At 70.6% G+C, this 53,263-nt stretch carries 59 protein-coding genes, 2 pseudogenes and 1 riboswitch (1 of these 62 cut by a window edge); of the genes and pseudogenes, 26 read left to right on the forward strand and 35 right to left on the reverse strand.

Translation table 11 applies throughout. The annotated features are described in order from the left end of the window. The first annotated feature begins 99 nt into the window (after positions 1-99). Complete coding sequence (locus tag J5X86_RS20445; RefSeq protein ID WP_014054791.1) at positions 100-1,086, forward strand: hypothetical protein; 987 nt, start codon at positions 100-102, stop codon at positions 1,084-1,086. A gap of 466 nt (positions 1,087-1,552) precedes the next feature. Beyond that, complete coding sequence (gene def / locus J5X86_RS20450; protein WP_208518194.1) at positions 1,553-2,182, forward strand: peptide deformylase; 630 nt, start codon at positions 1,553-1,555, stop codon at positions 2,180-2,182. A gap of 59 nt (positions 2,183-2,241) precedes the next feature. Here the strand turns inward: def and J5X86_RS20455 are convergent, their stop codons facing one another. The 5 genes from J5X86_RS20455 to J5X86_RS20475 all read right to left on the reverse strand — a co-directional run bounded on the left by J5X86_RS20455 (position 2,242) and on the right by J5X86_RS20475 (position 7,232). After that, a complete protein-coding gene (locus J5X86_RS20455) occupies positions 2,242-3,258 on the reverse strand; it encodes a ribonucleotide-diphosphate reductase subunit beta (RefSeq protein ID WP_208518195.1) in 1,017 nt (338 codons plus the stop codon). Then, on the reverse strand, positions 3,258-5,672 hold the full coding sequence (locus J5X86_RS20460) for a ribonucleoside-diphosphate reductase subunit alpha (RefSeq protein WP_208518196.1): 2,415 nt from the start codon (positions 5,670-5,672) through the stop codon (positions 3,258-3,260). Before J5X86_RS20460 ends, J5X86_RS20455 begins: the two co-directional genes overlap by 1 nt. A gap of 135 nt (positions 5,673-5,807) precedes the next feature. Further along, a riboswitch (cobalamin riboswitch) is annotated at positions 5,808-5,951 on the reverse strand. A gap of 194 nt (positions 5,952-6,145) precedes the next feature. Beyond that, positions 6,146-6,652 carry a GNAT family N-acetyltransferase gene (locus J5X86_RS20465; protein WP_208518197.1) on the reverse strand — a complete coding sequence of 169 codons (507 nt, stop codon included), beginning with the start codon at positions 6,650-6,652 and terminating at the stop codon, positions 6,146-6,148. A gap of 84 nt (positions 6,653-6,736) precedes the next feature. Beyond that, complete coding sequence (locus J5X86_RS20470) at positions 6,737-6,904, reverse strand: hypothetical protein (protein WP_208518198.1); 168 nt, start codon at positions 6,902-6,904, stop codon at positions 6,737-6,739. A gap of 40 nt (positions 6,905-6,944) precedes the next feature. Next, positions 6,945-7,232 carry a hypothetical protein gene (locus J5X86_RS20475; protein WP_014054797.1) on the reverse strand — a complete coding sequence of 96 codons (288 nt, stop codon included), beginning with the start codon at positions 7,230-7,232 and terminating at the stop codon, positions 6,945-6,947. A gap of 463 nt (positions 7,233-7,695) precedes the next feature. On the opposite strand from J5X86_RS20475, the gene J5X86_RS20480 reads away from it, so the two are divergent. Next, a complete protein-coding gene (locus tag J5X86_RS20480; protein ID WP_208518199.1) occupies positions 7,696-8,622 on the forward strand; it encodes an IPT/TIG domain-containing protein in 927 nt (308 codons plus the stop codon). A 130-nt stretch (positions 8,623-8,752) separates the two neighbouring features. Then, positions 8,753-9,418 carry a nitroreductase gene (locus J5X86_RS20485; protein WP_208518200.1) on the forward strand — a complete coding sequence of 222 codons (666 nt, stop codon included), beginning with the start codon at positions 8,753-8,755 and terminating at the stop codon, positions 9,416-9,418. Here J5X86_RS20485 and J5X86_RS20490 read toward each other — a convergent pair. Continuing rightward, complete coding sequence (locus J5X86_RS20490) at positions 9,399-10,292, reverse strand: helix-turn-helix domain-containing protein (RefSeq protein WP_208518201.1); 894 nt, start codon at positions 10,290-10,292, stop codon at positions 9,399-9,401. The genes J5X86_RS20485 and J5X86_RS20490 overlap by 20 nt on opposite strands. A gap of 143 nt (positions 10,293-10,435) precedes the next feature. Here J5X86_RS20490 and J5X86_RS20495 point away from each other — a divergent pair, with 143 nt between their 5' ends. Further along, complete coding sequence (locus J5X86_RS20495) at positions 10,436-11,452, forward strand: aldo/keto reductase (protein WP_208518202.1); 1,017 nt, start codon at positions 10,436-10,438, stop codon at positions 11,450-11,452. Between the two features lie 159 nt (positions 11,453-11,611). On the opposite strand, the gene J5X86_RS20500 is transcribed toward J5X86_RS20495, so the two are convergent. The 3 genes from J5X86_RS20500 to J5X86_RS20510 are packed head-to-tail and all read right to left on the reverse strand — an operon-like array spanning position 11,612 to position 13,055. Further along, positions 11,612-12,295 carry a hypothetical protein gene (locus tag J5X86_RS20500; RefSeq protein ID WP_208518203.1) on the reverse strand — a complete coding sequence of 228 codons (684 nt, stop codon included), beginning with the start codon at positions 12,293-12,295 and terminating at the stop codon, positions 11,612-11,614. Next, entirely contained in the window at positions 12,280-12,588 is a 309-nt protein-coding gene (locus J5X86_RS20505; RefSeq protein WP_208518204.1) for a hypothetical protein, read from the reverse strand. The genes J5X86_RS20500 and J5X86_RS20505 overlap by 16 nt, the downstream gene beginning before the upstream one ends. Next, positions 12,516-13,055, reverse strand: a complete 540-nt coding sequence (locus tag J5X86_RS20510; RefSeq protein ID WP_208518205.1) for a DUF6333 family protein — start codon at positions 13,053-13,055, stop codon at positions 12,516-12,518. Before J5X86_RS20510 ends, J5X86_RS20505 begins: the two co-directional genes overlap by 73 nt. A 179-nt stretch (positions 13,056-13,234) precedes the next feature. Between J5X86_RS20510 and J5X86_RS20515 the strand changes: the two genes are divergently transcribed. Both J5X86_RS20515 and J5X86_RS20520 read left to right on the forward strand, forming a co-directional pair. Beyond that, a complete protein-coding gene (locus J5X86_RS20515) occupies positions 13,235-14,719 on the forward strand; it encodes an FAD-dependent oxidoreductase (protein WP_208518206.1) in 1,485 nt (494 codons plus the stop codon). A 48-nt stretch (positions 14,720-14,767) separates the two neighbouring features. Continuing rightward, positions 14,768-15,256, forward strand: coding sequence for a MarR family winged helix-turn-helix transcriptional regulator (locus J5X86_RS20520; protein ID WP_208518207.1), 489 nt, complete (start codon positions 14,768-14,770; stop codon positions 15,254-15,256). A gap of 3 nt (positions 15,257-15,259) precedes the next feature. Here the strand turns inward: J5X86_RS20520 and J5X86_RS20525 are convergent, their stop codons facing one another. Together J5X86_RS20525 and J5X86_RS20530 are read right to left on the reverse strand one after the other, a co-directional pair. Then, on the reverse strand, positions 15,260-15,460 hold the full coding sequence (locus tag J5X86_RS20525; RefSeq protein WP_208518208.1) for a DUF397 domain-containing protein: 201 nt from the start codon (positions 15,458-15,460) through the stop codon (positions 15,260-15,262). Positions 15,461-15,470: 10 nt separating this feature from the next. After that, positions 15,471-16,322, reverse strand: a complete 852-nt coding sequence (locus J5X86_RS20530; protein WP_208518209.1) for a helix-turn-helix transcriptional regulator — start codon at positions 16,320-16,322, stop codon at positions 15,471-15,473. Between the two features lie 153 nt (positions 16,323-16,475). On the opposite strand from J5X86_RS20530, the gene J5X86_RS20535 reads away from it, so the two are divergent. After that, positions 16,476-16,970: an ATP-binding protein gene (locus J5X86_RS20535; RefSeq protein WP_208518210.1), complete on the forward strand. Its 495-nt coding sequence runs from the start codon at positions 16,476-16,478 to the stop codon at positions 16,968-16,970. Here J5X86_RS20535 and J5X86_RS20540 read toward each other — a convergent pair. From J5X86_RS20540 to J5X86_RS20570, 8 genes and pseudogenes are all read right to left on the reverse strand, one after another. Continuing rightward, positions 16,967-17,629: a hypothetical protein gene (locus tag J5X86_RS20540; RefSeq protein WP_208518211.1), complete on the reverse strand. Its 663-nt coding sequence runs from the start codon at positions 17,627-17,629 to the stop codon at positions 16,967-16,969. The two genes, J5X86_RS20535 and J5X86_RS20540, sit on opposite strands and share 4 nt — an antisense overlap. Positions 17,630-17,702: 73 nt before the next feature. Next, positions 17,703-17,888 (reverse strand): hypothetical protein, encoded by a 186-nt coding sequence (locus J5X86_RS52890; RefSeq protein WP_374229275.1) that lies wholly within the window; start codon positions 17,886-17,888, stop codon positions 17,703-17,705. A 115-nt stretch (positions 17,889-18,003) separates the two neighbouring features. Continuing rightward, positions 18,004-18,096 (reverse strand): annotated as a pseudogene (locus tag J5X86_RS52895) (TetR family transcriptional regulator); the annotation flags it as partial. Positions 18,097-18,118: 22 nt separating this feature from the next. After that, positions 18,119-18,691 carry a TetR/AcrR family transcriptional regulator gene (locus J5X86_RS20550; protein ID WP_308124662.1) on the reverse strand — a complete coding sequence of 191 codons (573 nt, stop codon included), beginning with the start codon at positions 18,689-18,691 and terminating at the stop codon, positions 18,119-18,121. Then, positions 18,688-19,053, reverse strand: coding sequence for a DUF1304 domain-containing protein (locus J5X86_RS20555; RefSeq protein WP_208518212.1), 366 nt, complete (start codon positions 19,051-19,053; stop codon positions 18,688-18,690). The genes J5X86_RS20550 and J5X86_RS20555 overlap by 4 nt, the downstream gene beginning before the upstream one ends. A 179-nt stretch (positions 19,054-19,232) precedes the next feature. Further along, complete coding sequence (gene mctP, locus J5X86_RS20560) at positions 19,233-20,846, reverse strand: monocarboxylate uptake permease MctP (protein ID WP_208518213.1); 1,614 nt, start codon at positions 20,844-20,846, stop codon at positions 19,233-19,235. Continuing rightward, complete coding sequence (locus J5X86_RS20565) at positions 20,843-21,103, reverse strand: DUF3311 domain-containing protein (RefSeq protein WP_208518214.1); 261 nt, start codon at positions 21,101-21,103, stop codon at positions 20,843-20,845. The genes mctP and J5X86_RS20565 overlap by 4 nt, the downstream gene beginning before the upstream one ends. A 199-nt stretch (positions 21,104-21,302) precedes the next feature. After that, positions 21,303-22,097, reverse strand: coding sequence for a GntR family transcriptional regulator (locus J5X86_RS20570; RefSeq protein ID WP_208518297.1), 795 nt, complete (start codon positions 22,095-22,097; stop codon positions 21,303-21,305). Positions 22,098-22,358: 261 nt separating this feature from the next. On the opposite strand from J5X86_RS20570, the gene J5X86_RS20575 reads away from it, so the two are divergent. The 6 genes from J5X86_RS20575 to J5X86_RS20600 all read left to right on the forward strand — a co-directional run bounded on the left by J5X86_RS20575 (position 22,359) and on the right by J5X86_RS20600 (position 29,960). Next, the gene (locus J5X86_RS20575; protein WP_208518215.1) at positions 22,359-23,630 is read left to right on the forward strand and encodes an extracellular solute-binding protein; all 1,272 of its coding nucleotides are present in this window, start codon (positions 22,359-22,361) and stop codon (positions 23,628-23,630) included. Positions 23,631-23,635: 5 nt separating this feature from the next. Then, positions 23,636-24,637, forward strand: coding sequence for a carbohydrate ABC transporter permease (locus J5X86_RS20580; RefSeq protein ID WP_208518216.1), 1,002 nt, complete (start codon positions 23,636-23,638; stop codon positions 24,635-24,637). Then, positions 24,634-25,464, forward strand: coding sequence for a carbohydrate ABC transporter permease (locus tag J5X86_RS20585; RefSeq protein ID WP_208518217.1), 831 nt, complete (start codon positions 24,634-24,636; stop codon positions 25,462-25,464). The genes J5X86_RS20580 and J5X86_RS20585 overlap by 4 nt, the downstream gene beginning before the upstream one ends. 9 nt (positions 25,465-25,473) lie before the next feature. After that, on the forward strand, positions 25,474-27,033 hold the full coding sequence (locus J5X86_RS20590) for a glycoside hydrolase family 3 protein (protein WP_208518218.1): 1,560 nt from the start codon (positions 25,474-25,476) through the stop codon (positions 27,031-27,033). Positions 27,034-27,084: 51 nt separating this feature from the next. After that, positions 27,085-28,155: an SIS domain-containing protein gene (locus tag J5X86_RS20595; RefSeq protein WP_078643519.1), complete on the forward strand. Its 1,071-nt coding sequence runs from the start codon at positions 27,085-27,087 to the stop codon at positions 28,153-28,155. 335 nt (positions 28,156-28,490) lie between these two features. After that, complete coding sequence (locus J5X86_RS20600; protein WP_208518219.1) at positions 28,491-29,960, forward strand: sensor histidine kinase; 1,470 nt, start codon at positions 28,491-28,493, stop codon at positions 29,958-29,960. 183 nt (positions 29,961-30,143) lie between these two features. On the opposite strand, the gene J5X86_RS20605 is transcribed toward J5X86_RS20600, so the two are convergent. Both J5X86_RS20605 and J5X86_RS20610 read right to left on the reverse strand, forming a co-directional pair. Continuing rightward, positions 30,144-30,401: a WhiB family transcriptional regulator gene (locus tag J5X86_RS20605; RefSeq protein ID WP_014054815.1), complete on the reverse strand. Its 258-nt coding sequence runs from the start codon at positions 30,399-30,401 to the stop codon at positions 30,144-30,146. Positions 30,402-30,719: 318 nt separating this feature from the next. Further along, complete coding sequence (locus tag J5X86_RS20610; RefSeq protein WP_078643522.1) at positions 30,720-31,688, reverse strand: diacylglycerol kinase family protein; 969 nt, start codon at positions 31,686-31,688, stop codon at positions 30,720-30,722. 80 nt (positions 31,689-31,768) lie between these two features. On the opposite strand from J5X86_RS20610, the gene J5X86_RS20615 reads away from it, so the two are divergent. Further along, on the forward strand, positions 31,769-32,314 hold the full coding sequence (locus J5X86_RS20615) for a hypothetical protein (RefSeq protein ID WP_208518220.1): 546 nt from the start codon (positions 31,769-31,771) through the stop codon (positions 32,312-32,314). Between the two features lie 330 nt (positions 32,315-32,644). Here the strand turns inward: J5X86_RS20615 and J5X86_RS20620 are convergent, their stop codons facing one another. From J5X86_RS20620 to J5X86_RS20635, 4 genes are all read right to left on the reverse strand, one after another. Beyond that, on the reverse strand, positions 32,645-33,550 hold the full coding sequence (locus J5X86_RS20620; protein WP_374229274.1) for an RNA polymerase sigma factor SigF: 906 nt from the start codon (positions 33,548-33,550) through the stop codon (positions 32,645-32,647). A gap of 17 nt (positions 33,551-33,567) precedes the next feature. Continuing rightward, complete coding sequence (locus J5X86_RS20625) at positions 33,568-33,981, reverse strand: anti-sigma regulatory factor (RefSeq protein WP_014054819.1); 414 nt, start codon at positions 33,979-33,981, stop codon at positions 33,568-33,570. 246 nt (positions 33,982-34,227) lie between these two features. After that, a complete protein-coding gene (locus J5X86_RS20630; RefSeq protein ID WP_208518221.1) occupies positions 34,228-34,773 on the reverse strand; it encodes a GNAT family N-acetyltransferase in 546 nt (181 codons plus the stop codon). 112 nt (positions 34,774-34,885) lie between these two features. Next, a complete protein-coding gene (locus tag J5X86_RS20635) occupies positions 34,886-35,146 on the reverse strand; it encodes a UBP-type zinc finger domain-containing protein (RefSeq protein ID WP_059147777.1) in 261 nt (86 codons plus the stop codon). A gap of 77 nt (positions 35,147-35,223) precedes the next feature. Here J5X86_RS20635 and J5X86_RS20640 point away from each other — a divergent pair, with 77 nt between their 5' ends. Further along, positions 35,224-36,834 (forward strand): Na+/H+ antiporter, encoded by a 1,611-nt coding sequence (locus J5X86_RS20640; RefSeq protein WP_208518222.1) that lies wholly within the window; start codon positions 35,224-35,226, stop codon positions 36,832-36,834. A 52-nt stretch (positions 36,835-36,886) separates the two neighbouring features. Here the strand turns inward: J5X86_RS20640 and J5X86_RS20645 are convergent, their stop codons facing one another. Beyond that, positions 36,887-37,477: an N-acetylmuramoyl-L-alanine amidase gene (locus tag J5X86_RS20645; protein WP_208518223.1), complete on the reverse strand. Its 591-nt coding sequence runs from the start codon at positions 37,475-37,477 to the stop codon at positions 36,887-36,889. A gap of 170 nt (positions 37,478-37,647) precedes the next feature. On the opposite strand from J5X86_RS20645, the gene J5X86_RS20650 reads away from it, so the two are divergent. From J5X86_RS20650 to J5X86_RS20660, 3 genes are all read left to right on the forward strand, one after another. Continuing rightward, the gene (locus tag J5X86_RS20650; RefSeq protein WP_208518224.1) at positions 37,648-38,559 is read left to right on the forward strand and encodes a glutaminase; all 912 of its coding nucleotides are present in this window, start codon (positions 37,648-37,650) and stop codon (positions 38,557-38,559) included. Positions 38,560-38,711: 152 nt separating this feature from the next. After that, positions 38,712-38,936: a hypothetical protein gene (locus J5X86_RS20655; protein ID WP_208518225.1), complete on the forward strand. Its 225-nt coding sequence runs from the start codon at positions 38,712-38,714 to the stop codon at positions 38,934-38,936. Next, on the forward strand, positions 38,933-39,715 hold the full coding sequence (locus J5X86_RS20660; RefSeq protein ID WP_208518226.1) for a helix-turn-helix domain-containing protein: 783 nt from the start codon (positions 38,933-38,935) through the stop codon (positions 39,713-39,715). Before J5X86_RS20655 ends, J5X86_RS20660 begins: the two co-directional genes overlap by 4 nt. On the opposite strand, the gene J5X86_RS20665 is transcribed toward J5X86_RS20660, so the two are convergent. From J5X86_RS20665 to J5X86_RS20675, 3 genes are all read right to left on the reverse strand, one after another. Beyond that, the gene (locus J5X86_RS20665) at positions 39,704-40,099 is read right to left on the reverse strand and encodes a VOC family protein (RefSeq protein ID WP_014054827.1); all 396 of its coding nucleotides are present in this window, start codon (positions 40,097-40,099) and stop codon (positions 39,704-39,706) included. The genes J5X86_RS20660 and J5X86_RS20665 overlap by 12 nt on opposite strands. Before the next feature lie 100 nt (positions 40,100-40,199). Next, positions 40,200-41,138 (reverse strand): beta-ketoacyl-ACP synthase III, encoded by a 939-nt coding sequence (locus J5X86_RS20670; RefSeq protein ID WP_208518227.1) that lies wholly within the window; start codon positions 41,136-41,138, stop codon positions 40,200-40,202. A 208-nt stretch (positions 41,139-41,346) separates the two neighbouring features. Beyond that, the gene (locus tag J5X86_RS20675) at positions 41,347-42,024 is read right to left on the reverse strand and encodes an HAD family acid phosphatase (protein ID WP_208518228.1); all 678 of its coding nucleotides are present in this window, start codon (positions 42,022-42,024) and stop codon (positions 41,347-41,349) included. A gap of 265 nt (positions 42,025-42,289) precedes the next feature. On the opposite strand from J5X86_RS20675, the gene J5X86_RS20680 reads away from it, so the two are divergent. Both J5X86_RS20680 and J5X86_RS52495 read left to right on the forward strand, forming a co-directional pair. Next, entirely contained in the window at positions 42,290-42,682 is a 393-nt protein-coding gene (locus J5X86_RS20680; protein WP_208518229.1) for an STAS domain-containing protein, read from the forward strand. 228 nt (positions 42,683-42,910) lie between these two features. Beyond that, on the forward strand, positions 42,911-43,486 hold the full coding sequence (locus J5X86_RS52495; protein WP_208518230.1) for an STAS domain-containing protein: 576 nt from the start codon (positions 42,911-42,913) through the stop codon (positions 43,484-43,486). 31 nt (positions 43,487-43,517) lie between these two features. On the opposite strand, the gene J5X86_RS20690 is transcribed toward J5X86_RS52495, so the two are convergent. Both J5X86_RS20690 and snpA read right to left on the reverse strand, forming a co-directional pair. Continuing rightward, positions 43,518-43,730 (reverse strand): hypothetical protein, encoded by a 213-nt coding sequence (locus J5X86_RS20690; RefSeq protein ID WP_078643537.1) that lies wholly within the window; start codon positions 43,728-43,730, stop codon positions 43,518-43,520. A 279-nt stretch (positions 43,731-44,009) separates the two neighbouring features. Continuing rightward, positions 44,010-44,675 carry a snapalysin gene (gene snpA / locus J5X86_RS20695; RefSeq protein ID WP_208518231.1) on the reverse strand — a complete coding sequence of 222 codons (666 nt, stop codon included), beginning with the start codon at positions 44,673-44,675 and terminating at the stop codon, positions 44,010-44,012. Between the two features lie 304 nt (positions 44,676-44,979). Between snpA and J5X86_RS20700 the strand changes: the two genes are divergently transcribed. Together J5X86_RS20700 and J5X86_RS20705 are read left to right on the forward strand one after the other, a co-directional pair. Then, positions 44,980-46,128 (forward strand): LysR family transcriptional regulator, encoded by a 1,149-nt coding sequence (locus tag J5X86_RS20700; RefSeq protein WP_208518298.1) that lies wholly within the window; start codon positions 44,980-44,982, stop codon positions 46,126-46,128. A gap of 106 nt (positions 46,129-46,234) precedes the next feature. Continuing rightward, positions 46,235-46,744 carry a pyridoxamine 5'-phosphate oxidase family protein gene (locus J5X86_RS20705; protein WP_208518232.1) on the forward strand — a complete coding sequence of 170 codons (510 nt, stop codon included), beginning with the start codon at positions 46,235-46,237 and terminating at the stop codon, positions 46,742-46,744. A 48-nt stretch (positions 46,745-46,792) separates the two neighbouring features. On the opposite strand, the gene J5X86_RS20710 is transcribed toward J5X86_RS20705, so the two are convergent. Continuing rightward, positions 46,793-49,237, reverse strand: a complete 2,445-nt coding sequence (locus J5X86_RS20710; protein ID WP_208518233.1) for a SpoIIE family protein phosphatase — start codon at positions 49,235-49,237, stop codon at positions 46,793-46,795. Positions 49,238-49,387: 150 nt separating this feature from the next. Then, complete coding sequence (locus J5X86_RS20715) at positions 49,388-50,314, reverse strand: NmrA family NAD(P)-binding protein (protein WP_208518234.1); 927 nt, start codon at positions 50,312-50,314, stop codon at positions 49,388-49,390. A 126-nt stretch (positions 50,315-50,440) separates the two neighbouring features. On the opposite strand from J5X86_RS20715, the gene J5X86_RS20720 reads away from it, so the two are divergent. Next, on the forward strand, positions 50,441-51,001 hold the full coding sequence (locus tag J5X86_RS20720; protein ID WP_208518235.1) for a TetR/AcrR family transcriptional regulator: 561 nt from the start codon (positions 50,441-50,443) through the stop codon (positions 50,999-51,001). A gap of 117 nt (positions 51,002-51,118) precedes the next feature. Here the strand turns inward: J5X86_RS20720 and sodN are convergent, their stop codons facing one another. After that, positions 51,119-51,514 carry a superoxide dismutase, Ni gene (sodN, locus tag J5X86_RS20725; protein ID WP_201851426.1) on the reverse strand — a complete coding sequence of 132 codons (396 nt, stop codon included), beginning with the start codon at positions 51,512-51,514 and terminating at the stop codon, positions 51,119-51,121. A gap of 253 nt (positions 51,515-51,767) precedes the next feature. Here sodN and J5X86_RS52900 point away from each other — a divergent pair. After that, positions 51,768-51,935: pseudogene (locus tag J5X86_RS52900) on the forward strand (S24 family peptidase); the annotation flags it as partial. Between the two features lie 104 nt (positions 51,936-52,039). Here J5X86_RS52900 and J5X86_RS20735 read toward each other — a convergent pair. Beyond that, complete coding sequence (locus J5X86_RS20735) at positions 52,040-52,702, reverse strand: CGNR zinc finger domain-containing protein (RefSeq protein WP_308124664.1); 663 nt, start codon at positions 52,700-52,702, stop codon at positions 52,040-52,042. A gap of 124 nt (positions 52,703-52,826) precedes the next feature. Here J5X86_RS20735 and J5X86_RS20740 point away from each other — a divergent pair, with 124 nt between their 5' ends. After that, positions 52,827-53,263, forward strand: the 5' portion of a protein-coding gene (locus J5X86_RS20740) for a trans-aconitate 2-methyltransferase (protein ID WP_208518236.1). The gene runs 340 nt beyond the window's last position; the window shows 437 of its 777 coding nt (coding positions 1-437); its start codon is at positions 52,827-52,829; its stop codon lies beyond the right edge, outside the window.

A 53,263-nucleotide genomic window follows, 5' to 3' on the forward strand; every position in this document is an offset into this window, starting at 1 on the left:
GATGTCCGCGAATGTGTGGCAGGTTGTCTTCGAGGGAGGGCGACGCCGTCCGCGAAGGCATCTGGTACGGGACGACTTCGATACCGGCAGGCGGGAATCGTGAAGATCTTCGGCAAGGTACGGCACCGGCCGTCCGCCTCATGGCGGCAGGCCACGGACCGTGCGTTCACGCTCATCGGCGACGGCCGGTACGAGGACGCGGGAGCGCTGCTGACCCGCGCCGCCGACCTGGAGCCGTGGCTGTCGGAGTCCTGGTTCAACCTGGCGCTGCTGCACAAGTTCCGGCACGACTGGGAGCAGGCGCGCGCCGCGGGGCTGCGGGCGGTCGCGCTGCTGGACCGCGAGACGGGCGCTCCGGACTGGTGGAACGTGGGAATCGCGGCCACCGCGCTGCAGGACTGGCCGCTGGCCCGCCGCGCCTGGCAGGCGTACGGGCTGAAGGTGCCCGGAGAGGCGTCCGCGTCCGGGGAGCCGCTCGGCATGGAGCTGGGCAGCGCGGCGGTGCGGCTGTCCCCGGAGGGCGAGGCCGAGGTTGTCTGGGGCCGCCGGCTGGACCCGGCCCGGATCGAGGTGCTGTCCATCCCGCTGCCGTCGTCCGGGCGGCGCTGGGGCGAGGTGGTGCTGCACGACGGCGTACCGCACGGTGAGCGCGTGACCTCCGCGGGCCCCTCGTACCCGGTCTTCGACGAGATCGAGCTGTGGGCGCCGTCCCCGGTGCCGACCTGGGTGGTGCTGCTGGAGGCGGCCACCGAGGCCGACCGGGACGCCCTGGAGCGGCTCGCGGCGGACGCGGGCTTCGCGGCCGAGGACTGGTCGTCGTCGGTGCGGCTGCTGTGCCGCTCCTGCTCGGAGAGCCGGATGCCCAGCGACGAGGGCGAGGGCGAGCATCTGGACCCGCACGACCACAGCGAACCGGGCCACCCCGGGCCGCTGGGCCACCGTATGGCGGGCTCGGGCTCGCTGTGGGTCCCCGAGCGCGAATGCGGGATCGCGGCGCCCGGCGGGCTGGTGCGGGGGCTGCTGGACGGCTGGGTCGCCGACAGCCCGGACACCCGTGAGTGGCGGGACCTGGAAGAGGTCTGCTGACCGCCTGGCGGCTGGCGGATCGTGCCGCCTGCGGCGGGCTGTTCCCCTCCCCGCCCCTTCCCGAAACTGTGGCTCCGCCCCAGACCCCGAGCCGGGCGGGCCGGACGTGTGCGGGGGCTGCCCGGTCATCCACCGTGCCGGCGTGCCGACCGCGATCAGCCTGCTGGTGCAGGCACTCGCGGCGGCGACGGCCGGTTCCCCGCTCCCAGGAGCCAGGTGGGAAGTGAAACCGGGGCTCCGCCCTTGACCCCATGTCCTGGCCGGTGAGCTGATCGCGGCGACGGTCGGGTCGTCGGCCTCCCGGGGGCCCGGGGGGCGGGGCCCCGGTCGTGGGAAGGGGCGGGGAGGGGGGAAGATCCGCCGGAGGCGGCCCGTTCACAGCGCGTAAGCACACCGCGCCCGGGCGCGTCGTGCCCGTACCCTGTAGGGCGACGCATCACGGTTGAGGGAAGGCACACGGCGGACGATGTCGCAGCAAGGGACGAAACAGCAGGTGGTCGACGATTTCATCGTGGACACGGAGGACTGCGAGGAGCGTGAGCGGGCCTTCCGCGAGCGCGGCACCGCCCGCCCGATCACCGTTTACGGCAACCCGGTCCTGCACAAGGAGTGCCGGGACGTGACCGTGTTCGACGAGGGGCTGGCGCGGCTCGTCGACGACATGTTCGCCAGCCAGCGGGCGGCGGAGGGCGTGGGCCTGGCCGCCAACCAGATCGGTGTCGACCTTAAGGTCTTCGTCTACGACTGCATGGACGACGAGGGCGTTCGCCATGTGGGCGTGGTGTGCAACCCGGTGCTGGAGGAGCTGCCCGCCGACCGCCGGGTGCTGGACGACTCCAATGAGGGCTGTCTGTCGGTTCCCACGGCCTACATGGAGCTGGCCCGCCCCGACTACGCGGTGGTGCGCGGCCAGGACCTCGACGGCGAGCCGATCGCGGTGCGTGGCACCGGCTACTTCGCGCGCTGTCTGCAGCACGAGACCGACCACCTGTACGGCTACCTGTACATCGACCGGCTCTCCAAGCGCGACCGTAAGGATGTGCTGAAGCAGATGGCCGAGGGCACCGCCCGCTATGAGACGGTGCCCAACGACTGAGTGTGCCGTACCTCACAGGGCGGGCCGGACCCACGCGGGGTCCGGCCCGCCCTGTGGCATCAGAAGTCGTCGTCGAAGGCGACCGAGCCCTCGACCGCGACCTGGTAGGCCGAGGCGCGGCGCTCGAAGAAGTTGGTCAGCTCCTGGACGTTCTGCAGCTCCATGAAGGAGAACGGGTTCTCCGAGCCGAAGACCGCGGGGAAGCCGAGGCGCATTAGGCGCTGGTCGGCCACGCACTGCAGATACTCCTGCATCGACGCGGTGTTCATGCCCGGCAGCCCGTCCCCGCACAGATCGCGGGCGAACTGCAGCTCCGCCTCGACGGCCTCCTTGAGCATGTCGGTGACCTGCTGCTGGAGTTCGTCGTCGAAGAGGTCCGGCTCCTCCTCGCGGACGGTGTCCACGACCGAGAAGGCGAACTCCATGTGCATCGACTCATCGCGGAACACCCAGTTGGTGCCCGTCGCTAGGCCGTGCAGCAGCCCGCGCGAGCGCAGCCAGTACACGTACGCGAAGGCGCCGTAGAAGAACAGCCCCTCGATGCAGGCCGCGAAGCAGATCAGGTTGAGCAGGAAGCGGCGGCGGTCCTCCTTGGTCTCCAGCCGGTCGATCTTCTCCACCGAGTCCATCCAGCGGAAGCAGAACTCCGCCTTCTCTCTGATGGAGGGGATGTTCTCGACGGCGGCGAAGGCCGCGGCGCGGTCGTCCGGGTCGGGGAGGTAGGTGTCCAGCAGCGTCAGATAGAACTGGACATGCACCGCCTCCTCGAAGAGCTGCCGCGACAGATACAGCCGCGCCTCGGGGGAGTTGATGTGCTTGTAGAGCGTCAGCACCAGATTGTTGGACACGATCGAGTCGCCGGTCGCGAAGAAGGCGACCAGACGGCCGATCAGATGCTGCTCACCGGGGGAGAGTTTGGCGAGGTCGGTGACGTCGGAGTGGAGGTCGACCTCCTCCACGGTCCAGGTGTTCTTGATCGCGTCGCGGTAGCGGTCGTAGAACTCCGGGTACCGCATCGGCCGCAGGGTGAGTTCGAAGCCCGGGTCGAGCAGGTTCTTCTGGGATGTGGGGGACATTACTGGCAGGCCTCGCAGGACTCGGGGTTTTCCAGGGAGCAGGCGATCGCGTCGGCCTCGGCCGGAGCCTGCTGTACGGGGATGGGGGCGGGCGCGGGCGCGGTGGCCGCGGCGCCGCCGCCACGGGCGCTCTGGGCGATCCGGGTGGCCGGACGCGAGCGCAGGTAGTACGTGGTCTTGATGCCGCGCTTCCAGGCGTACGCGTACATCGAGCTGAGCTTGCCGATGGTCGGCGAGGCCATGAAGAGGTTCAGCGACTGGCTCTGGTCGAGGTACGGGGTGCGGGCCGCCGCCATCTCGATCAGGGCGCGCTGCGGGATCTCCCACGCGGTGCGGTACAGGTCTCGTACGTCCGCGGGCACCCAGGAGAACTCCTGGACCGAGCCGTTGGACTCGCGCAGCGCCTCGCGGGTCTGGGCGTCCCAGACGCCCAGCTTCTTGAGGTCGTTCACCAGATAGGAGTTGACCTGCAGGAACTCCCCGCTGAGCGTTTCGCGCTTGAAGAGGTTGGAGACCTGCGGCTCGATGCACTCGTAGACGCCCGCGATGGAGGCGATGGTGGCGGTCGGCGCGATCGCCAGCAGCAGTGAGTTCCGCATCCCGGACTTCGCCATCCGGGTGCGCAGCGCCTCCCAGCGCTCCGGCCAGGTGGCCACCGCGTCCGTGTAGTGGTCCGGGTGCAGCACACCGCGCGCGGTGCGGGTCTCGGACCAGGCCGGGTGCGGGCCGTGGCGCTCGGCGAGCTCGCAGGACGCCTCGTACGCGGCGAGCATGATGCGCTCGGAGATCCGCGTGGAGAGCGCCTTGGCCTCGGGCGAGTCGAACGGCAACCGCAGCCGGAAGAAGACGTCCTGCAGCCCCATCAGGCCCAGACCCACCGGGCGCCAGCGGGAGTTGGAGGCCCCGGCCTCGTCCGTGGGGTAGAAGTTGATGTCCACCACGCGGTCGAGGAAGGTCACGGCCGTGTGGACGGTGGCGTCGAGGCGCTCCCAGTCCAACTGCCCGTCCTCGTCCAGGTGTGCGGCGAGGTTGACCGAGCCGAGGTTGCACACGGCGGTCTCGCCGTCGTTGGTGACCTCCAGGATCTCGGTGCACAGATTCGAGGAGTGGACGACCCTGCCGGGCTCGGCGGTCTGGTTGGCGGTGCGGTTGGCGGCGTCCTTGAACGTCATCCAGCCGTTGCCGGTCTGCGCGAGGGTGCGCATCATCCGGGCGTACAACTGCCGCGCCGGGACCTGCTTGACCGCCCGCCCCTCGGCCTCGGCTTTCCGGTACGCGGCGTCGAACTCGTCGCCCCACAGGTCCACCAGATCGGGCGCGTCGACCGGGGAGAACAGCGACCAGTCGGCGTCCGCCTCGACCCGGCGCATGAACTCGTCCGGGATCCAGTGGGCGATGTTCAGGTTGTGGGTCCGGCGGGCCTCCTCGCCGGTGTTGTCCCGCAGCTCCAGGAACTCCTCGAGGTCCGCGTGCCAGGTCTCCAGGTAGACGCAGGCCGCGCCCTTGCGCCGGCCGCCCTGGTTGACGGCGGCCACCGAGGCGTCGAGTGTGCGCAGGAACGGCACGATGCCGTTGGAGTGCCCGTTGGTGCCCCGGATCAGCGAACCGCGCGCCCGGATACGGGAGTAGGACAGGCCGATGCCGCCCGCGTGCTTCGACAGCCGTGCCACCTGGTGGTAGCGGTTGTAGATCGAGTCCAGCTCGTCCAGCGGCGAGTCCAGCAGATAGCAGGACGACATCTGCGGATGCCGGGTGCCGGAGTTGAACAGCGTGGGGGAGCTGGGCAGATACGACAGCGTGCTGGTCAGCCGGTACAGCTCGGCCACATCGTCCAGCGCCCGCTCCGAGAGGTTCTCGGCGAGCCCGCAGGCCACCCGCAGCAGGAAGTGCTGCGGGGTCTCGATCACCTGACGGGTGATGGGGTGGCGCAGCAGATAGCGGCTGTAGAGGGTGCGCAGTCCGAAGTAGCCGAAGCGCTTGTCGGCGCCGTCGGCCAGGGCCCGCTCCACCAGCGCGTCCAGCCGTGCGGCGTGGGCGGCGGCGAACTCCGCGGTGGAGTCGGCGAGCAGGCCCTCACGGTGGCCCACCTGGACGGAGGTGGAGAAGGAGACCGCGCCCTGCCCGGCCGCCTCCTCCGTGATGGTGAGCGCCAGCAGCCGCGCGGCCAGCCGCGAGTATTCCGGCTCCTCGGCGATCAGCCCGGCCGCCGCCTCGGTCGCCAGGCCACGCAACTCCGCCTCGTCCGAGCCGGGATGGCGGCCGCGCAGGGCGGCGGCCGCGACCTTACCGGGGTCGGTGGCAGGCAGGTCGGCGGTGAGTCCGGTGAGGGTCCGCAGCAGGGCGGTTCCGGGCGCGTCGTGCGCTGCCTGAGAAACCGCCTGCTCTGAAACCGGATCTGCGGGCGCGATGGTCACTGAGGTGCTCTCCCTCGCTCGGCCGGGGCCACGAGGGGGTGCGATGGGCGCGTACGGGCATGCCGATGCCGCACTCCTCGTACGTCAGGCACACCACGCAGCGTCCATCGGCCCAACCCTCGAGGCCGGGGGACGTGTTCACACAGGGCCGTCGGCAGGTGCTCGGACTTACGGGCACGCCGCATAAGCGCACACGTACACCGTTGCGGGACAGTTCCGGATTCCCACCGGATTCCCCTGCGGCGACAGCGAGGACGAGCATACATCTTGTGTCGGCCGACGCACGCACCCCCATATCTTGTGTCGCGAGGTGCGGAGTTTCGCATGAATGTGCTAATGCGTTCCGGAGGTGGCCCGTGACCTGGGGCCCGTGGCAGCCCGCAGCCGGGCGCGCACGCGAACCCGTAGCCCGGCACACGAGCCCGTGACCCGGCGCGCGCGAGCCCATGGCCCAGGACGCGCGCCGCCAGTCGTCACAGCTCCACGGTGAACGCCCACAGGGTGAGCTCCAACTTGGCTATCGGCGACCAGTCCCGCTCCGGGGCCCGCACAAACCCCAGCCGCTCGTACAGCCGGTGGGCGGCGGTCATGGACTGCTGGCTGCTGATCACGATCCGCCGCAGCCCCAGCGCGCGCCCCCGGTCCAGGCAGGCGCGCACCAGCGCCTCGGCCGCCCCGCGCCGCCGCGACTCCGCCCGCACGGCCAGCATCCGGAACTCGCCCTCGCCGGGCCGGGCCAGCTCCGCATACGCCCCGCCGTACACCGCGAACGCCACGGCCCCCAGCACCTCGTCACTCGCCGCGTCCGCCGCGACCAGCAGCTCGGCCTCGGCGGCCCGGCGCCGGGCGTCGCGCAGGGGGGTGAGATATGGATCACTGTCGCCGAAGTCCAGGAGCCCGTCCCCGAGATACACCTGGGCGGTGAGCTCGCCGATCCCGTCCAGCTCCTCGTCCCGCGCGTGCCTGATCGTGATGTCCATGGCCGCAGTCTGCCGCACACCACTGACAGCCGGGCCGCCATGCGTCCGGCGCCGGTCTTCGCCGTCACTCGCAGCTCTGCGCCGTCACTGGGCGGTGGTGTTGATCACTCCGGTGGAGCCCGCGCGCTTGTTGGCGGCGTCGGCTTCCTGATAGGTGAAATAGCGCCGGACCGTGCCGTCCGGGAGCGTCAACTCGTAGACGACAACGGGTTGCGGGCCCCCACGTGCCCCTCCGCCGCAGTTGCAGGCCATGGCTGCCGTTCCTTTCCCTGGAGTCCAGTACGGGTCGGTGTCAGTCCAGCCACCGCGAGGCGACCCCGGCGAGGTAGGAGAGCGTCAGGGCGGTGGCCGGGAGGTGGAACCACGCGGTGGTGTGCAGCAAGGAGGCGTAGACGGCGATGGCGGCGGCGACCCAGGTGCTGGTGCACCAGCCGCAGTTGACGAGGTAGGAGGGCCGGGAGTCGTCGCCGAAGCGGTCGGCGACCCAGGTTCTGAACCCCGCCGCCAGCGTGTCCTTGGTGATGAAGCGGGTGATACGGCAGGTGGTGCCGAGGGCGAGGAGGAACGCGGCGAGGCTCATCGGATCGCTCCCTCCCCGGGTGGTCCCGCACGGGTTGGCACTGCCGATGTCACTCATTAGAGGCACGGTGGAGGACGGCAGGCCATACTCCGGCCGCGCGTTCCCCCGAATAGCGGAGCGCTTGTCATACAAGCTCGCCGCCAGGCGCGCCCAGATGCGCCAAACGAGTGATGGCAGCCCCGGAACCTTGAGTGACGGGGGTGGGCGTGGATAACTGGAAACGTGCCGCCGAGGCTTCCCCATACCTCGTCGGCCATCCAGGAGCCGGGCGTTCGTCCCGTAGCTCCGCTCTCATCCGGCGCATCGCTTCCGCGCCCTGACCGGCCGCCCGGCGGCTTTCCGTTCCTCCGGTGCCGGCCTGCCTCGACCGCGCGGCGACGACGAGGCGTTGACCAGCGGCTTGCCCACGACATCGGCATGCCGTCGGCGCATATCACCCGAACCCTTCCCGGGAGGACCAACCATGACCTCGACCGCTCTCGCGACCGCCGCCCCCACCGCGGCCAACTGGCCCCCGTCGCAGGTGGGACCGCCGTTGCTGCTGTCCGTGGTGCCCAACTCGGGCCCCGCCGCCGGTGGGAACCTCGTCCAGCTCAACGGGCAGAACCTGCGCAACGTCATCAGCGTGACCTTCGGCGGCGTGCCCGCCCAGATCGTCAGCCAGAGCAGTTCCGGTGGCGGCGGCTGGGATGGTGACTGGGGCGGCGGCTGGGGCGGCGGTGGCTGGCCCGGAGGCGGCTGGCCGGGCAATCCCACCAACGACATCGTCGTGGTGATAGCCCCGCCGCACGCGCCCGGGTCCGTCCAGGTCCTGGTCACCACCACTGTCGGCACCAGCAACAGCCAGGTGTACACCTACGTGGCGCCGACGCCGCCCACCGCCTTCTCCATCACCCCGACCGTGGGACCGACCACCGGCGGCACCCTGTACTTGATCACGGGCACCAACCTGACCGGGGTCACCAGTGTCACCTTCGGCGCGAACCCCTCGGCGATCCTGACCATCAACCCGGGCGGGACCGGCCTGGTCGGCATCACCCCGGCAGGTCCGCCCGCGGGCGGTAACGTCACCGTCACGCTGAGCGGCCCCAACGGGACCACCACCGTCCCCGGCGGTTTCACCTACTTCGTCACGCCGCCCGCCCCGGTGCCCACCAACATCACGCCCAACACCGGACCTATCGCCGGCGGCACCGCGTTCACCATCAACGGCACCAACCTCGGCAGCGTGCTGGGCGTGCTGTTCAACGGCGTCGCCGCCACCGGTGTGACCGCCACCGCCACCACGGTCACCGGCACCACCCCGGCCGGGGTGCCCGGCACCGCGACCGTCACGCTGGTGACGGCCTTCGGGACCGTCACCGTCCCCGGCGGCTTCCTCTACGTCTGACGCGCACATCCGGCCGAACCGCGCCGGTCACCGGGCCCCCTTCCGTCGGGGCCCGGTGACCGGCGACGTCCGTTCGAGCTGCTGAGGACTCACCGGTCACCTTTCGTCGCCCTCGACCGTCAAGGACGACATGGATGTCTACGAAGCGATCACGAGCCGACGAGCGGTGCGCGGGTTCACGGACGAGCCGGTCTCGAGGGAGGTGCTCGAGCGGGTCCTCTCCGCCGCCGCCCGCTCACCGTCCGGCGGAAACCTCCAGCCATGGCGGACATATGTGGTGACCGGCGCCCCGCTGGCCGAGCTCAAGAAGCGCACCGCCGAGCGCGTGGCCGCGGACGATCCCGGGGACGAGCGTGAGTACCCGATGTACCCGCCCGAGCTGCCGAGCCCGTACCGCGAGCGCCGCGCCGAGGCCGCCGAGCGGCGCTACGCCGCGCTCGGTATCCCACGGGAGGATCAACGGGCGCGCCACAGGGCCGTCGCCGCCAACTGGGACTGCTTCGGCGCGCCCACCGCTCTGTTCTGCTACCTCGACCGCCGCATGGGACCGGCCCAATGGGCCGACGCGGGCATGTGTCTGCAGACCGTCATGGTGCTGCTTCGCGCCGAGGGACTGCACAGCTGCGCCCAGATGGCGTGGTCGGTGTACCGCCGGACCGTCGCGGAGGTCGTGTCACCGCCGGAGGGGCTGGTCCTGTTCTGCGGGATGTCGATCGGCTACGAGGATGCCACCGTGCCGTACGCCCGCACGGACCGGGCCCCGCTCACCGAGACGGTCACCTTTCTCGGCGACTAGGGGCGTCCGGTTGTGCGGCTGGCGCCGGGTGCTGCGGGGACCGGGACCAGCTGGCCAGCAGCTTCAGGCGGTCCGCGGAGGGGGACCCTGGTTCGGCGGTGGAGACGCCCAGGGTCTGCTCGGGGTCGTCGGCGGGGGTGAATGCCTCGTAGCCCAGGACGAGGTCGCCGACGACGGGATGGTGGTAGCGCTTGGTGCCGTGGGTGCGCTGGAACACGTCGTGGCTGGCCCACCAGTGGCGAAAATCCGCGTCCTGGACGGAGAGTTCGCCGATGAGCTCGGCCAGGGCGGGGTCATGCGGGTGACGTCCTGCGTACAGGCGAAGTGAGGCGACGATGGCGCGGGCGGCGTCTTCCCAATCGGCGTACAGGGTCCGGTAGTGGTCGTCGAGGAAGACCAGGCGGGCCATGTTGCGGCTGCGGGCGGGCAGGGCCTCGAAGTCCGTGTACAGGGCGCGGGCGAGATGGTTGGCGGCCAGGACGTCCATGCGGCGGCCGTAGACGAGGGCGGGGACGTCGGTGAGGCTGTCGAGCAGCAGTCGCAGACCGGGGCGGACGCGCTGCGGGGGCAGCGGGCGAGGACGGGTGCGGGTCGGTTTGGCGATCCGGACCAGGTGGGCGCGCTCCAGATCGTTGAGGCGCAGGGCGCGGGCGATCGCGTCCAGGACGGATGCGGAGACGTTGAGGTGGCGTCCGCGCTCCAGGCGGATGTAGTAGTCGACGCTGACGCCGGCGAGCTGGGCGACCTCCTCGCGCCGTAGGCCCGGAACGCGGCGGGTGCCGGGCTGGGGTGCCAGGCCCGCCTCCTCGGGGGTGATCTTCGCGCGGCGCGAGCGGAGAAAATCCCGCAGCTCGCTGTTCGGTTCCTGGGCCATACCACCACCGTAGACCGGGGTGACCTGGGGAGTAGCTGCGCCAGAGGGGGTTTGTTGGACCCCCGGTCAGAGCGGGTCTCCCACCCCGGCCGCGAGCGGTGCTCGGCTGGTGGAAAGCAAGCACGCACCTGGAGGAACCCCTGATGAAGCGCAGGATTCTCGGCGGCACCGGCATGTCGGTGAGCGAATACGCACTCGGCACGATGATGTTCGGCGCGATGGGCAACACCGACCACGACGAGTCGGTCCGCATGATCCACACGGCACTGGACGCCGGGATCAACCTCATCGACACCGCCGACGTGTACTCCGGCGGCGAGTCGGAGATGATCGTGGGCAAGGCACTGAAGGGCCGCCGCGATGACATCGTCCTGGCCACCAAATTCGGGCTGGCGATGGGCGAGGACCCCAACCGGGGCGGCGGCTCGGCCCGCTGGATCCGCCGCGCGGTGGAGGACAGCCTGCGCCGCCTGGACACCGACCACGTCGACCTGTACCAGATGCACCGCCCGGACCCGCACACCGACATCGACGAGACCCTCGGCGTCCTGTCGGACCTGGTCCGGGCCGGGAAGGTCCGGGCCATCGGCGGCTCGTTCTTCTCCCCCGAGGAGATCGTGCAGGCCCAGTGGACGGCCGAACGCCGCGGCCACCACCGTTTCCGCACCGAGCAGCCGCCGTACTCGATCCTCACCCGCGGGGTGGAGAGCCGGGTGCTGCCCACCGCCCAGCGCTACGGCATGGGCGTGCTGACCTTCGGCCCGCTCAACTCCGGCTGGCTCTCAGGCCGCGCGGATCCCACCGCCGGGCACCGCAGCGCCGGCGCGGGGGCGAAGATGTTCGATCTCACCCAGCCGGGCGTACAGGCCAAGGCCGACGCCGTGCGCGAACTGACCGCTCTGGCCGCTGAGGCCGGCCTGCCGCTGCCTCATCTGGCCACCGCTTTCGTCCGTGCCCATCCGGCGGTCACCGCGGTACTCATCGGCCCGCGCCGCCCCGAACAGCTGACCGACCTCCTCGCCGCGGCCGACGTAGAACTCGGCGACGACATCCTCGATCGCATCGACGAGATCGTCCCGCCCGGCGTCGACGTGAATCCCGGCGACTTCTACATCGACCCCACCCCGCCGATCACCGACAAACGCCTGCGCCGCCGCTGATCTTCACCGTGGACACCCGCCGACGACCAGCGTGAGTATCCCGCCCACCCCTCACACCAGACCCATGACCTGCAACTTCACGATGCACAGTGCGTACTGGTCGGCCGGGCCCCCCTTTTCCGAGGGCCCCGGCCGCGTGTTGATGTGGGTGGAAACCGCCTAGCTGTCCTCAGTGCTCCTGCGGCGCCGCATCCACCACACCAGTGTTCCGCCGACCGCCGCGAGAGCCCCGGCGATGCCCGCGATCAGATCCACAGGGGTGTCGGATCCGGTGTCGGCGAGGTTCCCGTCCGGGTCCTTGGTGGCCGGGGGCTGACTGGCGTCGCCGCCGCCCGGGGTGGACGGGTCGGGCGCCGGAGTGGTCGGCTGGTCGGTCGGTTTGTCCGTGGGCTTGTCCGTGGGAGTCGGGGTCGGTGTCGGGGTGGGGTCGTCGCCGCCGGGGAGCTTGCCGGAGGTGCCTCCGAGGTAGGTGGTCTCGGTGTCCTGGTAAGTCGTCTCGGCGCCGGTGGAGGTCTTCGTGGTCTTGTCCAGGCCGCGGTGCTCGAGGTTGAACTGGGTGCGGGTGATGTTCCGCTTGGGGGCCTTGGAGAAGTCCACGCCGCCGACGGTGATCACCCAGACCTCCTGGCCCTTGGTGAGTTCGTACTTGAACTCGCCTTCGGTGAAGATCTTCCGGTACTTGTCGAAGACCTGCTGCTTGTCCCAGTCCTGGTTGGGGGCGCGCAGATGATGTTGTGGAAGTCGGTCGGCGACACCGCGTCCTTGCGGCGGATGTACTCGGCCGCGACGCGGGCGTTGTAGACCCGGCGCAGGTCGGCGTACTGCGGCTAGGTGTTGATCCACTTCTCGACGAGCGGGACCACGGTGTTGTGGAGGACGCGTTCGTTCTGCTCGATCTCGGCCTTGGTGAGGTCGTCGGCGCAGGAGTTGCCGCCGCCGGGGCCGGGGGTGTTGATGTCCATGTATTCCGACTTGAGCTTCAGCGGGGCGTCGAGGATGTAGACGCCGCCGTCCTGCTCACGGACCTTGGCCGTCTTGGGCTCGATCCAGTTGCGGCCGGAGTTCAGGCAAGGCCAGCCGTTGCGCTTGACCAGGCCGTCCCACGCGGCCTTACCGGTTTCGGTCTTGGGGTCCATGGCCTTGAAGAAGTCGTGCTTGAGGCGGAGGTCGGCCTCCAGCAGTACGCGACCGGCGTCGCGTCGGCGCCCGGAAGGTCCATGCCCGCGGCGGCGACGATGACCGCGTCGGGGTAGCGCTCGGCGAGCGCATTCGCCTGCTCCTCGATGGGGAAGCTCTCGGACAGGCTGATCAGGGCAGGGTCGTTGATCTGGATGACGCCGCCCCAGCAGCCGACCCGGATCACATCCAGGTCGGCGCGGGTGTCCACCTCGATGAGTTCGGTGACGGGAATCGTCCCTTGGCCGTCCAGGACCCGGTCGACGGTGCCGAACGCTTCCGCGAACGACCGCGCCCGTGCCTCATCGTGGGCCTCCAGCACGCCATCGGGGCCGGGGAACGGCGGGTGCACGACGGTCAGGGTGAACTCGCCGTGCCGCTCCACGGGTTCATCGGCGGGGTAGTCCCACAGGGTCTCGTCAGACATGGACGACACCGTAGCGGCGGGGTGGGGCCGGGGGCGGTGGCACCGCCGTGGCAGCGTCGTCCATATGTGTGCGTGAAGCACCTTTCAGTCCCGCCAATGGCCGTGTCTCTGCTTGACTGTGCCTCTTCATCGTGTGCATTCTGCACACGATGAAGTTATCTGTGGAAGGCGAAGCCAATATGCCCCGTGTCTCGGAACCCGAAGTGATCATCTGCGGCGCCGGTGCCGCCGGACTGACACTCGCCATTGATCTCGCCCGCAGAAATGTCGGCTTCCTGCTGATCGACAAGGCGGCCGGGCCCTTCATGGGATCCCGGGGCAAGGGGATACAGCCCCGCAGCCAGGAGGTGTTCGAGGACCTCGGCGTCATCGACCGGATCGTGGCCTCCGGCGGGGAGTACCCCGTACAGCGCTTCTACACGGACGAGGGGCCGGTCGACCGGTCCGCCATCGAGCTGTCCGGCCCGACGCCGACGGAGCCGTACCAAATACCCCTGCTGGTACCGCAGTTCCTCACCGAGCGCTGTCTGCGCGAGCGGCTCGCCGAGCTCGGGCACGCCCCGCTCTACGGCCACGAGCTCACCGGCGTCGACCAGGACGACGACGGCGTGTCCGCGCGGATCGCCACCCCGGCCGGGGAGCGGACCGTGCGCGCCGCCTATCTCGTGGGCGCCGACGGCGGATCGAGCTTCGTCCGCAAGTCCCTGGACATCGGCTTCCCGGGCCGGACGCTCGGCGTGCGGGCCGTCGTCGCCGACGTCCGCGCCGACGGCGTCTCGACGGACGCCTGGCACCGCTGGGGCCAGGGCACGGACGCCCAGGTCTCGCTGTGCCCGCTGTACGGCACGGACATGTTCCAGTACCAGGGGCCCGTCCCCTTCGACGTGGACATCGACCTGTCGGCGGCGGGCCTGACCGCCCTCTTCCACGAGCGCACGGGCCGCACCGACGTCGTTGTCCGCGAGGTGTCCTGGGCCTCCGTCTTCTCGATGAACGCCCGCCTGGCCGACACGTATCGGCGGGGCCGGGTGTTCCTGACCGGTGACGCCGCCCACGTCCATCCGCCGACCGGCGGGCAGGGCCTCAACACCGGCGTGCAGGACGCGTACAACCTCGGCTGGAAGCTCGCCGCCGTCCTGGACGGCGCCCCGGGCTCCCTCCTGGCCAGCTACGAGCAGGAGCGCCGCCCGATCGCCGAGGCCGTCCTCGGCCTCTCCGAGCGGCTGCTGGAGGCCGCGAAGGGCCGCTTCACCAACCGAGGTCGCGAGGTCAGCCAGCTCGACCTCGGCTATGTGGACTCGCCCCTCACGATCGCCGCCCCGCGCCGGGACAAGGGTCCGCTGGCGGGCGAACGCGCGCCCGACGCCCCCCTCACCGGCGCCGGAGGGCTCGACACCCGTCTCTTCAGCCTCTTCCAGGGCCCCCACTGGACCCTGCTCGGCTACGAGGCCGACCGCGCCGCCGCCCCAACCGGCCGCAAGGGCCTGCACATCCACACCACCGGCCCCCGCGGCGATCTGAACGACACCGGGGGCCACTTGCGTGACGCGTACGGGCTGCGGACCGGGCAGTGGGTGCTCATCCGCCCCGACGGATACATCGCGGCCATCGCCGACACCACGAATCTCCATGCCATCGAGGGCTACCTGGAAACCGTCGGGTGAAGCTGTGCATCGGCCGCGCCTCAGCTACCTGGCGGTAGTCTCTGGGTCATGGCCACACGACGCCAGCGGCAGGTCACGCAGCGACGGCTGCATGAATCGATCATCGACCTCATCGCGATCATGAACCAGCCGCACCGGGACGAGATCCTCATCGCCGAAGCGGGCGTCCAGCTCGACCGGGCGCTCTTCCCGCTGATCGTGGGCATTCACCGGTTCGCCCCGATCGGCGTGGTCGAGCTCGCCGACCGAGCGGGCCGCGACCACACCACGGTCAGCCGCCAGGTCGCGAAGCTCGCGGAGCTCGGTTTGGTGGAGCGTCGCCCCGGCGCGGAAGACCGCCGCGTCAAGGAAGCCCTCCTCACCGAGGAGGGGCGCCGCGTCATCGAGGCGATCGACGCCGCGCGCGGGCGGCTCAACCAGCCGGTGTTCGAGCAGTGGAGCGACCGCGACCTGCTCGAGCTGGACCGGCTCATGCGGCGCTATGTGGACGACCTGGTCGGCTGGTCCGCGGCCGAGAAGGCCGCGGACGACCGCTGACCCTTACGCCGTACCGAGGTGGTCGAGCCGCCCTGCCTTGGCGCTGCGTATGAGGGCGCTGAGGGCGGTGGGGGTGGTGGTGAGGATGGTCTCGGGTTCGTCGCTCTCGCGGAGTCGGATGGTGGCGTTGTCGGGTGCGGAGACGTACAGGCAGTTGGCCCCTTGGGAGCTGTACGAGGACTTCCGCCAGCGGTGGGTGCGCATGCGTTCCCTCTCAGGTGTCCTGCGCGATGCCATGGATCAGGTCGCGCGACTTCGCGGGCTCAAGTGCGCAGCTTTCCATCCGGTCCAGCACCGAGCGATACATCACCAACTTGGCTTCCGCGTCGATGAACTCGCAACCGTGATCCGTGTCGAGCTGGACGGTGTCGAGCTGCGGCACCGGGCCGTGAGCATAGACGATGGGCTGGCCCGAGCCCGGGAATGTGCCGCCACCGAAGGGGATCACCAGGATGGTGATGTGCTCGTGTTCGCTCATCTCGATGAGGTGACCGAGCTGTTCGTGGGTCGTCTCCGGACCGCCGAACCCCATGCGCAGGGCGGCCTCGTGGAGGATGGCCGTCAGTGGGGTCGGCTGGTCCCCGTAGAGGACCGCCTGCCGCTTGATGCGGAACGAGACCCGGTGCTCTACCTCGTATCCCGCGAGGGGCGGAATGGCTTCGTTGAAGATGGCGCGCGCATGCTGGGTGGTCTGCAGCAGGCCAGGCATGTGGACCACCGATGCGATGCGCAGGGCCGTGGCGTGGTGTTCCAGTTCGGCGAGGTCGAGCAGGCCGGGGACGAGGATCTCGCGGTACTCCTCCCACCAGCCACGAGTGCGGCCGCCGGTCATAGCGGCCAACTCCTCGACGAGCCGCGCGTCCGCGCAGGTGTAGTTGCATGCCATGGCGCGGACGCGATCGGCGCCCACGGCATACCGCCCGGCCTCGATGTTGCTGATGCGGGACTGATTGACGCCGAGGAGCGAGGCGGCCGCGGTGGTCGACAGCCCAGCGCGATCGCGTAGCTTGCGCAGCTCAGTGCCCAGTCGTTGCTGACGCAGCGTCGGGGTGGTGCTCGACGGCATGGTTCGTCCTCCTGGTCGGCACACAGTGTGCACGTGTCACCCACACAGGGCAACTTGGCCCGTATTTCGTCCCCGGAATGGAATATAGGCCATCGCAGGTTCTACGGTGTGTGCCCGGACATCGCACAACTCCTTGCACAGACCGGAGACTTCATGCCCACCGCAGCAACGGAAAACCCCTGGTCCTACTCACTGCGCCTGCCCCATGACGCCCGCGCCGCAGGCATCGCCCGCACTACCCTCCGTGCGGTCCTCGCCCGGCACGAGCTGGGCGAGCTCACCGGCCCCGCGACCCTCGTCGCAAGCGAGATGGTCACCAACGCCTACCGCCACACCACCGGCCCAGCCGAATTGCGGATCCGCGCCGTGGAGGAGGGCCGTCTGCGGATCAGCGTGTGGGACACCAATCCGGACATCCCGCCACCCTTCGACAAGCCCCCGGCCCTCTTCGATCGCTCGTCCGCCCTCGCCGAGGCCGCCGCGAACACCGAGGCCACGTACGGCCGTGGCCTCCTCATCGTGCGGATCTGCGCCGACAACTGGGGCGGTTACGCGCTCGCCGACGAGCTCTTCGGGCGGAGCGGCAAGCTGCTCTGGTTCGAACTCGCCCCGCAGCCGCCCTGCGACGCCTTCGAGATCGCCGCCTAACGCGGAGTGAGCGCCGGGGGGAAGTTCAGGGTCGGCCCGTCGTAGGAACCGCTGTATCCCTGCTCCTTCTCCTCTTCTCGCTTCTTCTCCGGCCAGCCGGGGTCCATCGCGCACGGCGCGCTGACGAACCCGGTGAGCCGCTGGAATTCCGGTTCCCAGGTGACGCGGATTCCGTAGCCGCCGTCGCGCTCCGCCCGGACGCTCCATTCCTCGATCTGCTTGTCCTTGCCGTACTCGGTGACGTGCCATCCCTTGGCGTCGAGGCGATGGCGCACCCCGCGCAGTCCGGGGAGTGCCTCCGCCTTGCGCACCTTGCTCAGGGTCCACTCGTGGTACAGCCGGTACGCGCCCTCCACGGGAGGGTCGGCGATGCTGAACAAGCCGTCCGGGTAGCAGTCGTTGTGCCCGAAGGTGTTGTTGTCGTTGACATCGACGTAACCGCCTTCGACAGTGCGGTCGATGCCGAGCGCGGCGTAGGCGTCCCGGGAGTACCCGGAGAGCAGGCGCGCCCGCTTCTCGGGGTCGACGTCGGGATAGGTGGAGTCGACGCTCGCGTACGCGAGCCCCGCGAGTCCGGCCGCGGCCAGTGCCAGCACGCTGGTGCATCCGACGCGCCACCCACTGCCGCCCTTTCTGGCGGGCGCCTCACTTTCGGTCATATACGGGACGGTAGGTCCCGGCTCCGGTGGTACGGATCCGCGCGGCCGCTCAGGACGGCCTAGGTACCGGTACTCACGTCAGGACGGTCGCGGAGAGGTCGCGCAGATCGTCGAAGGCTCGGAGGAGGTGCGCGTCCAGGCCCTGCTCGGGGTCGTCGAGCCAGGCCCCGGCGGCGTGGTGGAAGGTGGCCCAGCCGGTCTGGGCGGCCAGGTCGGCCAGCCGGTCGGCGACACCGCGCTGCCGCAGGGTCTCCGCCACGGCTTCGGTGAGGGACGCGGCCTTGGCCGGCTCGCGTTCGCGGAGCGTGGGCGTCGCGGCGATGATTGTGCCGGAAGAACGTGCGCTCGTTGACGCCCGCCCGGGCGGCGATCTCGGCCGTGGTGGTCCGGTCGAACCCACGCTCCCGGTACAGCTCCAGGGCCGCCTGCTGAAGGCGGCGGCGCGCTTCTGCTCCGCTCCGTGGCATGCCCCGAGGTTCCGCGGCACCGTCACGGGAACGTCCTGTGGATGGAGATCAGCAATCGCCAGACCTGCCGCGAGAGCGCGTCGGGCTCCGCGTCGATCAGCCCGTGGAGCCAGTCGGCGAACAGGCCCGTGAACGTGGCGGCCACAGCCGAGTCCGCGGCTTCGGAGTGGCGCAGCCCGGCGCGTTCCCGTTCGAGCCGGGAGCGCGTCCGGAGTTCGCGGTGCAGCAGCTCTCCCAAGGGGCCGCCGCCGCCCGCCTGGAGCAGACCCCGGTACAGCTCGGCGTGGGCCGTCACCGACGTGAAGAACTCGGCGAGCGCGGACGGGGGTACATCGGGGTCGGGAACGCCTTCGAAGGCGTGAACCGCTTCCACGGCATCCCGGACCACCTCCGCGCACGCGTCGATGGCCAGCGCCTGGAGGTCCTCGTAGTGCAGATAGAACGTGGCGCGGCCGACCTCGGCGCGGCGAACCACCGAGGAGACGCTCACCTTTTCCAGCGGCTGGGAGGCGCATTCGGCGAGCAGCGCGTCACGCAGCCGCCCACGGGTCCGTACGGTGCGCGGGTCCTGGCCCGCCGTCAGATCGTCACTCACCCGGCGATGATGACAGCCGCCAGAGCGAGCGCGCCCGGAGTGAGCTGTGAGAACAAGATCTTTCGGTTCTTTGTGCTGGCCGCCCCGTAGGCACCGGCGGCCACGACGCAGATGAGGAAGAAGACCTGTGCCTGGAAGCCCACCGGATCGGACGCGACCAGGCCCCATATCAGGCCGGCGGCCAGGAAGCCGTTGTACAGACCCTGGTTGGAGGCCAGGGGCGCGGTGATACGAGCCGTCTCCTGATCCATGCCGAATACCGCCAGGCCGCGCGGCCGCTGCCAGAGGAACATCTCCAGCACCATGATGTACGCGTGCAGCGCCGCGACCGCACCGACCAGAACTTCCGCCAGAACCCGCACCGCGATCCCACCCCTTTTTTCCGCATGTCAAGGTCGGCGCGCCATCGCCGCCACTTCCTGGACAACTGTACAGGAAGTCATCCGCGACTCGTACGCACGCGAACGGGCCGCCGGCTCCCCGTCAGTCAGGGGGAGCCGACGGCCCGTTCGCCGTCAGTCGGCGCAGACCGCCGCAGGCGTCAGTGGCCGCCCGGTGAGCCCGCCGTGGCCGGCGGAAGGTCGGCCTGGACGCCCGGGTCGCCCGCGTCCGCCTTGTAGTCGGAGGCGGTGGTCTCGTCGATGCCGTCGGGGGCCTTGACCGCCCGCAGCACAAACGTCAGCACGACGGTCACCAGCACGTTGAGGACGATCGCGGTGAAGCCGATGTAGCCGATCTCCCCGATGGCGGGCATATCGGCGGTGTTGCCGAAGTGCTTCTGGGTGCCGCTCGGGGTGTCGTACGCCTTCCACGTTCCGTAGACCATGCCGACCGCCCAGCCCGCCAGCAGCGCCCAGCGGTGGAACCAGCGGGTGAACAGGCCGCCCACCAGGGCCGGGAAGGTCTGGAGGATCCAGATGCCGCCCAGTAGCTGGAAGTTGATCGCGACGGTCTTGTCCATGCCCAGCACGAAGATCAGCGCGCCGACCTTCACCAGCAGCGAGACCAGCTTGGAGACCTTGGTCTCCTCCTCCGGCGTGGCGTTCGGCCGCAGGAAGTCCTTGTAGATGTTGCGGGTGAAGAGGTTCGCCGCGGCGATCGACATGATGGCCGCCGGGACGAGCGCGCCGATGCCGATCGCGGCGAAGGCGATGCCCGCGAACCAGTCGGGGAACATGTCCTCGAAGAGCTGGGGGATGGCAAGCTGGCCGTTTTCGACCGTGACCCCGGCGGCGATGGCCATGAAGCCGAGGAGCGCCAGCAGCCCCAGCATCAGGGAGTACAGCGGCAGGATCGTGGTGTTGCGGCGGATCACCTCGCGGCTGCGGCTGGAGAGCGTCGCGGTGATCGAGTGCGGATACATGAACAGGGCGAGTGCCGAGCCCAGGGCCAGGGTGCCGTAGGCCCATTGGCCCTCCGCCGGGGGTGCGAGCGATCCCGTACCCGCCTTGGTGAACTTGTCGTTCGCCGCGCTGAAGATGTCGTCGAAGCCACCCAGCTTGATCGGGATGTAGATGATCGCCACCGCGATGACGATGTAGATCAGGGTGTCCTTGACGAAGGCGATCAGCGCGGGCGCGCGCAGCCCGGAGGAGTACGTGTACGCCGCGAGGACGCCGAAGGCGATCAGCAGCGGCAGGTCCTTGATGAACCAGTTGGTGTTCTCCCCGCCGCCGACGCCCATCACGTCCAGCACCGCCTGGATGCCGACGAGCTGGAGGGCGATGTACGGCATGGTGGCGAGGATGCCGGTGACCGCGACGGCCAGCGAGAGCCCCTTGGAGCCGAACCGGCCGCGGACGAAGTCCGAAGTGGTGACATACCCGTGCTTATGGGACACCGACCACAGTCGCGGCAGGAAGGTGAAGATCAGCGGGTAGACCAGGATGGTGTACGGGACCGCGAAGAAGCCGGACGCGCCCGCCGCGTAGATCGCCGCCGGGACGGCGACGAAGGTGTACGCGGTGTAGAGGTCGCCGCCGAGCAGGAACCAGGTGATCCAGGTGCCGAAGCTGCGGCCGCCCAGTCCCCATTCGTCGAGGTTGTTGGCGTTCTCGGCGGCGCGCCAGCGCGCGGCCAGGAACCCCATGACCGTGACGACCACGAAGAAGAAGATGAAGACGGCGAGTGCGACGCCGTTCACTCCGTCGTTCATGCCGGCTCACCCCCCTTGCGTGCCCGCTGCTCGCGGCGGACCAGGATGTAGGCGACCGAGGTCAGCACGGCCGAGATTGGCACCCAGAGCATCTGGTACCAGTAGAAGAACGGGATCCCGATGAGGGTCGGCTCGACCTTGGCGTACGAGCCGACCCAGAGCATCCCGACAAAGGGTGCGATCAGGCACAGAGCGGCCACGACGCGCGTAGGCGTCACGACCGGTCTCCTGCCGGGTGAAGCGGACGTGTCTGACATGCGGCGGGCTCCAGTCCCCTCGGCTCATCACCTGCGTCACAGTCGATCACCTGAGTCCCAGCTGATCATTTGTGTAATGCGCAGGAAATCTAAGCCCCCGGCCCGGCGGTCGTCACTACCCGTCCGTATATCGGTATGAGAAAGAAAGCAGGTCGCCGTGGCGCGGCGCTGCCGTGGCGAGCCCCGGACGTACCGCCGCTCAGCCGTTCGGCCGCTGGAGCCGGGCCACGAACTTGTAGCGGTCCCCGCGGTAGACCGACCGCACCCACTCCACCGGCTCCCCGACCGCGTCCCGCGAGTGGCGCGAGAGCATCAGCATCGGCAGCCCCACATCGGTGCCCAGCAGCCCCGCCTCGCGCGGGGTGGCCAGCGAGGTCTCGATGGTCTCCTCGGCCTCGGCCAGGCGGACGTCGTACACCTCGGCCAGCGCCGTGTAGAGGGAGGTGTACTTCACCAGGCTGCGGCGCAGCGCGGGGAAGCGCTTGGCGGACAGATGGGTGGTCTCGATCGCCATCGGTTCACCGCTGGCCAGCCGCAGCCGCTCGATGCGCAGCACCCGCCCGCCTGCGGTGATGTCCAGCAGCCCGGAGAGCCGCTCGTCGGCGGTGACATAGCCGATGTCCAGTAGCTGGGAGGTGGGCTCCAGGCCCTGGGCCTTCATGTCCTCGGTGTACGAGGTGAGTTGCAGTGCCTGGGAGACCTTGGGCTTGGCCACGAAGGTGCCCTTGCCCTGGATCCGCTCCAGGCGCCCCTCGACGACCAGCTCCTGCAGCGCCTGGCGCACGGTGGTGCGCGAGGTGTCGAACTCGGCGGCCAGGGTGCGCTCCGGGGGTACCGGGGTGCCGGGTGGCAGGGTCTCGGTCATCTCCAGCAAGTGGCGCTTGAGACGGTAGTACTTCGGGACGCGCGCGGTGCGCGCCCCAGCGGAGCCGTTGCCGTCGCTCTCGGCCGTCGTGATGGCCGCCGCTGCCGCCGTTGCCCCCTCGGTCTCCATCGCGCGCCCTTCCGACTCCTGGTCCGCTGCCGTCACCGGCGTCTGCCGCCGTCACCGGTCTCCTGAAGAATCCAGCGCCTCACATCGTGGCACGGTCCCGGCTCCGGGCATCCGCTCGGTCCGGATGTCGGGAAGTGTCGGTCCGGTAACGGAGCCGCCGGTGACTCTTATACACCCTTGACACCCCAAAAGGTCTAGGCCAAGCTGCGGGCACTGGTCTGGACCATTAAACCTCTCGTCCGGCCTTCTGAGGAGAGTGCAGTGAAGCGTGGGCTCATAGCGGCGACGGGTGTCGCGGCAATGCTGGTATCCGTCGCGGCCTGTGGGTCCGACGGCGATGACAACAAGGCCGGAGCGGACGGTTTCAAGGGCGAGACGCTGACCGTCTGGGCGATGGACGGCTCCACGCCCGAGGGCTGGACGAAGGATGTCAAGGCCGCTTTCGAGAAGAAGACGGGCGCCAAGCTGAAGCTGGAGATCCAGCAGTGGAACGGCATTCAGCAGAAGGTGACCACCGCACTCTCGGAATCCGATCCGCCGGATGTGCTGGAGATCGGCAACACCCAGACGCCGTCGTACGCGCAGACCGGCGGACTGGCCGAACTGGATGACCTGAAGAAGTCGATCGGCGCCGACTGGTCGGAGTCGATCAACAAGTCCGCGGTCTACGACGGCAAGCAGTACGCGGCGCCGTGGTACGCGGCCAACCGGGTCGTCCTCTACAACAAGAAGATCTGGGCCGAGGCCGGGATCAAGGACACCCCCAAGACCCGTACCGAGTTCTTCAAGGACCTGGACACCATCCAGCAGAAGACGGACGCCGAGCCGATCTATCTCCCTGGCCAGAACTGGTACTTCTTCGACGGACTGACCATCGGCACCGGCGCCGACCTCGTCAAGAAGGACGGCGACAAGTGGGTCTCCAACCTCGCCGACCCCAAGGTCGGCAAGGCCATGGACATCTACAAGCAGTACCAGTCCTTCAGCAAGGCCCCCAAGGACAAGGACGAGGCCACCCCGCAGCAGGGCGAGGTCTTCGCCAAGGGCAAGACCGGCGCGTTCATCGGCATGGGCTGGGAAGCCGGTATCGCGATCAAGGCCAACCCGAAGATCGAGAAGGACCTCGGCTACTTCACCATCCCGGGTGAGACCGCCGGCAAGCCGGAGGGCGTCTTCCTCGGCGGCTCCAACCTCGCGGTCGCCGCGGGCAGCGAAAAGCAGGAACTGGCCAAGGAGTTCCTGAAGATCGCGCTCAATGACACCTACGAGGGACAGCTCGCCAAGGAAGGCGGCGTCATCCCCAACAAGGAGTCGCTCCAGGCGCAGCTCAAGGGCAACCCCGCCGGACTGGCCGCCGCGCCGGCCGCCGCGACCGGCGGCACCACCCCGCTGATCCCCGAATGGGCCGCGGTGGAGAACGCCCCGAACCCGGTCAAGACCTATATGACCGCGGTGCTCACCGGTAAGTCGCCCGCCGAGGCGGCCAAGTCGGTCGAAGGCGAGCTGAACAAGCGCCTCAGCCAGGAGCGTTGAGCCGAATGTCCGTAGCGACCGAACGCCAGGACCCCGGCCCGGCGGCGGCCGGGGTCCGCCGGAGCGGGGAGCCGCCAGGCACCCGCCGCCCGGCCCCGGGCACCCCCGGGCGCGGACGGCTGACCGGCGCCGCCCCGTACCTCCTGCTGCTGCCCGCGCTGGCGGCGACCGCCCTGCTGCTGGGCTGGCCGCTGGTCAAGGACGGCCTGCTGTCGTTCCAGAACCTCAATATGCGGCAGCTTATCCAGCACCTCACCGAGTGGAACGGTGTCGACAACTACCGCGAGACGCTGACCAGCGAGGACTTCTGGCGGGTCACCCTCCGGTCGGTGATCTTCACCGCGGTCAACGTCGTGCTGATCATGCTGCTCGGCACCCTGGTCGGACTGCTGCTGGCCCGCCTCGGCAGCAAGATGCGGCTGCTGCTCTCGGTCGGTCTTGTGCTGGCCTGGGCCATGCCGCCCATCGCCGGCACCACCGTCTTCCAGTGGCTCTTCGCCGCCCGCTTCGGGGTGGTCAACTGGGTCCTGGACGCGCTCGGCTGGCACTCCATGGCGCACTACAACTGGACCGGCAGCCAGTTCTCCACCTTCTTCATCATCACCGTGCTGATCGTCTGGCAGTCGATCCCCTTCGTGGCGATCAACCTCTACGCCGCGACCACCACCATCCCCGGCGAGCTCTACGAGGCGGCCGCGCTCGACGGCGCCGGCACCTGGAAGAGCTTCACCTCGGTGACGTTCCCCTTCCTCAAGCCGTTTCTGCTGGCCACGACGTTCCTCGAAGTCATCTGGGTCTTCAAGGCGTTCACCCAGGTCTTCGCGATCAACGAGGGCGGCCCCGACCGGCTCACCGAAACCCTTCCCGTCTACGCCTTCATCGAGGGCGTCGGCAACCAGCACTACGGCATGGGCGCCGCGATCTCGGTGCTGACCATCGTGGTCCTGCTGGCGCTGACCTCCTACTACCTCCGGACCGTGCTCAGGCAAGAGGAGGACGAGCTGTGAAGCGCTCGCCGCTGGCCCGGCTGTGGCCCAACGCGACCGCCGTCGTGCTCTTCATCGGCTTCGCGTTCCCCGTCTACTGGATGTTCACCACGGCCTTCAAGCCGACCTCGGACATCATTTCCGAGGACCCGGTGTGGTTCCCGACCGGAGCCACCCTGGACCACTTCCAGAAGGCCGTGAACGCCGACCACTTCTGGACGCTGGTGGGCAACTCGCTCACCATCACCCTCTCGGCGGTCGGCCTCTCCCTGCTGATCGCGCTGCTCGCGTCGTTCGCCCTCGCCCGGATGCGGTTCAAGGGGCGCCGCGGCTTCCTGGTGACCTTCATGATCGCGCAGATGGCGCCCTGGGAAGTCCTGGTCATCGCCATCTACATGCTCGTCCGCGACGGCGACATGCTGAACAGTCTGCTTCCGCTGACCCTGTTCTACATGGTCATGGTGCTGCCCTTCACGATCCTCACGCTCCGCGCCTACGTGGCCGCGATCCCCAAGGAGCTGGAGGAGTCGGCGATGGTCGACGGCTGCACCCGTCCGCAGGCGTTCGTCCGGGTGATCTTTCCGCTGCTGGCGCCCGGCCTGATGGCCACCTCGCTCTTCGGCTTCATCACGGCCTGGAACGAATTCCCGCTCGTCCTCATCCTGAACAAGGACCCGGGAGCCCAGACGCTTCCGCTGTGGCTGTCCAGCTTCCAGACCGCCTTCGGCGACGACTGGGGTGCCACCATGGCGGCGGCCTCGCTGTTCGCCATCCCGATCCTGGTTCTGTTCCTGTTTCTGCAACGCAAGGCGGTCGGTGGGCTCACTTCCGGCGCTGTGAAGGGATGATCCCGGTTTATGACGACCCTCGCGCATGACTCCGCCACCCTCACCCGCGACGCTCTCACCGTTCTGCAGCCCGGGTTCACCGGAACCACCGCCCCCGACTGGCTGCTGCGGCGGCTCGGCGAGGGGCTCGCCTCGGTCGGCCTGTTCGGCCGGAACATCGCCTCGCCCGAGCAGCTCGCCGCCCTCACCGCCGAGCTGCGTGCCGAGCGTGACGACGTCCTGGTGGCCATCGACGAGGAGGGCGGCGACGTCACCCGGCTCGAGGTGCGCGCCGGCTCCTCCTTCCCCGGCAACCTGGCGCTCGGCGCCGTCGACGACCCGGAGCTGACCCGGGCCGTCGCCCGCGAGCTGGGCCGCCGCCTCGCGGAGTGCGGCGTCAACCTCAACTGGGCGCCCTCCGCCGACGTCAACTCCAACCCGGACAACCCGGTCATCGGCGTGCGCTCCTTCGGCGCCGAACCCGGGCTCGTGGCCCGGCACACCGCCGCGTACATCGAGGGCCTCCAGAGCGCCGGGGTCGCCGCCTGCACCAAGCACTTCCCCGGCCACGGCGACACCGCCACCGACTCCCATCACGCCCTGCCGCGCATCGACGCCGGACTCGACACCCTGACCGTCCGCGAACTGGTGCCCTTCCGCGCCGCCGTCACCGCCGGGACCAAGGCCGTGATGAGCGCGCACATCCTGCTGCCCGTGCTCGACCCCGACCTGCCCGCCACCCTCAGCCCCGCCGCGCTGCACGGCCTGCTGCGCCGGCCCGTGGCCGACGGCGGCCTCGGCTTCGACGGGCTGATCGTCACCGACGGCATGGAGATGCGGGCCATCGCCGACGCGTACGGCATCGAGCACGGCAGCGTCATGGCGATCGCCGCGGGCGCCGACGCGATCTGCGTGGGCGGCGGGCTCGCCGACGAGGACACCGTGCTGCGGCTGCGCGACGCGCTGGTCACAGCCGTCATCGAGGGACGGCTGGCGGAGGACCGGCTGGCCGAGGCGGCGGCGCGGGTGCGCGCCCTGGGGGAGTGGACGCGGCACTCCGCCGGACCGCGCGCGGCGCACGGCATCGAGCCCGCCGCGGGGGTGGGGCTCGCCGCCGCGCGCCGGGCGCTCAGAGTCACTCCGGCCGGGCTGTCGTACGAGCCGGTGACCGGGCCCGCCTATGTCGCCGCCCTCACCCCGGTCGCCAACATCGCCGTCGGCGAGGAGACCCCCTGGGGCGTCGGCGCCGAACTGGCCCGGCTGCGCCCCGGCACCGGGACCGCCACCTACGGGCGGCAGGACGCCGAGGCCCGGGGCGTCCCCGCGCTGATCGAAAATATGCTCGACACCGCGGCGGACCGTAGGATCGTCGCTGTGGTCCGCGATGTCCACCGGCACCCCTGGATGGCCGACGCGCTGGACGCCCTGCTCGCCGCCCGGCCGGAGACGGTCGTCGTCGAGATGGGAGTGCCCCAGGCGCCGCCCGCCGGAGCGCTGCACATCGCGACCCACGGCGCCGCCCGGGTGTGTGGACGGGCGGCGGCCGAGGTGATCGCCGGCATCGGCGCCGGTGACCACTCCGGGGACTGATCCCCAGCCCCCTCAGCACAGCCGGCACAGAGCCACCTGGAGGCACCCAGCATGTCCGCCACGACGACGGCCCAGCGCAGCGACCAGCCGGGCCGGATCATGTCCGGCGAGATGGCCGAGCAGCCCGCCGTGCTGCGCCGCATCCTCGACCAGGGCGCCCCGCGGATCCGCGAGGTCGCGGAGCGGATCGCCGCCCGCAACCCGCGCTTCGTCCTGCTCACCGCCCGGGGCACCTCGGACAACGCGGCGCTGTACGCCAAGTACCTGCTTGAGGTGCTGCTCGGCAAGCCGTGCGGTCTGACCTCCATGTCCACCACCACCGCGTACGGCGCCCAGCCGGACCTCACCGATGTGCTGGTGATCACCGTCAGCCAGTCCGGCGGCTCCCCGGACCTGGTCGCCTCCACCGAGGCCGCCCGCGCGGCCGGTGCGATCACCCTGGCGGTGACCAACAACGCCGACTCGCCGCTCGCGGCCGTCTCCGAGTTCCACATCGACGTCCTGGCCGGGCCGGAGAAGGCGCTGCCCGCGACCAAGACCTACACCGCCGAACTCCTCGCCCTCTACCTCTTCGTGGAGGGGCTGCGCGGCGGCGACGGCGCGGCCGCCAAGGCGCTGCCCGACCTCGCCCAGCAGATCCTCGACCGCCAGGACGAGGTCCGGCAGCTCGCGGCGCGCTACCGCTTCGCCGAGCGGATGGTCCTCACCTCCCGGGGCTACGGCTATCCGACCGCCAAGGAAGCCGCCCTGAAGCTGATGGAGACCAGCTACATCCCGGCGCTCTCCTACTCCGGCGCCGATCTGCTGCACGGTCCGCTCGCCATGGTCGACAACATCTCGCCGGTGATCGCGATCGTCACCGAGGGCAAGGGCGGCCAGGCGCTGCAGCCGGTCCTGGAGCGGCTGCGCGGCCGGGGCGCCGACCTCGTCGTCATCGGCAGCGCGTCGGAGGTGGAGCGGGCCTCGGCGGGGTTCGCCCTGCCGACGGACGGGGTCGCCGAGGAGCTCCAGCCGATCCTGGAGATCCTCCCGCTGCAGATGCTGGCGTACGAGGTGACGATCGCGCGCGGCCAGGACCCGGACGCGCCGCGGGCGCTGGCGAAGGTGACGGAGACCCGCTGAGGGCGTACTGCCGGGGGTACGAAAACGGCTCCCGCTGCCTTCGACGAGGCGCGGGAGCCTGAGTATGACGGGTGGGACACCCGCGGGCCGCGGCGCCAGGGCGGGACCCTCAACCCACCCGGCACCGCAGCCCGGAGTTGCATCGGCCGAGCGGCCGACCTGAGGACCCCGGGCGGTCAGGGCAGAGCGCTCCGGGCTCCTCGATCCGCCCTCCTGTGCGGGGAGAGCGGAAGATCGCAGTGCTCGATATTCTGGACTAGACCACTGCTGTCTGTCCATGCTTATGCGCGAATAGGCTAATCCACCGGTGAGGGTAGGCTCACAGTGTGCCCTCCATGAACGACCTCGTCCGCCAGCACACCGCACTCGACGACTCCGACCTCGAGTGGCTCCATCTGCTGGTCTCGGAGTGGCAGCTCCTCTCCGACCTCTCGTTCGCCGATCTCGTGCTGTGGGTCCCCACCAGCGACGGCACCCGGTATGTCTCGGTGGCCCAGATGCGGCCGAACACCGGACCCACCTCCTACCAGGACGACATGGTCGGCCATCTCGTCCCCCGCGGCCGCCGTCCCATGCTCGACGCCGCCCACGACGAAGGCCGGATCGTCCGGGAGGGCGACCCCGAGTGGCGCGAGGAGGTACCGGTCCGGGTGGAGTCCATCCCGGTCCGGCGGGAGAGCCGGGTCCTCGGGGTGATCGCGCGGAACACCAATCTGCTGACCGTACGGACCCCCAGCCGGCTGGAGCTCACCTATCTCCAGAGCGCGTCCGACCTCGCCCAGATGATCGCTGCCGGATCGTTTCCGTTCCCCAATCAGCAGGTCGACATGGACGCGTCACCGCGCGCGGGTGACGGGCTGATCCGGCTCGACGCGGACGGGGTGGTCCAGTACGCGAGCCCCAACGCGCTCTCCGCCTACCACCGCCTGGGGCTCGCCGCCGATCTCGTCGGCCACCATCTGGGCAAGACCACCGCCGAACTCGCCCCGGTGCGCGGCCCGGTGGACGAGGCGCTGGTCAAGCTGGCCAGCGGCTGGGCGCCCCGGGAGTTCGAGGTCGAGGGCGGCGACGGGGTCATCCAGCTACGGGCCATTCCGCTCAAGCCCAAGGGGCTGCACGTCGGCTCGCTCGTCCTGCTCAGGGACGTCACCGAACTGCGCCGCCGCGAGCGCGAGTTGATCACCAAGGACGCCACCATTCGGGAGATCCACCACCGGGTGAAGAACAACCTCCAGACGGTGGCCGCCCTGTTGCGGCTGCAGGCCCGCCGGATGGATTCGGCGCAGGGGCGGGAGGCGCTCAACGAGGCGGTGCGCAGGGTCGGCTCGATCGCGATCGTCCATGAGACCCTCTCCCAGAACCTCGATGAGCGGGTCGAGTTCGACGATATAGCCGATCGGGTGCTGGCCATGGTGGCCGAGATATCGCCCGGAAAGGTGACCGGCCGCCGCACCGGGCGATTCGGCATCCTCGACGCCGAGGTCGCCACCCCGCTGTCCATGGTCCTGACCGAGGTGCTGCAGAACGCGCTGGAGCACGGCTTCGGACCGGGGGAGCAGGGCACGGTCGAGGTCACGGCGGTGCGCGGTGGCAGCGGTGAGGAGAGCCGGCTGGTGGTGACCGTCCAGGACGACGGGCGCGGGCTGCCCGAGGGGTTCGACCCCCAGCGGGCCGGAAACCTGGGCCTGCAGATCGTCCGCACCCTGGTGGAGGGGGAGCTGGGCGGGACGTTCGACATGGTGCCCGCCCCGGAGCGCGGTACCCGCGTGGTGCTGGACTTCCCGGTGGGTGCCGAGAAGCACTGAGTGTCGTGCCGGGAGAAGCACTGAGACGCTGACCACATCCCCGCAACTCCCGGTGGGTCACAGCCCCGTACCCGGAAAGCACTGAGCCCCGGACCCATCTGGTCCGGGGCTCAAAGCTCAATTTGCTGTGCGCATCGGGGGTACTACGCGCTGCGGCTCGGGGGCCACGGGGTGCTGCGGGCTTCAGGCGCTGGCGTTGCGTGCCCGGTTGCGAGCGGCACGGCGCTTCATGGCGCGGCGCTCGTCCTCGCTCATTCCACCCCAGACGCCGGAGTCCTGGCCGGACTCAAGCGCCCACTGCAGGCACTGCTCCATGACGGGGCAGCGGCGGCAGACGGCCTTGGCTTCCTCGATCTGCAGCAGCGCAGGACCGGTGTTGCCGATGGGGAAGAACAGCTCGGGGTCTTCCTCGCGGCAAACGGCGTTGTGACGCCAGTCCATGGCTGCTCCATCTCCTCGTATTGCGGGCTCGTTGCTTGTGAATGTGAACGCTTTCACGAATCCCCCCGCAAAGGGTAGGGACGCCAACCAGTTGGGGCTGGTTCAGTCCCGTGGAATGAGGTGGGGGTTCGGGCTCTCAAGGGGGCCTTCTGGAGGCCGTCCCGATCGCCAAGAAGAGACTCGCAAACCTCGGCGGCGGATACAACCCCTTCCGGAAAGTTTTTTTTGATTCCTTGGTGTCGACTCGGTCACAGCCGTACTTCCGGTGGGTGGAGGCCAGCCTAAACGTTCGAGTGGAAGGACTTTTTGCGGTCTCACTCACACAATCACACGCAGTGCACGGCGTACGCCTGTGAACGTCACGCTCGTACGCAGTCCCAGATGGTCACCGTCCATCTGGAACGGCAGTGGCGCCTGGGATTGCAAGGTGAAGTCCTCCACATCGTGGAGCCCCACCACATGCTTGCCGCGGGGGCCGCGCTCGGGCGTCGACATCAGTAGCTGGGTCGCGTAGCGGGTCACCGCCGACGTCGACAGCTTGGTGAGTCCCAGCACGTCGAGGGCGGTGTCGAAGGACGCCTGAGGGGACGCGTAGACCGGGCGGTTGCCGAGAAACGTCCACGGGGAGGTGTTGCAGACTATCGACAGCGCCAGCCCCTCGATCGGGTCCTGGCCCGGCCGCCGAATGGTGATGGCGCCCTGCCGCCGATGCGGCTCCCCGATGAACTGCCGCACCATCTGGCGTATGTAGAGCGCGTGGGTGGACCGCTTGCCGCGCTCGCGCTGCTGCTCGACCCGGCCGATGACGCTCGCGTCGAAGCCGAGCCCGGCGCAGAAGGTGAACCAGCGGGCCGGGACCGACTCGTCCGGGGTGCCGGGGGTGCCGGCCGCGAGTCCGAGGCCCACGGTGCGCTCGGTGCCGTCCCGCAGCGCGTCCAACAGGGCGCCGGTCGCCTCGACGGCGTCATTGGGCAGCCCCAGCGCGCGGGCGAAGACATTGGTGGAGCCGCCCGGGACGACCGCGAGCCGGGGCAATTCACGCGGGGCGGGGCCGTGGTGGAGCAGTCCGTTGACGACCTCGTTGACGGTGCCGTCGCCGCCCAGGGCCACGACCAGTTCATGAGTGCCGCCGTCGACCGCCCGCCGGGCCAGATCGCGCGCATGGCCCCGGTACTCGGTGGTCACCACGTCCAGCTTCAGATCGCTGGCGAGCGCGTGGAACAGAACATCCCGAGTGCGGGCACTGGTGGTGGTTGCTGCCGGATTGACCACAAGGAGCGCGCGCATGCGCGCCAGCCTACCTATCCGAGACGACCGGCCCGAGGGGGGTAGGGTCCGGGCGGCCCGGGGGCGGCTACGCTGCTGGGGTGAGCAGTAAGAAGTCCGCTACCGCGAAGAAGGCACAGAGAGCCACGGCGCGGAAGGCGACCGAGCGGAAGACGGCGGCGCAGCGGGCCACGGCCCGGCCGGACGCCGAGGCCGCCGCCAAGGCGACCGGCGCCGCCGACGACGCGCCCACCGGGCCCCGCCCCACCCGGCTGACCGCCGCCGCGGTGCTGGCCGCCGCGGAGGGCGTGGTGCTGCTGGGCTTCGGCGTCTACGTACTGATCATGGGGCTGGCCGGAGACCCGGAGAGCCCCCGGCAGGCGGAGATGCTCGGGGTCACCGTGGTCGCGCTGGCCCTGCTGCCGCTGCTGGCGGCCCGCGGGCTGTGGCTGCGGCGCCGCTGGAGCCGCGGCCCCGCGATGATCACTCAGCTCATGGCGCTGCCGGTGGCCTGGACGCTGGTGCAGAACGGCGGCGGGCTCATCGCCGCCGGGGTGGTCACCGCCATCGCGGCCCTCGCCGTCCTGGCGCTGCTGATCAACCCGACGGCGACCGAGGCCCTCGGCATCGGCCCCCGCGACGCCTAGGCCCTGTCCGGCGGATCTTCGCGGGCCCGCCCCTTCCCGCAGCATCGCTGTGCGGCTCCGCCGCGTGGGGGCCCGGCCCCGGCCCCGCCGGGGCTCCGCCCCTGGACCTCGCTCCTCAAACGCCGGAGGGGCTGGATTGCGTTACCAGGGGCTCCGCCCCTGGTACCCCGGATTCTGAGGCGGAGTCCTGCCACGCGGCGGAGCCGCATATCGGTGCCGCCGGCGGAGCCGCATTTCGGCGCTGCGGGAAGGCGCGGAGTGGCGAGCGGCCTGCCGATGGCACGGCCGGTGCCCGGGGTGGCCCCGGGCACCGTGGGGCGTGCGCCCTCGCTACTCCTCGACCAGCAACTTGTCGCGCAACTGCGCGAGTGTGCGGGCCAGTAGCCGGGAGACATGCATCTGGGAGATGCCGACCTCCTGCGCGATCTGCGACTGCGTCATATTGCCGAAGAAGCGCAGCAGCAGGATCTTCTTCTCGCGCGGCGGCAGATCCTCCAGCAGCGGTTTGAGCGACTCGCGGTACTCGACGCCTTCCAGCGCCTCGTCCTCCGCGCCGAGGGTGTCGGCGACCGCCGGGGACTCGTCGTCCGTATCCGGTACGTCAAGGGACAGGGTGCTGTAGGCATTGGCGGACTCCAGCCCCTCCAGCACCTCCTCCTCGGAGATGGACAGCTGCTGGGCCAGCTCATGGACGGTCGGGGCGCGGCCATGGCGCTGGGAGAGCTCCGCGGTGGCCGTGGTCAGCGACAGCCGCAGCTCCTGCAGCCGGCGCGGCACCCGCACCGCCCAGCCCTTGTCGCGGAAGTGGCGCTTGATCTCGCCGACGACCGTGGGTGTCGCATAGGTCGAGAACTCCACCCCGCGGTCCGGGTCGAACCGGTCCACGGATTTGATGAGCCCGATGGTGGCGACCTGGGTGAGGTCGTCCAGCGGCTCACCGCGGTTGCGGAAGCGCCGGGCCAGGTGCTCCACCAACGGCAGATGCATACGCACGAGGTTGTTGCGCAGCTCGGCCCGCTCGGTGGAGCCTTCCGGCAGCCCGCGCAGCTCGAGGAACATCGCCCGCGCGCCGCTCCGGTCATGTGGATCGTGCTGCTGATGCACCTGCTCGTGCTGATCCATGTGGTCCGCCCGCTCTGGTCGGTCTCCTGCCGCCTCCGAGTCCGCGGGATGCGGCCGGGCCGGCGGGTGCGGGATGGCCGGGGTACCCACTCCCCGCGATGATGCAGTGCTCACGGAGCCCCCTTTTTCCGTCACGGCTGTCCGGGGCCGGCGCCGCGCTCCTTGTACAGGCTGATGCTGACCGTTCGGTCCTCGGCCACGGTCGAGTCCACCTTGCCCGCCAGTGCGGAGAGCACCGTCCAGGCGAAGGTGTCGCGCTCGGGGGCGCGGCCGTCGGTGGTGGGCGCCGAGACGGTGACCTGCAGTGCGTCGTCGATCAAGCGGAAGACGCAGCTCAGCACACTGCCGGACACGGCTTGCTGCAGCAGGATCGCGCATGCCTCATCTACGGCGATACGCAGATCCTCGATTTCGTCGAGGGTGAAGTCCAAGCGGGCTGCGAGGCCGGCGGTCGCCGTACGCAGCACCGACAGATAGGCACCCGCAGCGGGCAGCCGGACTTCCACGAAGTCCTGGGTCCCGGGCTCGCCTGCGATCTGGGACACCCTCACCTCCAAGGTGACACAAGCTGATTGAGCTGAGCTGATTGGAGCGTCGGCCCCGAACCCTTATGGTGGAGGGTGGACGGACCGGCGCTGTTTGTACTTTGGCTGCGACGCTATCGCGATCTGCGGTTCGGTGTCGCCCGGACGAAGCACGGCCCCCATCACGGGTGAACCCCGGCCCACAGAGCCGCGATATCACTCATAGTAAGCACATGAGTACGCAGCGTGGCTAGAGGGTTTGCGGTCTCAATTCGAAAGAGATGTCGCCTCACTCAGGGAATCGCTGGTCACGGCGGTGCCCATGGCCTGAGCGGCCAGCCCTCGCAGTGGCTCTCCCGAGAGCCTGCGCACCGTCCATTGATCCATCGGCTCCGCGCCGAGCGCGGCGTAGAAGCCGATCGCGGGCTCGTTCCAGTCGAGCACCGACCATTCGAAGCGGGCATAGCCCCGCTCCACGCAGATCCGCGCCAGCTCGGCGAGCAGCGCCTTGCCGTGGCCGCCGCCGCGGGCTCGCGGGGTGACGTACAGGTCCTCCAGATACACGCCATGGGTGCCTGTCCAGGTGGAGAAGTTACGGAACCACAGGGCGAACCCCACCGGCCCGCCGGGCTCTCCGGCGCCACCGGTCTCCTCGGCGATCAGCGCGAACACCGCGGGATGCGCCCCGAAGAGCGCCTCGCGCAGCTGCTCCTCGGTGGCCTTCGCCTCCTGCGGAGCCCGCTCGTAGTCCGCCAGCTCGCGGATCATCGCATGGATCGCCGGGACGTCGGACGGCTTCGCTGATCGGATCATGTGTGAAGGCTAACGGCCCGGGCCGACAAACGCGGAGGTCGATCTCCCACATTGCGCGGAAAACGCCAAGACCAGGGCGTTCGCGGAGCCGGACCTACACGAAGAGCCGGACCTACACGATGAGCTGATCCACATAGCACCAGTGCCACTCCTCGCCTTCCTCGAAGCTGCGCATCACCGGATGGCCGGTCTCCTCGAAGTGCCGGGTGGCGTGCTGGTACGGCGAGGAGTCGCAGCAGCCCACGTGGCCGCACACCAGACACTTCCGAAGCTGGACGGGATGGCTGCCGACCGCCAGGCACTCGGGACAGGTGTCGGACCGCGGCTCCGGCTCGGGGCGCGGCAGTGCGGGAACATGCAGGCACTCGCTCATGATTGCCAGACTAAAGCGCCGCGTGGGCGGATCACATGGACGACCGTCGGCACGACCGGCGGGGACGGGGTCGGTCGATGGACGTATTGCCGTTGTTGATGCTGGTCGCGGGCAGTGCGGTGGTCGCCGGCGCGGCCCGCAGGACCCCGGTGCCCGCGCCGCTGTTGCTGGTCGTGGTCGGGCTCGTCGGCTCGTACGTCCCGGGGGTGCCCGACTACACCCTGGACCCGCATATCGTGCTGCCCCTGGTGCTGCCGCCGCTGCTGCACAGCGCCGCGCTGGACAGCTCGTATCTGGATCTGCGCGCCAATCTGCGGCCGATCGCGCTGCTCTCGGTCGGGTATGTGCTCTTCGCCACGGTCGCGGTCGGCGTGGTCGCCCATCTGATGATCCCGGGGCTGCCGCTGACCGCCGCGCTGGTGCTGGGCGCGGTGGTCGCGCCGCCGGACGCCGTGGCCGCCACCGCCATCGCCCGCCGGATCGGGCTGCCCTCCCGGCTCACCACGCTTCTGCAGGGCGAGTCCCTCTTCAACGACGCGACCGCGATCACCGCCTACCGGGTGGCGCTGGCCGCGGCGGTGGGGGAGGGCGTGAGCTGGGCCGAGGGCGTGCGGGAGTTCGCCTTCGCGGCCGTGGGCGGCGTCGTGGTCGGTCTGATCCTGATGGTGCCGCTGCACTGGCTGCGCATCCGGCTGCGGGACCCGCTGCTCCAGAACACCCTCTCGCTGCTCATCCCCTTCGTCGCCTACGCCACCGCCGAGCAGTTCGAGGCGTCGGGTGTGCTGGCCGTCGTGGTGGTCGGGCTCTACCTCGGACACCACTCCTGGCAGGTCGACTTCGCGACCCGGCTCCAGGAGGCCGCGGTCTGGCGGATGATCGATTTCGTGCTGGAGTCGGCGGTGTTCGCGCTGATCGGGCTGCAACTGCGGGTCGTGGTGGGCGGCCTGGGGGAGTACAGCGCGGGCGAGGCCGCCTGGTACGCGGCCGTGGTCTTCCTGGCCGTGGTGGCCGCCCGTTACGTCTGGGTCTTCCCGTCGACCTTCGTGCCGCGGATGCTCTTCCCGGGCATCCGCGAGCGCGAGCCCGGCACCAACTGGACCGCGCCGGTCGTCATCGGCTGGGCCGGGATGCGCGGGGTGGTCTCGCTGGCCATCGCCTTCTCGATCCCGCAGACCATTCACGGCGGGGAACCCTTCCCGGCCCGCAATCTGATCCTCTTCCTGACCTTCACGACCGTCATCGGCACGTTGGTCGTCCATGGGCTCACCCTGCCGTCCCTGATCCGGCTGCTCGGGCTGCCGGGCCGCGATCCGCGGGCCGAGACGCTCGCCGAGGCACAGGCGCAGAACCAGGCGTCACTGGCGGCCGAGAGCCGCCTGGGGGAGCTGCTCGACGAGGAGCGCAACGCCCTGCCGCCGCCGCTCGCCGACCGGCTGCGTACGGTGCTGGAACAGCGCCGCAACGCCGTATGGGAGCGGCTCGGGGCGGTCAACGAGGTGACCGGCGAATCGGCGGACGAGACCTATCGGAGGCTGTCCCGGGAGATGATCGAGGCCGAGCGGAAGGTGTTCGTGGACCTGCGGGACGCCCGGCGGATCGACGAGGAGATGCTGCGGTCGCTGCTGCGCCGGCTGGACCTGGAGGAGGCGGCGCTCTACCGGGAGGGGGCCGCGGAGGAGGGGGCCTGAGGCCCACCGCCCCTCCGCGGCCGTCCAGCGCCCACGCTTCCGGGCGAGGGTGCTACTTGAGCCGCTCGTGGATCCGGTCGCGCATCGCGGCCATGGTGAAGCCGCGCGGATCCACCTTGCCCGGCTGCCATTCGAGGTGGCCGATCACCGAGCGCTCGGTCCAGCCGTGATGGCGGCACACGGCCGCCGCGGCCCGCGCGATCGCGTCGAGCTGGGCCTCGGGCCACGGGTCCTCGCCGTCGCCCAGGTTCTCGCATTCGAAGCCGTAGAAGGCGCGGTTGCCATCGGTGTTCGCCTCGTTGTCGGGCGGCAGGGCCTTCTCGGCGATCACCGCCCGCAGGACGTCGTCGTCGCCAAGACCGGCGTGGTTGGCGCGGCCGTAGCCGACCAGATGGACGCCGCCGTCCTTGGCGATCACGCCGTGGCACAGCGGGCCGGGCAGCCCCTCGAAGCCGTCCCGGCAGATCTCCACCGTCTGCTCGGTGCCGGAGGTGACGGTGTGGTGGATCATCACCCCGTGCACCGGGCCCCACGGGCCCTTGTGGTTTCTGTTGTGGTCCCGCCAGTCGCCGACCTGCGTCACCCGCACGCCCTCGTTCGTCAGCGCCGCCAGGAAGTCCCCCGCGGACATGGGTGAGGCCATGACCGCCTCCGTTCTGGTCGTACGGCGGGCCCCGGTCGCGGCCCGCCTCGTTCACCCGCTTGCTTACCCATCGCACGCACATAAACACATGGGGTGATGAGTGGTGGGGGGCGCGTTATCGTGCGAGCCGATCCATCCGTTCCACATCGCACCGGGAGACGCACCGCACCATGGACTACCAGGCAGTGCTGGACGAGGTCGCGGCCCATGTGAAACCGCAGATCGGCCGGGGCCGGGTGGCGCAGTACATCCCGGCGCTCGCCTCGGTGGACCCGGACCGTTTCGGGATCGCCCTCGCCGACGTCGACGGCCATGTCACCGGGGTCGGCGACTGGGAGCGGCCCTTCTCGGTGCAGTCCATCTCCAAGGCGTTCAGCCTCGCGCTCGTCCTCGCCGAAGACGGCGAGAAGGTGTGGCGGCGGGTCGGCCGGGAGCCCTCGGGCAACCCCTTCAACTCCCTTGTGCAGCTCGAGTACGAGAACGGCATCCCGCGCAATCCGTTCATCAACGCCGGGGCGCTCGTCGTCACCGACCGGCTGCAGACCCTTACCGGCGACGCCAGCACCACCATGCTGGACTTCCTGCGCGCCGAGAGCGGCAATCCGGACCTCGCCTTCGACCAGGAGGTCGCCGTCTCCGAGTCCGCCCATGGCGACCGTAATGCCGCCGTCGCCCACTTCATGGCGAGCTACGGCAACCTCCACAACCCCGTGCCGACCGTCCTGGAGCACTACTTCTGGCAGTGCTCGATCGAGATGAGCTGCCGCGACCTGGCCCTGGCCGGGGGTTTCCTGGCCCGCCACGGGCTGCGCGCGGACGGCTCCCGGCTGCTGTCGCAGAGCGAGGCGAAGCGGGTCAACGCGGTCATGCTCACCTGCGGTACGTACGACGCGGCGGGCGACTTCGCCTACCGCGTGGGGCTGCCCTGCAAGAGCGGCGTCGGCGGCGGCATCGTCGCGGTGGTCCCCGGCCGCTGCACGCTGTGCGTCTGGAGCCCCGGCCTCGACGCCCGGGGCAACTCGGTGGCCGGAGTGGCGGCCCTGGACCACTTCACCACGCTGACCGGCTGGTCCGTCTTCTAGCGCCCGGCCGCCCCCTGCCCCGGGGCCCGGCTGGTGCATGGGCGCCCGAAGGGGCGCACGCAATCGCGGAAGGCGCGGCGGGCGGAGGTGGCGCTCGGCCTGGCGCGGCGGGAGCATGGAGAGTAGTGGTGGTGAGCAGGAGGTGTACCGCCATGCAGCACGAGATGCGCGCCGAATACGAGGAGGGCAGCTCCGGGCGGGTCGCGGGTGCGCCCGTCAAGATCTGGCACATGGTCCGCGGGAACGGAACGACCGCGATGTGCGGGCGGGAGCTGGCCGCGGACGCCGAGATCCAGGCCGCCGATCTGTGGGCCACGGGTGACGTGGGGCCCTTCTGTCATTCGTGCGGTGCGGTGTATCTGCGCGAGGTCCCTTGAGCGAGCACCGGGAGCACGAAGACCGGGAGTGTGAGTACCGGGAGCGAAGGGCGCTGATCGGCCGCGGTGCCGCGGTGTGGACCCGTACGGCCGGCACCGGGCCGCAGCGGGTGCTCCCGGACGGCTGCACGGATCTGATCTGGAGCGAGGCGGGACCCGACGGCGAGCTGCTGGTCGCCGGGCCGGACACGTGCGCCCGTCTGGCCCCCGGCCCGCCCGGCACCCGCGCCGTCGGCCTGCGCTTCGCCCCGGGTCAGGGCCCCGCCGTCCTCGGCGTACCGGCGCATGAACTCCGTGATCAACTCGTGCCGTTGGCGGCGCTCTGGCCTGGCGCGGAGGTCCGGCGGCTGGCCGAGCGGATCGCCGACGCCGAGCGGACGGCCGACGCCGAGCGGACGGTGGCGCGGCAGGCGGCCCAGGGCTGCGTGCTGGAGGACGCCGCCCTGGGCCGCCTGCGGACGGCGGAGCCGCCCGATCCGGTGCTCGCCGCGGTCGTCGCCGGGGTCTCGCGCGGGACGGGCGTGGCCGGGATCGCCGCGGCCGTGGGGCTGGGTGAGCGGCAGTTGCACCGCCGCTCCCTCGCCGCGTTCGGCTACGGCCCCAAGACGCTCGGCCGGGTCCTGCGGCTGAACAGGGCCCTGGACCTGGCGCGCACCGGCCTCCCCTTCGCGGCGGTCGCGGCCACGGCGGGCTACGCCGACCAGGCGCATCTCGCCCGCGAGGTCAGGACCCTGACCGGCGTCCCCCTGGGCCGTCTGCTCCAGGGGTCAGGAGGGTAGCGGGGCGAAGAGGTCCAGGCTGTTGCCGTCGGGGTCGAGGACCGTCGCATAGCGCTGGCCCCACGGCGCGTCCCACGGCTCCTTCTTCCCGCGTACGCCCGCCCCCACGAGGTCCTGGTAGGTCTTGTCCACATCGGCCGGGCTGTCGCAGGCGAAGGCCAGCGCCACCTGGTGGGAACCGCTCGGCGGCGTCCACTCCGGATCGAAGGAGCGCACCGTCTCGACGGTGTCCCACATCAGCCGCGCCCCGCCGGGCAGGGCGGCCTCGGCGTGCGGCTGGGCGTCGGCCTCGGCGGGGATGTCGAGGCCGAGGCGGCGGTAGAAGGCGAGGGAGGTGGCCAGGTCGGCGACGACCAGGCCGATGGCGTTGAATCGTGCTGTCATACGGGCAGCGTAGGCAGCGCGCGGGCGGCCGGTCTTGAACGAATCGGACGTCCTGGCGGGGCCGCCAAGGCGCTGCCTGACGTTTTGCCGGAGGCGGCCGTCAGGGGCAGTGGATGACCTGGCCGGCGTACGACAGATTGCCGCCGAAGCCGAAGAGCAGCACCGGGGCGCCGGAGGCCACCTCCCCGCGCTCGACCAGCTTGGAGAGGGCGAGCGGAATGCTGGCCGCCGAGGTGTTGCCGGACTCCACCACATCGCGGGCGATCACCGCGTTGATAGCGCCCAGCTTGTGGGCGACCGGCTCGATGATCCGCAGATTGGCCTGGTGCAGCACGACACCGGCCAGGTCCTCCGGGGAGATCCCGGCCCGTTCGCACACCTGCCGCGCGATCGGCGGCAGATGGGTGGTGGCCCAGCGGTAGACGGTCTGGCCCTCCTGTGCGAAGCGGGGCGGTGTGCCCTCGATACGGACCGCGCCGCCCATCTCCGGGACCGAGCCCCACACCACCGGGCCGATGCCCGGCCGCTCGGCGGCCACCACCACGGCCGCGCCCGCGCCGTCGCCGGTCAGGACGCAGGTGGAGCGGTCGGTCCAGTCGGTGGCCGCGCTGAACTTGTCCGCGCCGATCACCAGGGCCGCGGTGGCCGCACCGGCCCGGATGGTGTGGTCGGCGGTGGCCAGGGCGTGGGTGAAACCGGCGCACACCACATTGAGGTCCATGGTGGCGGGGCCGGCCAGCCCGAGCCGGGCGGCGACCCGGGCCGCCATGTTGGGGCTGCGGTCGATCGCCGTGCAGGTGGCGACGAGCACGAGGTCGATGTCGGAGGGGGCGAGACCGCTGTGGGCCAGCGCCTTGGCGGCGGCCGCCGCGGCCATCTCGTCGACCGTTTCGTCGGGGCGGGCGAGATGCCGGGTGCGGATGCCGACCCGGCTGCGGATCCACTCGTCGCTGGTGTCGACCATGGCCGCGAGGTCCTCGTTGCCGAGCACCTTCGCGGGCTGGTAGTGGCCGAGCGCCAGTACGTGTGAGCCGGTCATCGGTCATCCCCTTCGCGCCAGTGCCGACGTATCCGCGCCGTTTGCGGAGATCTCGACGCACAGTCTGCGGTGTGTCCAGTCTTGAGCGGAGCAGACCTGCCGTGCGCTCGGCCTACTCACCAATCTTGGGCGCCAAGATCTGGAGTTTTCGACCTTTCCCCGGCGGGGGGTGATCGGCGGTGGCGGAAGGGGACGACCTGACCGTGACTCAGGAGAGCTGGCCGTCGTAGTCCGGGAGCTTGAAGGACTTCTCGGCGTGGCCGCCGCTGATGTCGGTGGGGCTGTTGCCGATGTTGGCGATGATCGTGTAGCCGTTCTTCTCGATCTCCGCCCGCTTGGCGGTCTTGTAGTCGGCCACGTTCTGGAAGAGATCCGGCAGGTGGCGTACGTACACACCGGCGACCGAGTAGCCGACCTTCTCCAGGTTGTACTCGGTCGGCCAGGAGATGATGCCGGGCCGCGCGGTGACGAAGAAGATGGCCACGCCCCGGTCGTGCGCGTACTGCGAGAGCTTCAGGACCGGCTCGACGGGGGGCTGGGGGAAGGCGAAGCCGAAGTCCGTCTCCAGCGAGGTGTTGTCGATGTCCAGGACGATGGCCTGCTTCTCGCCCGAGGGGTTGGCGGTGCGCTCCTCGATGTAGGGGCGGGCCTGCTCGTCGATGATGGCGCGAACATCGCGCTGCCAGGTCTCGTAGTCGACGTCCTCGGCGGCGGTGGCGCTCGGCGGCGCCGCCGAGGCTGCCGTGGTGGCGGTGGTGCCGGTGGTGCCGGGCGTGGCGGGCGTGGCGGCGGTCGCCGTGGTGGCCGTTCCGCCGACGCCGATGGCGAGGGCGACGACCACCGTCGTCAGGCCGAGCCGCCGTGATCGCACGCGTCCTGCTGTCATCGGTCACATCCTTCACTTCGAGGCGATTGCCGGATCGCATGCTCACGGCTCCCGGTGGACTTGAGAAGACCTCTGCTTTACCGGTGAGTAACGGTTCGCGGCCGAGGGGCCTTAATAGGCCAACGACACGTGCCGCGCCGTTCGTTGACTGGTCAGCCGGTAGATGGGTATGTCATCTACTGAAGGGCCGGCCTGGACCCCGGCGATGACCGGCGTGGCCGTGGGCTCCGGTGTCGCGCGCCTCCACCAGGTCAAGGAGGCTTGCATGTTCGATGATCGGCCCGCCTTCGGCGTCCGAGTCCATGCACTCGGCGGCGTCACCGTCGCCGAGATCGCGGGAGAGTTGGACATCTTCGCCGCGGGGCGGATCGTGGCTCGGCTCGATTCCCTCATCCAGGCACGGTGTCCGGATCTGGTCCTGGACCTACGGCCGGTCACCTTCCTGGACTGTGCCGGATTGTCGTTACTGTGCCGATTGCGCAATCGCGTGCTGGAGCGGGACGGGCGGCTGCGGCTCGTCATCGACGAACCGCGGTTTGTGCGGCTGCTGCGCATGGTCCGGCTGGACGACGCGTTCGAAGTACTGGAGGATCTGACTCCGGCGATCGCGGGGGTGTCGGGTCCGGTGGCCGGAGGCGGCGGTGATGCCTTCGCCTAGGTCGTGTCTGACCAAGTGTCAATAGTAAGAACCGAAATTCACCCGAACGAGCGGTATTCACCGGCGGAATGCTGCGTCCCTACCTCTGTAACCGGCGGTCACCCCTTTACGCTCGCGAGACGTCGCCCAAGGACCCGGCGGATTCACACCCGATGCCCGACCCTGCCCGCTTCCGGGACCCTGACGAAGGTGAGAGGGGGCAGTGTGCCGTTCCGAGGGGATATCGCGATGACGCAGCAAGGCGCTCCCCGTGATGCGCCGGTGCCGCTGGAGCGCGGTGCCCAGAACGCCGCGCAGGGGCCCGCGCGCGGGGATCCGGCCGCATGGGGGACCTCCGGCCGGGATCCGGCCGCGTGGGCGTCCTCCGACGGGGATTCTGCCGCTCAGGACGATCCGGCCGTTCGGGATGATTCTGCCGCTCAGGGCGATCCGGTCGCTCGGGACGGCGGCGCCGGGGACGTCACCACTCCCCGCGCCCGTACGCACCGGGTCGGCGGGTACACCGTCGTGGAGCTCCACGGGGAGATCGACATCGCCGGGGTGGGAAGTATCGGACCGACGCTGGACGCGGCCACGGCCGGGGACAAGCCCGCGGTGATCGTGGACTTACGCCCGGCCGCCTTCTTCGACTGCTCGGGCCTGGGACTGCTGTGCCGGGCCCATCGGCGTGTCATGGAGCGGGACGGGCGGATGCGGCTGGTCTGCGACAACGCGTTGATCCTGCGCACCCTGCGGGCGGGGCGGATGCTGGATGTGCTCCACCCGGTCGCCACGCTGGACGAGGCGCTGCGCGCGGAGGAGTAGGGCGCCTCGCACGGTCGGGTGGCGGCCGGACTCAGGTACGGCGGTCCTGGGGAGGTGTGACCTGTTGGCCCCGGTGCTGCCGTCGGCGGCCCCAGGTGCGATGGTGCGGCCGTCCGCCGGCCGGGGAATCGTCGTGGCTCTCGGCGGACATGCGGTTGCCGTTCTGGACATTGGTCCGGTGGATCAGCAGCGCGCCCACCCCGATCAGCGCGAGGATGACGACCACGGTGATCAGGGTCTCCATGGTGCTCACTCCCTGGGGCCGGGCCCCAGCTGGAGGGAATCCGGCCGATTTATGCGAAATGCTCCTGGTGTCTATACGGTACCTCCGGCCGGAGGCGGCGTCGCTTCCCGTGCGGCTACGTCCCGGTGCGCGCGGTGGATGGACCCGCAGACGCCGACCGCCCGCCCGCGCTGACGGCGGCCCCCGCACACGCCGACCGCCCGCACCCGGCGTCGGGAACCGGGTGCGGGCAGTCAGGCCCTGATCCAGGGGATCAGTGGCTTGGCGGTTTCAGTAGGCTCAGTGAGTCTTGGCCAGCTGCTTCTCGAGCTTGGCCAGCCCATTGGCCCAGAGCTGGTTGACGCGGCTGATCTCGGCCTGGTCGGGCTGCGAGTTGGTGCAGGACGGGCCGGGGCCGCCACCGGACATCAGCTCGCTGCACGGGCCCTCGTAGTGGTCCGGCAGACCCAGCACGTGGCCGGTCTCGTGCGCGGTGACCCGGGTCGAGTCGTACTCCTGGTTCTGGGCGTAGTCCAGGAAGACATAGCCGCTGCCGTGGCCGTCGGTGCTCGCGTACGAGCCCCGGGGGTCGTTGCCCTCGCGGTAGGTGAAGTCCGCGTTGCTGCCCGCCTGCAGCTTCACGTTGCTCACCGAGGAGTTCCAGATCTGGGCGGAGCGGGAGATCTGCGACTGGAAGGTCGGGGCCTGGCTCGCGTCGTAGGTCACGGTGACGGCCGCTGCCCCGCGGGGCGCCTTGGCCTGCTTGGCCAGCGCCGACTTCATGACGGCCTTGATGAAGGCGTCGGTGTCGGCCTTCTCCTCGCCGCTCGCCGTGTAGCCGGCGGCCGCGGCGCTGCGCTGGGTCGTGGAGTGGTCGGGCGTGGCCGCGGAGGCGGGCACGGCGGACAGTGCGGCCGCCAGGCCGAGGCCGAGGGTCGCGGACAGCGCGAGCTTGGGGAGTGACATGTGGGGGGCTCCTCATCGTCCTCGAGCCCCGGTCGCCGTGTGGGGTGGCGGCCGGGGCCGTGGGATGAACTCTTGGCTGACGCCGAGTCTTGAGGAGATCGAGCCGTACGCGGAGATATCAACTGGTGATAGTACGAAGGCATATCCCCCGCCGGGCTCTCAAGCCCCTTGCGGAGATAGCGATTTGACGTCCCGTTGACCGGTGTTTGACCACCGATTGATCGATTCCGGTATGGGTTGGAGTGGTTTCAGAGTCTGGTGTGACCGACAAGGGCGCAGATATGCTCCCGCCGTGGAGCTCGAGGTGAGGCACCTCCGTGCACTGTGCGCCATCGCCGACACCGGCAGCCTACGGAAGGCGGCGCGCCAACTGGGCATGACCCAGCCATCCTTGACGACCCAGCTCCGGCGCATCGAGAACACCATCGGCGGCCGGCTGTTCTCGCGGGAGGTCACCGGCAGTCGGCCGACCCCGCTGGGGCGGTCCGTGCTGTGCCGCGCCCGGCCGATCGTGGCCGAGATGAACGCCTTGGTCAGCGAGGTCCGGCTGGAGGCGGGGCAGACCGCCGACGCCCGGTTGCGCATCGGCAGCACGGGCAGCCGGGCCGTGGTGGGCTGGCTGCGCAGGCTCCGCGACCGCTATCCCGACGCGGACACCACCATCCACATCGACGTCTCCGCCAACGCGCTGCTGCAGATGGTCGCCGCCAACCAACTGGACGTCGCCTTCGTGCACGAGGTCGAGGGCGCGCCGCTGCGGGTGCCCGAGGGCGTGGAGCGCCGGATGCTCGTTGAGCGGGAGCCGCAGTTCGTGGCGCTGGCCGAAACCCATCCGGCCGCCGCGCGACCCGCGGTGCGGCTCGCCGACCTCGCCGCCGACCAGTGGATGGTCGACCCCAGCGTGGACGGCGAGGGGCCCGGGCTGCGCCGGGTCCTGGCCGCCGCGGGGCTCAATCCGAGAGTGGTGTACGGGGACTATCTGACCGCCGCCGACCTGGTCGCCTCGGGTGAGGTGGTCACCCCCTGCCAGCCCACCGCGCGGTCCCGCCAGGGCGTGGCCGTCCGCCCGCTGCACGGGGATCCGCTGACGGTCCGGCTGTTCCTGGCCTCACGGGCGGTCCCGGCGGCCCGCACGTTGCCCCCCGGACCCGACCCGGACACGGCGCTCCCCGCCCGCACCGGGGCCGCCGGATCTGCCCCGGACACGGCGCTCCCGGCCGAGACCGAGGCCGAGGCCACCGGACCCGATCCGGACCCCGCGCCCGGCGCCCCGCTCGACGTCGACGCCCTCTTCGGCGACCTGGCGGACGCGTACTTCGAGATCGCCTGGGCGAGTTCCGCGTACCGCCAGTGGCTGGTCCGCAACGAGAGTCCGCTGCTGCGCTCCCATGAGCCCCGGGCCCGTGACGCGCTCGACATCCTGGGGCTCGCCGGGCCCGCCGAGGTCTCGTAGCACCCCTCCGGAGAGGCGGGTGGCCGCGAGCGATGAGTTTCGCTCCGCCGGGCGGTCCAAGCACCCGGGACCGCACCGGACCGCAGGCCACCCGAGGAGCGAGCAGATGATCACGGAGCACGATCCGCAGACCGCGCTGGACACCCGCTTCAGCAGCCCGGACGCCACCGCCACCGCCTGGCCGGAGGGGCGTGAGGGGCTGGCGGCGGCGGAGCTGTACTGGCTGTCCACCGTCCGCCGGGACGGCCGCCCCCATGTCGCCCCGCTCATCGCCGTCTGGTTCGACGGGGCGCTCTGCTTCTGCACCGGCCCCGAGGAACAGAAGGCCAGGAACCTCGCGCACAATCCGCGCTGCGTCCTCACCACGGGTGCGGGCGTGCTGCACGAGGGATTGGACCTGGTGGTCGAGGGCGAGGCCGAGCGGGTGCGGGACGACGCCACGCTCGAGCGGATCGCCGCGGCGTACGTGGCGAAGTACGGCGCGGAGTGGACCTTCCAGGTGCGCGACGGCGCCTTCCACCACGATGGCCATGAGGCCCTGGTGTTCCGGGTCGCCCCGGCCACGGCGTTCGGGTTCCGGAAGGGCGCGTACGGCCAGACGCGCTGGCGCTTCTGACGCGGGCCGACCGCCCCATACCGCCCTGGGGCCCCGCGCCCCGGCCGCTCAGTCCAGGCCCGGCAGCCCGGTGGGCAGCCCGACCGGAAGGGTCTGCTCCGACCAGATCGTCTTGCCCTCGGCGGTCTGCCGGCTCCCCCAGCGCTGGCTGAGCCGCGCGACCAGCAGCAGCCCGCGGCCGCCCTCGTCGAAGGTGCGGGCGCGGCGCATATGCGGGGCGGTGCTGGAGGAGTCGGTGACCTCGCAGATCAGCGAGTGGTCATGGATCAGCCGCAGCCGGATGGGCGGGACGGCGTGCCGGATGGCGTTGGTGACCAGCTCGCTGACGACCAGCTCGGTGGTGAAGACGGCCTCGTCGAGCCCCCATTCGGTCAGCCGCTCCGTCACGTTCCGGCGGGACCGGGCCACCCACGCCGGGTCGGCGGGCACGTCCCAGGTGGCCACGTGCGCCTCGCCCAGGGAGCGGGCGCGGGCGAGCAGCAGCGCGACGTCGTCGAGCGCGCCCCCGGCGGGGAGGAGCGTGCGCAGAACGGCGTCGCAGGTGCCGTCCAGAGACCCGCTGGGGTGGGCCAGCGCGTTGGTCAGCAGCAGACGGCCCTCGTCGGGATCGCGGTCCCATATGGCCATCAGCCCGTTGGTGTAGAGGGCGAGCACGGCGTTCTCGGGCAGCTCGGTCTCCATCGACTCGAAGGGCAGCCCGCCGACCCCCAGCGGCGGTCCGGCCGGTACCGGGAGGAACTCCACGGTGCCGTCGGGCCTGGCCAGCGCCGGGGGCGGGTGCCCGGCCGCGGCCAGTGAGCAGCGGTGCGAGACGGGGTCGTAGACCGCGTACAGACAGGTGGCCCCCACATCTCCGGTGGCCTCCTCGGCGCCGGTCTCCGCGGCCAGATGGATCACCAGGTCGTCCAGATGGGTGAGCAGCTCGTCGGGCGGCAGATCGACGTCGGCGAGGGTACGGACCGCCGTCCGCAGCCGGCCCATGGTGGCCGACGCCTGGATGCCGTGGCCGACCACATCGCCCACGACCAGCGCGACCCGTGCCCCGGAGAGCGGGATGACGTCGAACCAGTCCCCGCCCGCCCCCGCGTACGGGCCCGCGGGCAGATAGCGGGAGGCGACCTCGACGGCCGGCGGCTGGGGGAGGGTCCGCGGCAGCAGGCTGCGCTGCAGGGCCAGGGCGGTGTCGCGCTCCCGGGTGAAGCGGCGGGCGTTGTCCACACAGACGGCGGCCCGGGTGGTGATCTCCTCGGCCAGCACCACATCGTCCTGGGTGAACGGCTCGGGGGTGTGGTGGCGGGCGAATACTGCCACTCCGAGCGTCGTGCCCCGCGCCCGGATCGGCACCGCCATGATCGAGTGAATGCCGAACCGCCGGATCGAACGGGCGCGGGCGGGCTTCAGCGCACCCCACTTGGCGATCATGGGGTCGGTGGTCGCGTAGATGAGGGGCCGCTCCATCGCCAGGCATTCCGCCATCGGCGAGACCTGCGGATAGGTGTCCACCTTCCCCACCGGCACCACGGACTCGGGGCAGCCCTCGTAGCGGGACCGCAGGGCCGCGCGGCGCAGCACGATCGGGCCGGTGAGCGGCCCGGACGGCAGCTCCTCGTCCTGGGCCAGCCGGTCCAGCAGGTCGATGCTGGCGTAGTCGGCCAGCCGCGGTACGCAGACGTCGGCCAGCTCCTGCGCGGTGTGGTCGATGTCGAGGGTGCTGCCGATCCGTTCACTGGCCGCGCTCAGCAACAGCAGCCGCTGGCGGGCCAGATACTGCTCGGTGATGTCATGTGCCGCCATGCAGACCGCGTACACCTGGCCGTCCTTCGCCTTCAGCGGGGCGAACCGGGCCGACCAGGCGTGCTCCTTGGTCTCCCCGCCGGTGCGCATGTACGTCTCCACCTCGCGTGGCTCGCCGGTGGTCAGCACATGGTGCATGACGGCTTCGAGCTGCTCGCTCTGGAGCTTGCCCCCGATCTCCGACAGCCGCAGATCGCGGATCTCCGCTTCGGGGAGGCCGACGACGCGGGCCATCTCGTCGTTCACCTTGCGCAGCCGCAGATCGGCGTCGTAGATCGCCATCGGGCAGGGCGACTGCGCGTAGGCCCAGCGCATCAGCGCGTCGTTCCAGGACTCGGGGGGCAGCTCCGCCCGGGGTGCCGCGGCCACCAGCAGCCAATCGCCTTCCGGCCCTCTGCGGTGTGCCAGCACCCGCACCGGCATCTCGTGGCCGTCCTGGTGGCGCAGCGCCACCGTCCCGTGCCAGCGGGTGAGCCGGGTGCGGGCGCGGCGGGCCCTGGCGTCCGCCGCGCGGGCCGGATCGGCCAGCAGGTCGGCGGCGGGCCGCCCCACGACCTGCGGGGGCGGATATCCGAGCAGCCGGCGGGCACCGTCGTTCCAGCTCGTCAGTGTCCCGTCATCGGTGACGGTGGCCCTCGCCGTGTCCGTTTCGTCCAGGCCGCCCCACTCCCGCGCGGAGCCGCTGTCATGGCGCATCATGGTCGCCCATCCCTCCGGGGGCGGCACTGGGTCCGTCCACCAGGGTTCCCTTCCAGCCTCGTCCACTCCGGTCCGGGCATCAACCACAGCCCGGGCCGGAGCGGACGCCGCTGCCGGGCCGGAGCGGGCGCTGCTGCCGGGTCGGGCGGGTCAGGCCGCCGCGGGTCCCAGGTGCCGCCCGGCCCATTCGGCGAAGCCGGTGAGGGGGAGGCCGAGGGCGCGCGCGAACTCGGGGCGGGCCGGCTGGCCGACCTCGTTCAGCCGCACATGCCCGAGGCCCCACTGCGGCATCCCGGCGGCGAGCGCCTCGTCCGCGGTCATCGACGGGGCGGTCACCTCGGTGCCCACGACGGCGGAGAGGACCTCGGCGACCCGGGTCATCGTCATGCGCTCGCCCGCCAGTTCCAGCTCGACCTCGTGGAACCGCTCCGGGTCGGCGAAGGCCGCGGCGGCCGCCGTGCCGATGTCGGCGACGGCGATGAGGGAGAGCTCGGTGCCGGGCTCGAGGATGGTGGCCAGGCCGCCCTCGGGGCCGTTCGGGAGCAGGGACAGGAAGTTCTCCATGAAGAAGGCGGGCTTGAGGAGCGTCCAGTGGCGGAAGCCCGCCTCGCGGACCCGGTCCTGGAGGCCGGCCTTGGTCGCGTAGTAGTGCTCCAGCGCCGCCCAGCGGCCCTCCGCCCACCCGGGCTCGGTGTGGTGCTGTCCGGCGCCGGAGACGGAGGTGTGCACGAACTGCGCCACCCCCATCTCCCGCGCGGCGTCGATCAGGTTGCGCCCCTGGACCCACTCGGAGTCGCCTTGGAGGTCGTTCATATCGGGCATCTGGATCGAGAAGACGGCGCGCGCCCCCTCGGCGGCCCGCCGCACCGAGTCGAGGTCGAGCAGGTCGCCGGTGACCAGCTCGGCGCCGAGCGCCGCCACGGCCTTGGCTCGCTCGGTGGCCGGGTCGCGGACCAGGGCCCGTACGGGGACGCCCGCCGAGAGCAGGGCACGGGCGGTGGCGCCGCCCTGCTGTCCGGTGGTGCCGGTGACCAGAACGGGGGCGGACGGGGCGGACGTCGGGGAGTTCATGGGCATGCTGCTGCTCCTCGGGCATGGGGGTATCGACTTATCGACTGTGCGGACACTAAACGGCGGGCCCCGCCACTTATCTCTCGGTACGATACGGAGGACCCCGCCACTTAGCAACCCGGAGGTGACGCCATGCCCGCCCAGCGCGCGGACGCCCGGCGTAACTACGAGCGCATCCTCGCCGTGGCCGAGGAGGAGGTCGCCGCGCACGGCGCCGACGCCTCCCTGGAACAGATCGCCCGCACCGCCGGAGTCGGCTCGGCCACCGTGCGCCGCCACTTCCCCACCCGGAGCGCCCTACTGGAGGCCGTCTTCCGCGAGCGGATCGAGGTCCTGGCCGCCCGCGCCCGGGAGCTCGCGAAGGAAGAGGACGTACGGGCCGCGCTGCTGGAGTGGCTGGGCGAGCTCACCGTCTACTCCGCCTCGGTGCAGGGCCTGGCCACCGCGCTGCTGCGAAATGGGGAGCTCGACCCGGAGCATGCGAACCCCTGCGTGGACACGCTCACCGAGGCGGGCGAGCCGCTGCTGCGGCGAGCCGAACGGGCCGGTGTGATGGCCCCTGGGGCGACCGCGGTCGACCTGGTCACGCTGATCGCCGGGATCGCGCTGGCCACCCAGCACCACCCGGACCCCGCCGCTGAGGCGGACCGGCTGCTGGGCCTGGCCGTGGCGGGGATCAGCCCGCGGGGGTGAGCGGGCGGGGGTGAGTCAACCGCCGTGCCCGGCAGAGGAGTTCCCTGCAAAGAAGACCGCACCCGGGCCACTCGGGGCGGCTCGGGTGCGGTCTTGTGGTGCTGGGGAAAGGCGGGGTCAGCCCTTCTTGGTCGCCCAGAAGATCTTGTCGATCTGGGCGATGTAGTCCAGTGCCTTCTGCCCCGTGGCCGGGTCGGTCGAGCCCTTGGCCGCGCTCAGGGCCTTGAGGGTGTCGTTGACCAGCTGGTGCAGCTCCGGGTACTTCTCGAAGTGCGGGGGCTTGAAGTAGTCGCTCCACAGCACCGAGACATGGTGCTTGGCGAGCTCCGCGCGCTCCTCCTTGATGGTGGTGGCACGGGCGCGGAAGTGCGGGTCCTCGTTGGCCTGGTACTTCTCCTGGACGGCCTTGACGGACTCGGCTTCGATACGGGCCTGGGCCGGGTCGTACACACCGCAGGGCAGGTCGCAGTGCGCGCTGACCTGAACCTTCGGGGCGAACAGGCGGGAGAGCATAGAGCTGTCCTTCCATTCGTGATCGTCTTCTCAGGTGCGAGATTACTCCGTGGGGGAAGCCTTTTCTCGGGTGCCCCGGGGGGCTTAGGTCAAAAGTCCGGTGTCAGGCTGGGATGCCTGGGATCGTGATGGTGCGGGGTTGAGAACCGGAGGTGCCGTGATGCGGGAGCAGCTGGGCGATCGCGGGCAGGAGCCCGACCGCGACCAGCGCGGACTGCTGCGGATCGGGCTCGCGGAGGTGTACAACCCGTCGATGCAGCCGACGCTGTACCCCGGCGACCAGTTGGTGGTCCGCTACGGGGCGCCGGTGCGGCCGGGGGACGTGGTGGTGGTGCGCCATCCGTTCCGGCAGGACCTGCTGATCGTCAAGCGCGCGGTGGAGCGGCGCGAGGGCGGCTGGTGGGTCAAGGGCGACAACCCGTATGTGGAGAACGACAGCCGGGAGTTCGGCGTCGTGCCGGACGAGCTGGTGGTGGCCCGGGCATGGCTGCGGCTGCGGCCGCGGCCGGGCGCCGGGCGCGGTGGTCAGCGGTCCATGGCCGGGCTGGTCTTCTGGGCGGTGTCCGCCGTACGGCCGGTGGGCTCGCGGTCCTGGCGCCGGCTGCGCTCGGCGCCAGGCGACCGCTCGGCGTCCAGGCGTTTGCGCGCGCGGTAGGCGGCCACATTGGCGCGGGTCGCGCAGCGGTCGGAGCAGTAGCGCCGGGATCGATTGGTCGAGGTGTCGAGATAGGCGTTGCGACAGGGTGACGCCTCACAGATGCCCAGCCGGTCGGCGCCCAGTTCGGTGAGGTGGAAGGCCAGGCCCATCGAGGCGGTCGCGGCGTATCCGGAGCCCGCGTTGGCGGCGTAGTCCGCGATATGCATATGCCACTTGGGGCGGCCGTCGTCGTCACGGGTCTCATGGCCGGAGATCTGCGGGCTCACCGGGAACTCGATGAGCAGCGCGTTCAGCAGGTCCACCGCCAGCACCTCGTCGCCGCCCGCCGCCGCCTCGAAGACGGCACGCAGCCGGGCCCTGACCGACCTCAGCCGGGTGACATCGGCATCCGTCGCCCGCCGGGCCGCCTGTCGGCTCTCCCCGAAGAGCGCCCGCACGGCCTCCACCGAGGTCAGGGTGTCGGTGCCGCGGCTTGGCTCCTCGCTGTTGACCAGGCGCACGGCGAGATCCGAGTAATAAGCCAGTTCCACTTGTGGTCCTTACGACGGGGCATCTAGAGTCGGGTAAGAGGCGTTCTGCCTACGAGGGTATTACGGGGCGGCTGCGCCGGAGACGATGACGCATGGCTTACGACGCATGGCTTGGAGGAGCTCGATGACGGACACCGTCGCCGTGGCGGACTGGCAGGCGTGGCAGCGGAGCTGGGACCGGCAGCAGGAGTGGTACCTCCCCGATCGTGAGGAGCGGTTCCGGGCGATGCTCGACGCGGTCGAGGCCGTCGTCGGCCCGGAGCCGAGGATCCTCGATCTCGCGTGCGGCACGGGCAGTATCTCGGACCGGGCGCTGCGCCGGTTCCCGGGCGCCACCAGCACCGGTGTGGACCTCGACCCCGCGCTGCTGACGATCGCCCGCGGCCACTTCGCGGCCGAGCCGCGCGCCGAGCTCGTGACCGCCGATCTGCGCGACCCCGGGTGGACCGGGCGGCTGCCGCACCGTACGTACGACGCCGTCCTGACGGCCACGGCGCTCCACTGGCTGCGCTCGGACGAGCTGCGGGTGCTGTACGGGCAGATCGCGGGCGTCGTGCGGGA

The sequence above is a fragment of the Streptomyces sp. NEAU-YJ-81 genome (assembly GCF_017592595.1).
Classification (GTDB): domain Bacteria; phylum Actinomycetota; class Actinomycetes; order Streptomycetales; family Streptomycetaceae; genus Streptomyces; species Streptomyces hygroscopicus_B.

Excerpts from the sequence above, each read along its gene's own strand:
- def (WP_208518194.1), top strand. The coding sequence starts at position 1,553 with ATGTCGCAGCAAGGGACGAAACAGCAGGTGGTCGACGATTTCATCGTG.
- J5X86_RS20455 (WP_208518195.1), bottom strand. The coding sequence starts at position 3,258 with ATGTCCCCCACATCCCAGAAGAACCTGCTCGACCCGGGCTTCGAACTC.
- J5X86_RS20465 (WP_208518197.1), bottom strand. The coding sequence starts at position 6,652 with ATGGACATCACGATCAGGCACGCGCGGGACGAGGAGCTGGACGGGATC.
- J5X86_RS20470 (WP_208518198.1), bottom strand. The coding sequence starts at position 6,904 with ATGGCCTGCAACTGCGGCGGAGGGGCACGTGGGGGCCCGCAACCCGTT.
- J5X86_RS20475 (WP_014054797.1), bottom strand. The coding sequence starts at position 7,232 with ATGAGCCTCGCCGCGTTCCTCCTCGCCCTCGGCACCACCTGCCGTATC.
- J5X86_RS20480 (WP_208518199.1), top strand. The coding sequence starts at position 7,696 with ATGACCTCGACCGCTCTCGCGACCGCCGCCCCCACCGCGGCCAACTGG.
- J5X86_RS20485 (WP_208518200.1), top strand. The coding sequence starts at position 8,753 with ATGGATGTCTACGAAGCGATCACGAGCCGACGAGCGGTGCGCGGGTTC.
- J5X86_RS20490 (WP_208518201.1), bottom strand. The coding sequence starts at position 10,292 with ATGGCCCAGGAACCGAACAGCGAGCTGCGGGATTTTCTCCGCTCGCGC.
- J5X86_RS20495 (WP_208518202.1), top strand. The coding sequence starts at position 10,436 with ATGAAGCGCAGGATTCTCGGCGGCACCGGCATGTCGGTGAGCGAATAC.
- J5X86_RS20505 (WP_208518204.1), bottom strand. The coding sequence starts at position 12,588 with ATGGACCCCAAGACCGAAACCGGTAAGGCCGCGTGGGACGGCCTGGTC.
- J5X86_RS20510 (WP_208518205.1), bottom strand. The coding sequence starts at position 13,055 with ATGTCTGACGAGACCCTGTGGGACTACCCCGCCGATGAACCCGTGGAG.
- J5X86_RS20515 (WP_208518206.1), top strand. The coding sequence starts at position 13,235 with ATGCCCCGTGTCTCGGAACCCGAAGTGATCATCTGCGGCGCCGGTGCC.
- J5X86_RS20520 (WP_208518207.1), top strand. The coding sequence starts at position 14,768 with ATGGCCACACGACGCCAGCGGCAGGTCACGCAGCGACGGCTGCATGAA.
- J5X86_RS20525 (WP_208518208.1), bottom strand. The coding sequence starts at position 15,460 with ATGCGCACCCACCGCTGGCGGAAGTCCTCGTACAGCTCCCAAGGGGCC.
- J5X86_RS20530 (WP_208518209.1), bottom strand. The coding sequence starts at position 16,322 with ATGCCGTCGAGCACCACCCCGACGCTGCGTCAGCAACGACTGGGCACT.
- J5X86_RS20535 (WP_208518210.1), top strand. The coding sequence starts at position 16,476 with ATGCCCACCGCAGCAACGGAAAACCCCTGGTCCTACTCACTGCGCCTG.
- J5X86_RS20540 (WP_208518211.1), bottom strand. The coding sequence starts at position 17,629 with ATGACCGAAAGTGAGGCGCCCGCCAGAAAGGGCGGCAGTGGGTGGCGC.
- mctP (WP_208518213.1), bottom strand. The coding sequence starts at position 20,846 with ATGAACGACGGAGTGAACGGCGTCGCACTCGCCGTCTTCATCTTCTTC.
- J5X86_RS20565 (WP_208518214.1), bottom strand. The coding sequence starts at position 21,103 with ATGTCAGACACGTCCGCTTCACCCGGCAGGAGACCGGTCGTGACGCCT.
- J5X86_RS20570 (WP_208518297.1), bottom strand. The coding sequence starts at position 22,097 with ATGGAGACCGAGGGGGCAACGGCGGCAGCGGCGGCCATCACGACGGCC.
- J5X86_RS20580 (WP_208518216.1), top strand. The coding sequence starts at position 23,636 with ATGTCCGTAGCGACCGAACGCCAGGACCCCGGCCCGGCGGCGGCCGGG.
- J5X86_RS20590 (WP_208518218.1), top strand. The coding sequence starts at position 25,474 with ATGACGACCCTCGCGCATGACTCCGCCACCCTCACCCGCGACGCTCTC.
- J5X86_RS20595 (WP_078643519.1), top strand. The coding sequence starts at position 27,085 with ATGTCCGCCACGACGACGGCCCAGCGCAGCGACCAGCCGGGCCGGATC.
- J5X86_RS20600 (WP_208518219.1), top strand. The coding sequence starts at position 28,491 with ATGAACGACCTCGTCCGCCAGCACACCGCACTCGACGACTCCGACCTC.
- J5X86_RS20605 (WP_014054815.1), bottom strand. The coding sequence starts at position 30,401 with ATGGACTGGCGTCACAACGCCGTTTGCCGCGAGGAAGACCCCGAGCTG.
- J5X86_RS20610 (WP_078643522.1), bottom strand. The coding sequence starts at position 31,688 with ATGCGCGCGCTCCTTGTGGTCAATCCGGCAGCAACCACCACCAGTGCC.
- J5X86_RS20630 (WP_208518221.1), bottom strand. The coding sequence starts at position 34,773 with ATGATCCGATCAGCGAAGCCGTCCGACGTCCCGGCGATCCATGCGATG.
- J5X86_RS20635 (WP_059147777.1), bottom strand. The coding sequence starts at position 35,146 with ATGAGCGAGTGCCTGCATGTTCCCGCACTGCCGCGCCCCGAGCCGGAG.
- J5X86_RS20640 (WP_208518222.1), top strand. The coding sequence starts at position 35,224 with ATGGACGTATTGCCGTTGTTGATGCTGGTCGCGGGCAGTGCGGTGGTC.
- J5X86_RS20645 (WP_208518223.1), bottom strand. The coding sequence starts at position 37,477 with ATGGCCTCACCCATGTCCGCGGGGGACTTCCTGGCGGCGCTGACGAAC.
- J5X86_RS20650 (WP_208518224.1), top strand. The coding sequence starts at position 37,648 with ATGGACTACCAGGCAGTGCTGGACGAGGTCGCGGCCCATGTGAAACCG.
- J5X86_RS20655 (WP_208518225.1), top strand. The coding sequence starts at position 38,712 with ATGCAGCACGAGATGCGCGCCGAATACGAGGAGGGCAGCTCCGGGCGG.
- J5X86_RS20665 (WP_014054827.1), bottom strand. The coding sequence starts at position 40,099 with ATGACAGCACGATTCAACGCCATCGGCCTGGTCGTCGCCGACCTGGCC.
- J5X86_RS20670 (WP_208518227.1), bottom strand. The coding sequence starts at position 41,138 with ATGACCGGCTCACACGTACTGGCGCTCGGCCACTACCAGCCCGCGAAG.
- J5X86_RS20675 (WP_208518228.1), bottom strand. The coding sequence starts at position 42,024 with ATGACAGCAGGACGCGTGCGATCACGGCGGCTCGGCCTGACGACGGTG.
- J5X86_RS20680 (WP_208518229.1), top strand. The coding sequence starts at position 42,290 with ATGTTCGATGATCGGCCCGCCTTCGGCGTCCGAGTCCATGCACTCGGC.
- J5X86_RS52495 (WP_208518230.1), top strand. The coding sequence starts at position 42,911 with ATGACGCAGCAAGGCGCTCCCCGTGATGCGCCGGTGCCGCTGGAGCGC.
- J5X86_RS20690 (WP_078643537.1), bottom strand. The coding sequence starts at position 43,730 with ATGGAGACCCTGATCACCGTGGTCGTCATCCTCGCGCTGATCGGGGTG.
- snpA (WP_208518231.1), bottom strand. The coding sequence starts at position 44,675 with ATGTCACTCCCCAAGCTCGCGCTGTCCGCGACCCTCGGCCTCGGCCTG.
- J5X86_RS20705 (WP_208518232.1), top strand. The coding sequence starts at position 46,235 with ATGATCACGGAGCACGATCCGCAGACCGCGCTGGACACCCGCTTCAGC.
- J5X86_RS20710 (WP_208518233.1), bottom strand. The coding sequence starts at position 49,237 with ATGATGCGCCATGACAGCGGCTCCGCGCGGGAGTGGGGCGGCCTGGAC.
- J5X86_RS20715 (WP_208518234.1), bottom strand. The coding sequence starts at position 50,314 with ATGCCCATGAACTCCCCGACGTCCGCCCCGTCCGCCCCCGTTCTGGTC.
- J5X86_RS20720 (WP_208518235.1), top strand. The coding sequence starts at position 50,441 with ATGCCCGCCCAGCGCGCGGACGCCCGGCGTAACTACGAGCGCATCCTC.
- sodN (WP_201851426.1), bottom strand. The coding sequence starts at position 51,514 with ATGCTCTCCCGCCTGTTCGCCCCGAAGGTTCAGGTCAGCGCGCACTGC.